General features: G+C 35.5%; 30 protein-coding genes (1 of these 30 running past the window's edge). 9 read left to right on the top strand and 21 right to left on the bottom strand.

Annotation, left to right across the window (positions count from 1 at the left end):
* The 4 genes from LV89_RS17040 to LV89_RS17025 form a co-directional block, all read left to right on the top strand.
* Window positions 1–2,978: the 3' portion of a SusC/RagA family TonB-linked outer membrane protein gene (locus LV89_RS17040; RefSeq protein ID WP_109744129.1), read on the top strand. 169 nt of this gene lie to the left of the window's left edge; the window shows 2,978 of its 3,147 coding nt (coding positions 170–3,147); its start codon lies beyond the left edge, outside the window; the stop codon is at window positions 2,976–2,978.
* A gap of 12 nt (window positions 2,979–2,990) precedes the next feature.
* Entirely contained in the window at window positions 2,991–4,673 is a 1,683-nt protein-coding gene (locus tag LV89_RS17035; RefSeq protein WP_109744128.1) for a RagB/SusD family nutrient uptake outer membrane protein, read from the top strand.
* Between the two features lie 253 nt (window positions 4,674–4,926).
* A complete protein-coding gene (locus LV89_RS17030) occupies window positions 4,927–5,952 on the top strand; it encodes a cellulase family glycosylhydrolase (RefSeq protein WP_109744127.1) in 1,026 nt (341 codons plus the stop codon).
* Between the two features lie 276 nt (window positions 5,953–6,228).
* Window positions 6,229–7,776 carry a glycoside hydrolase gene (locus tag LV89_RS17025; protein WP_109744126.1) on the top strand — a complete coding sequence of 516 codons (1,548 nt, stop codon included), beginning with the start codon at window positions 6,229–6,231 and terminating at the stop codon, window positions 7,774–7,776.
* 599 nt (window positions 7,777–8,375) lie between these two features.
* Here LV89_RS17025 and LV89_RS17020 read toward each other — a convergent pair.
* The 3 genes from LV89_RS17020 to LV89_RS25835 all read right to left on the bottom strand — a co-directional run bounded on the left by LV89_RS17020 (window position 8,376) and on the right by LV89_RS25835 (window position 15,036).
* A complete protein-coding gene (locus LV89_RS17020) occupies window positions 8,376–12,404 on the bottom strand; it encodes a response regulator (protein WP_109744125.1) in 4,029 nt (1,342 codons plus the stop codon).
* Window positions 12,405–12,787: 383 nt separating this feature from the next.
* On the bottom strand, window positions 12,788–14,548 hold the full coding sequence (locus LV89_RS17015; RefSeq protein ID WP_109744124.1) for a BspA family leucine-rich repeat surface protein: 1,761 nt from the start codon (window positions 14,546–14,548) through the stop codon (window positions 12,788–12,790).
* A 353-nt stretch (window positions 14,549–14,901) separates the two neighbouring features.
* The gene (locus LV89_RS25835; protein WP_262509868.1) at window positions 14,902–15,036 is read right to left on the bottom strand and encodes a hypothetical protein; all 135 of its coding nucleotides are present in this window, start codon (window positions 15,034–15,036) and stop codon (window positions 14,902–14,904) included.
* A 294-nt stretch (window positions 15,037–15,330) separates the two neighbouring features.
* Between LV89_RS25835 and LV89_RS17010 the strand changes: the two genes are divergently transcribed.
* Window positions 15,331–15,924: a recombinase family protein gene (locus LV89_RS17010; RefSeq protein ID WP_109744123.1), complete on the top strand. Its 594-nt coding sequence runs from the start codon at window positions 15,331–15,333 to the stop codon at window positions 15,922–15,924.
* Between the two features lie 529 nt (window positions 15,925–16,453).
* Here LV89_RS17010 and trxA read toward each other — a convergent pair.
* From trxA to LV89_RS16935, 14 genes are all read right to left on the bottom strand, one after another.
* On the bottom strand, window positions 16,454–16,777 hold the full coding sequence (trxA, locus tag LV89_RS17005) for a thioredoxin (protein ID WP_109744122.1): 324 nt from the start codon (window positions 16,775–16,777) through the stop codon (window positions 16,454–16,456).
* A 75-nt stretch (window positions 16,778–16,852) separates the two neighbouring features.
* Complete coding sequence (locus LV89_RS17000) at window positions 16,853–17,761, bottom strand: sugar phosphate isomerase/epimerase family protein (protein ID WP_109744121.1); 909 nt, start codon at window positions 17,759–17,761, stop codon at window positions 16,853–16,855.
* A 14-nt stretch (window positions 17,762–17,775) separates the two neighbouring features.
* Window positions 17,776–18,726, bottom strand: coding sequence for a thioredoxin-disulfide reductase (gene trxB, locus LV89_RS16995; RefSeq protein ID WP_109744120.1), 951 nt, complete (start codon window positions 18,724–18,726; stop codon window positions 17,776–17,778).
* A 92-nt stretch (window positions 18,727–18,818) separates the two neighbouring features.
* Window positions 18,819–19,949: a redoxin family protein gene (locus LV89_RS16990; RefSeq protein ID WP_211321224.1), complete on the bottom strand. Its 1,131-nt coding sequence runs from the start codon at window positions 19,947–19,949 to the stop codon at window positions 18,819–18,821.
* Window positions 19,950–20,331: 382 nt separating this feature from the next.
* Window positions 20,332–21,684, bottom strand: coding sequence for a DUF3526 domain-containing protein (locus LV89_RS16980; protein ID WP_109744163.1), 1,353 nt, complete (start codon window positions 21,682–21,684; stop codon window positions 20,332–20,334).
* Window positions 21,681–23,123 carry an ABC transporter permease gene (locus tag LV89_RS16975; RefSeq protein WP_229201544.1) on the bottom strand — a complete coding sequence of 481 codons (1,443 nt, stop codon included), beginning with the start codon at window positions 23,121–23,123 and terminating at the stop codon, window positions 21,681–21,683. Before LV89_RS16975 ends, LV89_RS16980 begins: the two co-directional genes overlap by 4 nt.
* 37 nt (window positions 23,124–23,160) lie before the next feature.
* The gene (locus tag LV89_RS16970) at window positions 23,161–25,623 is read right to left on the bottom strand and encodes a TonB-dependent siderophore receptor (RefSeq protein ID WP_109744117.1); all 2,463 of its coding nucleotides are present in this window, start codon (window positions 25,621–25,623) and stop codon (window positions 23,161–23,163) included.
* 25 nt (window positions 25,624–25,648) lie between these two features.
* Complete coding sequence (locus LV89_RS16965; RefSeq protein WP_109744116.1) at window positions 25,649–26,344, bottom strand: ABC transporter ATP-binding protein; 696 nt, start codon at window positions 26,342–26,344, stop codon at window positions 25,649–25,651.
* Between the two features lie 635 nt (window positions 26,345–26,979).
* Window positions 26,980–27,426 carry a hypothetical protein gene (locus LV89_RS16960; RefSeq protein ID WP_146199189.1) on the bottom strand — a complete coding sequence of 149 codons (447 nt, stop codon included), beginning with the start codon at window positions 27,424–27,426 and terminating at the stop codon, window positions 26,980–26,982.
* 106 nt (window positions 27,427–27,532) lie between these two features.
* Window positions 27,533–36,499: a LamG-like jellyroll fold domain-containing protein gene (locus LV89_RS16955; protein ID WP_109744114.1), complete on the bottom strand. Its 8,967-nt coding sequence runs from the start codon at window positions 36,497–36,499 to the stop codon at window positions 27,533–27,535.
* Window positions 36,500–36,530: 31 nt separating this feature from the next.
* A complete protein-coding gene (locus tag LV89_RS16950) occupies window positions 36,531–37,472 on the bottom strand; it encodes a DUF8740 domain-containing protein (RefSeq protein ID WP_146199188.1) in 942 nt (313 codons plus the stop codon).
* 194 nt (window positions 37,473–37,666) lie between these two features.
* Window positions 37,667–38,008, bottom strand: a complete 342-nt coding sequence (locus tag LV89_RS16945; RefSeq protein WP_109744112.1) for a LytR/AlgR family response regulator transcription factor — start codon at window positions 38,006–38,008, stop codon at window positions 37,667–37,669.
* An 814-nt stretch (window positions 38,009–38,822) separates the two neighbouring features.
* Entirely contained in the window at window positions 38,823–39,659 is an 837-nt protein-coding gene (locus LV89_RS16940) for a sugar phosphate isomerase/epimerase family protein (protein WP_109744111.1), read from the bottom strand.
* Between the two features lie 141 nt (window positions 39,660–39,800).
* A complete protein-coding gene (locus LV89_RS16935; protein WP_109744110.1) occupies window positions 39,801–41,858 on the bottom strand; it encodes a protein-disulfide reductase DsbD family protein in 2,058 nt (685 codons plus the stop codon).
* Between the two features lie 273 nt (window positions 41,859–42,131).
* Between LV89_RS16935 and LV89_RS16930 the strand changes: the two genes are divergently transcribed.
* Entirely contained in the window at window positions 42,132–46,316 is a 4,185-nt protein-coding gene (locus tag LV89_RS16930; protein ID WP_109744109.1) for a hybrid sensor histidine kinase/response regulator transcription factor, read from the top strand.
* Between the two features lie 388 nt (window positions 46,317–46,704).
* On the opposite strand, the gene LV89_RS16925 is transcribed toward LV89_RS16930, so the two are convergent.
* The 4 genes from LV89_RS16925 to LV89_RS16910 form a co-directional block, all read right to left on the bottom strand.
* Window positions 46,705–48,123, bottom strand: a complete 1,419-nt coding sequence (locus tag LV89_RS16925) for a gluconokinase (protein ID WP_109744108.1) — start codon at window positions 48,121–48,123, stop codon at window positions 46,705–46,707.
* Window positions 48,124–48,263: 140 nt separating this feature from the next.
* Window positions 48,264–49,160, bottom strand: a complete 897-nt coding sequence (gnd, locus tag LV89_RS16920) for a phosphogluconate dehydrogenase (NAD(+)-dependent, decarboxylating) (RefSeq protein WP_109744107.1) — start codon at window positions 49,158–49,160, stop codon at window positions 48,264–48,266.
* A gap of 238 nt (window positions 49,161–49,398) precedes the next feature.
* Window positions 49,399–50,937, bottom strand: coding sequence for a SusD/RagB family nutrient-binding outer membrane lipoprotein (locus LV89_RS16915; protein ID WP_109744106.1), 1,539 nt, complete (start codon window positions 50,935–50,937; stop codon window positions 49,399–49,401).
* 147 nt (window positions 50,938–51,084) lie between these two features.
* Window positions 51,085–54,279 (bottom strand): SusC/RagA family TonB-linked outer membrane protein, encoded by a 3,195-nt coding sequence (locus LV89_RS16910; RefSeq protein ID WP_109744162.1) that lies wholly within the window; start codon window positions 54,277–54,279, stop codon window positions 51,085–51,087.
* 185 nt (window positions 54,280–54,464) lie between these two features.
* Between LV89_RS16910 and LV89_RS16905 the strand changes: the two genes are divergently transcribed.
* The 3 genes from LV89_RS16905 to LV89_RS25610 form a co-directional block, all read left to right on the top strand.
* Window positions 54,465–55,343, top strand: coding sequence for a helix-turn-helix transcriptional regulator (locus LV89_RS16905; RefSeq protein ID WP_109744105.1), 879 nt, complete (start codon window positions 54,465–54,467; stop codon window positions 55,341–55,343).
* 115 nt (window positions 55,344–55,458) lie between these two features.
* The gene (locus tag LV89_RS16900; RefSeq protein ID WP_109744104.1) at window positions 55,459–56,979 is read left to right on the top strand and encodes a gluconokinase; all 1,521 of its coding nucleotides are present in this window, start codon (window positions 55,459–55,461) and stop codon (window positions 56,977–56,979) included.
* A 460-nt stretch (window positions 56,980–57,439) separates the two neighbouring features.
* The coding region (locus tag LV89_RS25610; RefSeq protein WP_211321223.1) for a hypothetical protein at window positions 57,440–57,671 on the top strand (232 nt) is incomplete at its 3' end.

The following is a 57,671-nucleotide window of genomic DNA, read 5'->3' as shown; positions in this document are numbered from 1 at the left end:
ATGCAGGCGGACCCGTAACTGGTGCAAGTATTCAAATAAAGGGAACTGTAAAAGGAACATCGACGGATGTAAATGGTAAATATAGTATCAGTTTTGTCGGCGATGAAGCAACCTTAGTAATCTCTTCGGTTGGTTATATTTCACAAGAAAAACAAGTTGGTAAATCTCAAAGTGTTGTTGATGTTCAACTAAAAACAGACGTTAGGTCGCTCAATGAAGTGGTAGTGGTTGGTTATGGTACTCAGAAAAAAGTAACCTTAACTGGTTCTGTTTCGGATGTAAAAGGAAGCGAAATGCTTAAAAGTCCACAACCCAATATTTCCAATTCATTAGCAGGTCGTTTTTCGGGTTTTGTGGCTAACAACCGCAGCGGAGAACCTGGTTATGATGGTTCAAGCTTTAGTATTCGTGGTCTTGCTACCACAGGAAACAACGACGTGCTAATTGTTGTGGATGGAATTCCCGGTCAAATTGGAGGTTTAGACCGCCTTGACCCTAACGATATTGAAAGTATTTCTATCTTGAAAGATGCTTCGGCTGCGGTTTACGGTAGTAGAGCGGCAAACGGTGTTATTTTGGTAACGACAAAACGTGGTACAACAGGCAAACCAACTATTTCATACAGTTTTAATCAGGGGTTTAGTTCTCCGACAAGATTACCAAAATTAGCGGATGCTCCAACGTATGCGACTATTCTAAACGAAATTGACTATTACAATAATCCTGCGGGTGGATTGAATCAACATTATTCAGAGTCAGACATTGCTAAATTTGCGAACGGTTCTGACCCAATTAATTTCCCAAATACCAATTGGCAACAAGCAGTTCTTAGAAGTGTAGCCCCTCAAAGTCAGCATAGTTTAACGGTTAATGGCGGTAATGAATCAACCAAATATTACCTTTCAGCAGGTATTTTGAGCCAAGACGGTTTAGTGAATAACGGTATTACGTCATACAATCAGTATAATTTCCGTTCAAATGTTGATGCCAATATCACGGATAATTTCAAAGTAAGTTTATCGCTATCAGGTCGTCAAGAAGATAGACGTTATCCAACTTCAAGTGCAGGAAATATTTTCCGTTCTATTTACAGAGCATACCCTACGGTAGTGGCTACGTATCCAAACGGATTACCCTCAACAGGTATTGAAAACAATAATCCTGTTGTTTTAGGGACTTCGGCAGGAGGTATCAATAATAATCCCAAAACGGTATTTAATGGTATTTTGAGAGCTTCTTATAACTTACCATTCGTAAAAGGCGTAAGTATTGACGGTTTTTATTCGGCAGATAAATCTTACGATTTCTCAAAAACTTTTAACACGCCTTATCCATTATTTAACTACAACAAATCGACGGGTGCGTATGACCAAGTAATTACGGGTGGTTCTGCGGGAGCAGCAACCTTGAGCGAGCAACAGATAACGACTTCTTTGTTGATTCAAAATATTAAGTTGAACTATGTCTTAAATCAAGGTAAAAATAACTTAAATGCCTTTGTTGCTTATGAACAAAGTTCTAACAAAGCCGAGACTTTTGGTGCATCAAGATTAAACTACCCAACTACTTCTACACCAGAATTGTCTCAGGGTGGTGCCGCCGCAACCGACAAAAATAACTATGGTAGTAGCTATAATTTTACAAGAAAAAGTTACATCAGTAGAATTGCCTACAATTTTGACGAGAAGTATTTAGCAGAAGTTCAAATGCGTGTGGATGGTTCATCAACATTTGCAGATGGAAAACAATATGGTTTTTTCCCTTCTTTCTCAGCAGGTTGGAGAGTTTCAGAAGAAGCATGGTTTAAGAATAAAGTAAGTGCAGTAAATGACTTGAAAATCAGAGCTTCGTATGGTTCATTGGGTAATGACAATGTTGGACAATTTCAATATTACAACAATTACTCGTTCAATAACGCTTACGTAATTGGTACAGATTTAATCCACTCAGGTATTGATATTACCAAATTAGCCAACCCAAACATTACGTGGGAAGTATCTAAAAAAACAGACATAGGCTTGAATGCGACCGTTTTTGACAACTTTAGTTTAGAACTTATTTATTTCAAACAACAACGTTCAGACATCTTGGCGGCTCGTAATGCTTCTATTCCAAATGTTTCTGGTATCGTAAATCCGTATGGTTCAGGGTCATTAGTTCCTGACCAAAATATCGGAAAAGTTAGCAGTTCAGGTATTGAGGCAACAGTTGGGTATAACCACCGTGGGGCATTCAGATATAATGTGTCTGCCAACGCAACGTATGCAAAAAGTAATATCGAATTTATTGACGAAGCCGCAGGAGCTTTAGACTATCAACGCCAAACGGGTAAACCCTTGAATACTTACTTGTTGTATAACGCAATTGGTATTTTCAGAACTCAAGAGGATTTAATTAAATATCCTCGTTTAACAGGTACAAAACTTGGAGATTTAATCTTGGAAGATTATAACAAAGATGGAAAAATTACGGCTGACGACATGGTAAGAACTCAGTATGGAAATATTCCGCTTGTTACTTTTGGGGTAAATTTCAATGCAGATTATAAAAATTTCGACTTATCATTTGTAGTGGCAGGACAAACAAATGTTAGCCAATATGTATTGCCAGAAGCAGGACAAATCGGTAATTATTACAGTAGTTGGGCAGATAATCGTTGGAGTCCTACCAATACAAATGGAACATTTCCACGTGTTGACACTCGTACTTCATCGTCAATTAATGGAGGTTTAAATCCAAATACATTCTGGTTAAATGATGCTTCTTTTGTTCGTTTGAAAAATATTCAAGTAGGCTATACTTTACCAAGCAGTATTTCAAACATTGCTAAACTAAAGCAAGTACGTCTTTATGCAAATGCCTTCAACTTGTTTACGCTGACAGGTGTAAAAGACTATGACCCAGAAGGTAACAGCGGAAGTGGACAATTCTATCCACAACAACGCATCATCAACTTAGGGGTAAATGTTAAGTTTTAATTTTAGAAAATCATGAAAAAATATATTAAGAATATCATATTATCGTCACTTTCAATAGGTCTTTTAGTTTCTGTGGTTTCTTGTTCAGAAACCTTAGATGTAGTGCCTACGGATAGAGTTTCGGATAGTTCCATTTTATCAGATTCATCTTTATTTGAATCATTTGTCATTAATCGTTATATCGGTGCAAGACTTACAGACAAAGAAGCAGAAGGAACTCCGCCAGGTTTTGGTAGAGGTTTTGAGTATGCGATGTGGGCTTCCTTGACAGATGAAGCAATCTACAATAATGATGACAATACTTGGCTTGTTCAACGTGGACAATTAGCCCCAGAAAATACAGGGATTGCAGGTACAATTTGGGGAAGAAGTTACCGCAGTATTCGTGAAATTAACTATGCTCTAACTAATATTGCCAATGTTAAAATGAGTACAGGTCAAAAGAATCGTTTAACAGGCGAATTGAGATTTTTACGTGCATTTCGTTATCAAGACTTAATCAGAAACTATGGAAGTATCATTTTGCTGAAAGATAAAGTCTATAATTTAGGAGACGATTTTACCAGCGAAGAAGTATTTAAAAAATCATCTATTCAAGAATGTATCAGTTATGCCGTAGCAGAATTAGATGAAGCAAGTAAGTTATTGCCCGCAGATAATTCGTCTTCGTGGTTATTGGGTAGAGCAACCAAAGGGGCAGCATTAGCCTTGAAATCTCGTTTATTATTATATGCTGCCAGTCCACTTTACAATGCAGGAACTTGGCAAGTAGCTGCCACTGCGGCTAAAGATGTAATGAACTCAGGAAAATACTCGCTTTTCACTAATGGTTACGACAAATTATTTTTAACTCCAGAAAATAACCCAGAAATCATTTTTGAAAGACTTTACACAAGAGGAGCTCGTCACGTATGTTTAGAAATTTCAAATGCTCCAAATGGTTATGATGGTTGGGGTGGAAATTTACCATTACAAAACATGGTTGATGCTTACGAAACCAATAAAGGAAAAACAATTACAGACCCTTCTTCTGGTTATAATCCGCAAGCACCGTATGAAAATAGAGACCCACGTTTTTACATGACTATTCTTTATAATGGTGCAAGTTATCGTACCAATACAATTCAGTCGTTTTTACCGGGTGGAAAAGATAGTAAAGATGGCCCAAGTAACTGGAATACCTCAAAAACGGGTTATTATTTAAAGAAATTCATGAATGATAACTTGCCAATTAATAACCCTTGGGATGTTTCGGGTACACAACCTTGGATTTATTTTAGATATGCTGAAATCTTATTGAATTATGCTGAAGCTCAAAACGAAGCAACAGGACCAGACCAAACGGTTTATGATGCCGTGAATGCAATCCGTAGCCGTAAAGGAGTAGGAATGCCTGCATTGGCAACAGGTTTATCAAAAGAGCAAATGCGTGATGCCATTCGTAGAGAGCGTCAGGTAGAATTGGCTTTTGAGGAACACCGTTTTTATGACGTGCGTCGTTGGAAAATTGCCAATGTTACCGAAAACATTCCTGCTTATGGTGTAGATGTTGCTAAAAATGGCAACACATTTACATACAGTAGAAAAGAAGCATTATCGGGTCGTCGTTTTGAAGACAAACATTATTTTCTTCCAATTCCAAGAGCAGAAATTCAAGCAGCAAATGGAAAGTTAAGCCAAAATGCTGGTTATTAATTTCAAAACTTGTCCTAAAAAGAGCCGTAGGCTCGGGAAATTTTGTAGCCCCGAAATTTATTTCGGGGTTACAATTATTATTTCACCCCGAAATTCATTTCGGGGCTATAAGATGGGGCAAGCCTACGGCTTTTTCAAGAGTGAAAACGTAGAATGATGGAGTAATGATTTTTAATCACCAAACATCGCAAATTATTTCATTGATAATCCCAATATTTTATCTGTTTAACCTCTTATCTATACAAACAAAATCATGAAAAATATTTGGGTTAAATTATCCGTAATTTCACTTGTTTTGCTAAACTGTTCTAAAGATTCCATTCAACAACCAACACCACCAATTATTGAACCTCCCAAAACAGAAGTCATTGACCCTCTGAATATTGCGGGTTTAAACTGGGCAGATGGACGAGATAATTTTGTGGATGGTTGGCTGATTCCGTCGGGTTTAACTGCGGGAGATAATTATGGTACAGTTATGACCAAAACAGAAGCTATTTTAAATGGTTTTTCTATTGAAGTAAAAGGCGTTAATACCATTCGTATTCCTATCAATCCTCCATCGGTGGCAGATTCTTGGTGGAATGCCTATCAAGGTGTTCTCGATAAAGCAACAAGTAAAGGATTTAATGTTATTGTGGCTTGTTGGGAAGGAGCTTCTTCAAAAGATGGATTAATTGATGACACCAGTAAATTTTGGACAATGTGGGATGCAGTCGTTGCCAAATATCAGGATAATCCTAAAGTATATTTTGAACCTTTCAATGAACCTCACGGCTATTCGTTGAGCCAATTAACGACAATTTATCAGCAGTTTCTTGACCGTTATCCCAATTTGACAAGGGGAAGAATTATTTTAGATGGACAAGGATACGCAGAAAATGTTGTTGGCGTGGGTGGCGATAGTCGTTTTAAAAGTTGTTTATTGGGTTTACATAATTATGCTTTTTGGGCAACACGAACTTTATCTGACTGGAAAACAGATTGGAGAAGTCGCTTCGGAAATTACGCAAACCGTACAGTTATTACTGAATTTGGAGCCGCCATGAGTACGGGAAAAGACTATCAGAATGGAAATCAGAACGATAACGAAATCGCTTATATCATGGCAACGAGTGATATTTGTCGGAATGATAAAATTTCAAGTGTTTATTGGCCGGGTTTGAGAGATGGCGATTCTTACAGTCTTTTAAGTAGAAGTGGCACAGAAACCAATATTTCTATTTCTACGGTAAATACTTCTGGTGTTTACAGAATTAGATATGGCTGGGGCTTATAGATTTACAAGAACCTGTAAATCAAAGTAAGTACCAAGAATAAATTATTTAATAAAATTAATGTCATTGATTTGTAGTGGTGTATAGCATACGCAAAAAATTGTCAAAACATTGGCGTATGCTATACGCCAAACATAATGTCAAATAATTTATTCCTAACACTTATTATATTTAATATTGATAGGATAACTGATTAGTTCAGCTACTTCATAATCATCTATCTGTTTATTGTTACTATTTGAGGTAGCCATTTATATAAACCTTTATAATTTTTATCAATGATTGACATCGCTAAATTTTCTTGCCAGAAAGCACTTCGTTTTACTTTTCCCTTGCTATTTTTCATAACCATTAATGAAAGTTTTGGGCAAAATAAGCAAATACAAATATCCATTGACCCACAAATTCAATTTCAAAAAATTGAACATTTTGGAGCATCTGATTCTTGGGCTTGCCAATTTGTTGGTAATTGGACTGAACTGCAAAAAAACAAAATTGCTGATTTATTATTTAGTCAAGATACCTTAACAAATGGGCAACCCAAAGGAATTGGCTTATCCATTTGGCGATTTAACATTGGAGCAGGAAGTACGGAACAAGGCGATTTATCGGGAATTAAAGATATTTGGAGAAGGGCAGAATGTTTTTTAGACAGTAATGGAAATTATGATTGGAATCGTCAGAAAGGGCAAATTTGGTTTTTGAATGCGGCAAAAGAAAGAAAGGTTGCTAAGTTTTTGGGCTTTACCAATTCCCCGCCTGTACATTTTACCGTAAATAAAAAAGCATTTGCTACCGACGGAAAACCAAATCTTGATTCCACGCAATTCGATAATTTTTCTAAATTTCTTACCCAAGTTATCACTGGAATTAAAGCAAAAACAGGCATTTTGTTCGATTACGTGAGTCCCGTCAATGAACCACAATGGAAATGGAGCGACGGCGGTCAAGAAGGTACGCCTTTTACTAATAAACATATTACGGGAATCACTAAAAGTTTAAGTGCGGCTTTAGCAAAGGCACATTTACCCACCCAAATAAATATTTGTGAAGCGGGACAAATTGATTATTTGTACAAAAATCATAATAATCCTGCTTGTGGAAATCAAATAGCTGCTTTTTTTCAAACTAACTCGCCCTTTTATATTGGCAACCTTCCCAATGTAACCAAAGCAATCAGCGGGCATAGTTATTTCACGACCTCAACTTCTGATACTGCTATTTTGAAAAGAAAGGCATTGCAAAAAAGCGTTCAGTCCGTTCCAAATCTAAAATATTGGATGTCAGAATATTGCATTTTAGGAGATAATGAGGGCGAAATACAAGGAAACAAAAAAGATTTGGGCATTAACCCTGCACTTTATATCGCCAAAGTGATTCATCATGACTTAGTGTATGCAAACGCCAGTGCTTGGCATTGGTGGACAGCTCTTTCACATTATGATTATAAAGACGGTTTGATTTACATTGATAATTCAACCACAGATGGCAATTTTTATACAAGCAAAATGCTTTGGGCTTTTGGTAATTATTCACGGTTTATTCGTCCTGACGCCAAGCGAATATCTGCAAGTATTCAATCAAAAGAAGACGTAAAGTGTTTGGTATCAGCTTATAAAAATATTGACAAGAAAATTGTAGCCGTTATTATCAATTCTGAAAGCTTTCCGATAGAATTGAATCTTTCCTTAAAAAAACAAAAAATAAAATCATTTAGAACTTACACTACATCTGAAATTGAAGATTTAAGTGCTTCTAAAAAGATTAAAAAATCAAATAAAATTACGGTTTCTCCCAATTCAGTCACGTCAATTTTGATAGAATAGACTTCCTGCGAAAGTGTTTTAAGTCGTAAAACAACATCTTTTCGGCTACAAATAGCGAAAAATTTTCAAGATTGGGCATCCCCCCATTTCTCTGCTATGCTTTCAAAATTCCCGCTATTTTCACTCGAAAATATACCATTTTTCAATCATAAAACACTTTCGCAGGAAGTCTAATCAATAAAACGGAAGTATAGTAACTTTTAAAGAATGTTCGACCTTTCCATTTTCATCAATCTGACTATCAGCTATTTATAAAATACCGAAATGTACTTTATTTTATCTCGATAGAAAAATCCAAATTTCCAGTTGAATCAAACCCACGTTTGATTCAACTATTAAGAACAGTATTTGTAAGATAGAGATTATACCAGTTTTAAAGACTTGATGCGTACCTTACGGAAGTCGTCGTTTTGAACGACGACTTCCGTTGAGACTCAGATACGCAATAACTTTTTTAAATTAGTATTATACCAGTTTCAAAAGCGAAATAAACTAATGGCAAATTTCAACATAAAGCACTTATAATAACTAACTCAAATTCGGCATAAACAAAAAAAAAGCCCCATTGAGGGGCTTTAAATAGGGAATTCTCAATAAAATCAATACTCGCTGGGTAGTTTTCCAAATTTGCCTTGAAATACTTTTGAGAAATACGAAAGGTTTTCAAACCCAACCGTAAAAGCAATTTCAGAGATAGTTCCTGTATTATTTTTGATTAATTCTTCAGCTCTTTTCAATCTGAAATCTCTGATAAATTCATTGGCTGTCATATTGGTTAATGCTTTCATTTTTCTTAATAATTGTGAGGTACTCATGTTCATTTCTTGACTGAATTGCTCTACATTAAAACTATTTTCAGACAAATGGTCTTCCACAATTTGTATTGCTTTGTTTAAGAAAATGGCTTCTTTTGAATTTATTTTCAATTCATCTGGTTGTAATTCATTGGTTTTTCCTGTGAAATATTGCCTAAGTTTTTCTTGTTTTTCAATCAGATTTTTCACTCTAACTTGTATTTCTGTGGAGTTAAAAGGTTTGAGTAAATAATCATCTGCCCCAAGTGTTAAGCCTTCTATTCGGCTTTCAATATTGGCTTTGGCGGTCAATAAAATAACAGGAATATGAGAGGTTCTTTCATCTGTTTTAAGGTTTGTACAAAGTTCAAAACCATCCATTTCGGGCATCATTAAATCACTGATAACTAAATCTGGAGTGTTTTCTATGGCTTTTAACAGTCCGTCTTTTCCATTGAATGCTTCAATAATTTTGTAGTCATTTTCAAAAACAGAGCGGATATACGTTCTAATATCTTCGTTATCATCTACGATAAGTAAAATATTTTCGAGATTTGTATTGGGGGCATTGGAGAAAATGGGCGTTATTGCTTCCAAAACCGCATCTTTATCAGCGGTTTCATTCTCTTTTCTTGATAAATCTAAATATGGAAGGCTACCCAAAGTTAATTCTTCAATGGGCAAAGAAACTCGAAAGCTTGTACCTACATTTTCAAAACTTTCTACATCAATAGTTCCTTGCATTATTTTAACCAATTCTTTCACCAAAGCCAAACCAATACCCGTGCCTTCATATTTACGATGAGGGCTGTCGTCGGCTTGGTAGAAACGGTCAAAAATACGAGTCAATTTTGCTTCTGATATACCAATACCTTCATCCTTTATGATTAATATAATCTTTTGATTTTCAAGCTGATAATCAATTTTGACAATTACTTTCTTGCCTGATTCTGTAAATTTAAAGGCATTGAAAAGTAAATTGGTCATAACTTTTTCAATTTTATCTTTATCAATCAAACCTTGGGCTTGGGTATTATTTTGGCTAAATTCAAATAAAATGCCTTTACTTTCTGCCAATGATGAAAATGAACTAACGAACGTTCTGAAAAATTTGAATAAATCGGTTTGTTCTAAGGTTACTTTCATTTGTCCACCTTCCAATTTACTGATGTCTAAAAGCTGATTGATTAATTCGAGCAAACGATTGGCATTTCGGTGAATGATTTGATACACGCCACGATTGGGATTTTCGTTAATGAGGTCTTGGGCGGGAGCTAAAATTAAGGTTAGCGGGGTACGGAATTCGTGCGAAATATTGGCAAAAAAATTGGTTTTGAGCTGGTCAAGTTCTGCTAAACGCACCGTTTCTCGGTCTTTAAAAAAGATTTCTTGTTGCAGACGAACTTGATTGGCTTGGTGCTTAGACCAACGGTATAATACAAAGCAAACGCAAGCGATATAAAGAAAGTATGCCCACCAAGAACGGTAAAAAGGTGGATTTATAAGTATCGGCAATTCAAGAATTTTACTCCAAACCTCTCCGTCTGTGGTTCCCATCACTTTAAAAGTATAATGCCCACTTGGCAACTGAGCGTAATTAGCAAAATGATTGTGAGTACCTGTTTCAACCCATTCATTATCAATGCCTTCCAACTGATAACGAAAACGGTTTTTGATTGGATTGGTAAAATTCATGAGTCCAAACTCAAGAGTTAATAGGTTTTGGTCGTAGTTCAAATCTAACTTTGATAGCGTTTCAATGGTTTCATTGAGTATGCCTGTTTTGTCATTCAACTCCACCGTTTTGTTATTCACTTTCAAGCCAATTATTTTAATTTCGGGTTGAGTTTGAGTTTGTCCAATTTTAGATGCTTTAAAAACTGTAAAGCCATTTATACCCCCAAAAAACAATTCTCCAGAAGGAGCTTTAAAATACGAATTGGTATTAAATTCATCATCTTGTATGCCGTCAGATTTATTGAAATTGGTAAAATTCAATGTCTTTGTGTTCAGCCGTGCAATTCCCCTGTTGGTACTCATCCACAGGTTTTTATCATCGCCCTCCAATACGCCATAAACAACCCTATTGGGCAAGCCTTGAGCTTCTGTGAAGTGTTCAAAAATGCCTGTTTCTTTATCTAATCGTTCTATACCGCCTCCTTTGGTACTTACCCATAAGTATTTATGCGGCAATGAAGGGTCGTTAATGATACCCGTAACAAAGTCATTACTCAAGCTTTGGCGGTTTGTTTTACTATTTTTATAAATCGAAAAAACAGGTTGGGTACTTAAATTTTTGCCTTTAATTAACCCATTTTGAGTACCTATCCATATAATGTTTTGGTCTTGAAAAAGGGCATACGTTTGTACAAAAGCACCATTTTGAGGTAATAAAGCATGATAATTGTACATTTTAAATCGCTCAGTTTGCGGGTTAAGCACATACAAACTGCCATTCGTTAGTCCTATCCAAATATTGCCCTGTTTATCCAAATTCATTTTTGCACCAAAATCACTAAAAACATTTAAAGAAGGTAAAATATATTCTTTGAGCAGTTTCCAGTCTTTGGTAAATTTCATCAATACCTGTTTTTTCTCAAATCTTTTATGGCATAACATCCAAAATTGATGTTTTTCATCTTGTAAAAGCCCTTCATGCCCCAATGCTTTTCCACTCATTTTTGGCAACATAATGCTAAAAGTATTATCGTTGGTATTGTACTGATAAAAATGATAAGTGGGTAAGTAATTGGCATGAAAATAAGTACGTCCTTCCATATCTCGGAACAAAAAAGAAGGTGAGTAGGTGGGCAAATAAGATTTGAATTGCCTGTCTTGAGGATTATATTTTAACAATCCATACCCACGAGTTCCTATCCAGATATTCCCATTTTTATCTTTTGTAAATAAAATACAGTTTGGGGGGATTTTGGCATACGCATTTTGAGGATTTATTTTATTGGTTTTTAGTAACTCTTGAGGACTAAACAACCACATATATTCTTGATTGGCTATTACCAAAGTACCATCATCAAATTGATTTAAAATGGAATTTTCTCCACTTTCTTCAAAGGAAATTTCTTTTTGAGCCAGTCCTTTTCTTCCATAAATTTTGGTTCTACCAAGTGTCCAAATCCATTGCTGACTATCTTTGATATAAATAGAAAAATCGGCATTTTTACTAAACAAGCCATTAAATATATCGGGCTGTGTTTCCTCTAAAATTACTTTTGAGAAAGGATATTTTAATGATTGTTTATCTAATTTAAAAGAGATATTCCCTTTAAAATCAAGAGGTTTTACCTTTTTAATTTGTTGTGTAAAATCTTTATCGTTGGGAAAACCTACAAAATTATCAACTCTAAAAACTTTGTTGGGGTCATCTGTAAAAATCCAAACAGCACCAAATGAGTCTAATTTTAACCGAATGATATTGTAATTACCTGCATTTTTGAGAGTGGCATCAATTATGTTGGCATGATAAAAGCGTTGTGTTTTTTTATCAAAAAGATTTAATCCGTCCTTTTCTGTACCAATCCAAATTCTTCCTTGTTTATCTTCCAGCAAAGTCGTACATATATTGCCCGAAATACTATTTTCGTTGTAAGGGTCATAAGTAAAAACTTTAAAATTATAGCCGTCATAACGATTTAGTCCATCTTTTGTAGCAACCCACAAAAAGCCCTCCCTGTCTTGTATCATATCATAAATCATTCCTTGCGAGAGACCGTCTTTAATTCCAATACTTTGCCATACGGTTTCTTGTTTTATCGTATTCTGTGAAAAACAGTTGAATAGTAAAAATTGGAGTACTAAGACTTGACGAAACAACATTAATGATAGAAGTTAGGATGGATAAAGCTACATAATTAGCGATAAATCCTAATATAAAATAATTTTCAAAAAAAATGAGATATACTTTAGTACACTGTTTAATAAGTTATCTGGATAATTTTTATTCCAAAATCTTGTAGAACTTCCGGAAACAATATCCATTGCGGGTAAAAGAACTTTCGGGAAGTAGTCGAGAGGTTCACTTCCCGAAAGTTTTTTCTACTTTCGGGAAGTTGAAGAAAATTATTAAACACTGTATTTAGCTTAAATAAAAGCTAAAATACATCTCATTTTTCTTGAAAATATTAAAGTAAATGAACTAAAAAAATGCTTATTTTTAGGTCATTTGTTTATCTGGTGACCAGATGGCTTTGTAATTCTATTTACAAACCTACTTCTAATTTACTGTTCGACGAATTAAATTTAAGTTGTCCTGTACCACGACATTCCAAGTTTTTTATAGTCCTTATGCCATCAAGTGTAACGATGTGATTATTATCAATTATTACATTATCGCCTGCTTGGGGTACACGCCCAACATTCCATGTAGAGCTAACCGCCCAATTGCCCGAAACAATACTTTTGACAGGACAAACATTGGTATAGGTATCACCTGTGATAGTCCAGCCTTTGTTAGTAGTCATATTAGTACGGGCGGCTTGCCCTGCACAATAGGTAAGAGGTGAAACACTCTCAAGGTTTTTGTTGGTATATCCTGCGGCATTCCACGCTATCAGAATATTGTCATAATTGGTCGTAGATATACCCGTGTTATAGAAAATATTGGTCATATTCGTTACATTAGCGATATTAAAAGCACCAACATTTTGATTGAAGGCAGGACTCCCTGCAAACATATAACTCATATTGGTTACAGCAGCCGTATTAAAATTTGCGGGCAAGGTTTGATTGTAAGCACCACAAAAGGCAAACATATAACTCATATCGGTTACTTTAGTTGTATTAAAATTAGCAGGTAAAGCTTGGTTATAGGTATTACAACCCGAAAACACAGAACTCATATTGGTAACATTAGCCGTGTTTAAGTTTGCAGGAAAAGCTTGGTTATAGGCATTACAACTCGAAAACATATTACTCATATTGGTTACGGCGGCAGTATTCAAATTAGTAGGCAAGGCTTGGTTGTAGGCTGTACAACCCGCAAACATATAACTTATATTGGTTACGGCAGCCGTATTGAAATTAGCGGGCAAGGCTTGATTATAGACACGACAACCATTAAACATATAACTCATATTCGTTACATTGGCAGTATTAAAATTAGCAGGCAAGATTTGGTTATAGACATAACAATTATGAAACATATAACTCATGTTAGTCACTCCAGACGTATTGAAATTTGTGGGAAATGCTTGATTATAAGCACGACAATCTGCAAACATAGAACCCATATTGATTACCGCCATAGTATTAAAATTAGCTGGTAAGGCTTGGTTATAAGCACGACAACCCGAAAACATATAACCCATGTTGGTTACTGTGGATGTATTGAAATTTGTAGGCAATACTTGATTATAAGCACGACAACCAGCAAACATATAACTCATATTGGTTACCTTATTTGTATTAAAATTAGCTGGCAAGGCTTGATTATAGATTGTACAAAAGGCAAACATATTATTCATATTAGTGACATTATCCGTATTAAAATTAGCTGGCAATGCTTGATTATAGACACTACAATCACTAAACATATAACTCATATCGGTTACTGAAGCCGTATTTGGGGCATCAGTGGCATTGAGTACCATATTGCTACACCCATAAAAAGCATTTGCCATGCTTGTCCACACAATATCACCCCATTGGTCTATGGATAATAGTTTTGCTCTGTCGCCTCCATAATTAAAATAAATTCTGGGGAAATCTCCTCTGATAGCAACCGTATAAGTACCTGCTGTTCCGTAGTCATGGGTCACATTGCCCGTTAGCCCTGTTTGTTCAAATGTTCCGTCATTGTTCCAGTCCACATCATAGTTGTACCCTGTACCAATAGTAGGAATTGTAATAGAAGTAGTATTAGAAGTACCAGTATTGTTAGTTTTCCAAGTGGTAATGAAAGGGATAGCCCATATATTTTGATTTATCAACAAAGCCACAAAAAGGTAAATGTTTTTTTTCATTTTGGTAGGAAATTAAATTGGGTTGAAAATGTAGTAGCAATAAAAAAAGAGGAGAGAATTTAATACGCTAATTCTCCCCATCTTTTTATCTTCCTACCACGAAAGAAAGTTGTTAACAATATATTTTATGTATTGAATATTAGAACTCAGTACCTTAATCTCCATAAAGGAGACTAAGGTAATATAGGGTGTTAGTGAACTATATAAACTAAAATCTTGAATATCTTCAGAGCTTTTAAGTCTTTATAACTTGATGGCAAATTTCAGCATAAGGAACGATTAATGAATAACTCAAATTCGGCTATCTTTAACTCAAATTCAGCATAAACACAAAAAAAGCCCTTTTCAGGGCTTTAAAAAGGGCTTTGATATTTCTTAATAGCTGATAAATAAACTTCTTGACTGAAGCCTTCGTTCTTAGATTCTGATTTTGGATTCACTATTAAACCTATGTCAATATCTTCATTTTCCCAATTAAAGCGTTCCATAAAAATGAGAGCTTTTATAAAATCTAACTCGAACAAAAGCTAAAACTTAGAATCGTACATAAATCACGTTTATGAATTTTATATTCCTGTTATTTTAATCAAATTATATTAAACTTAATTTTATCGAATATTATAAAATATCTTTAGACACGATGATTTTTTTTAATGAAGTTGTTTAAAACGTTTTGATGCAATTGCCCTGTTTTATAATAATTTTCAAATATTTGTATATTTTTGTTGTATAATATACAAAGTATATTTCATTTTTTTGAAATTGATAAAATACATACAATTATGAAAATTGGTTACGCAAGAGTTAGTACAAAAGACCAAGTGCTGGATTTGCAAATTGATGCCCTTAAAAAAGAAGGCTGTATGCTAATTTTTAAAGAGACTGCTTCGGGAGCAAAAGCTGATAGACCTGAATTGCACAAATTGATGTCGCACCTAAGAAAAGACGATGTTGTGGTTGTTTATAAACTTGACCGTCTGGGACGTTCTCTAAAACATTTACTCGAAATTGTGGCTGAGTTGGAAATGAAAAATGTAGGCTTGAAAAGTATCAATGATGCCATTGATACCAATACACCTCAAGGACGTTTATTTTTTAATATCTCGGCTTCGTTTGCAGAATTTGAAAGAGATTTAATTAGAGAAAGAACAAAATCTGGTTTAGAGGCAGCAAGAGCAAGAGGTAGAAAAGGTGGACGCCGACAAGGAATGACTAAGGAAGCTGAACAAAAATCTATCCTTGCAGAAACCTATTATAAGGAGGGGAAAATGGGAGTAAATCAGATTGCAAAAGAAATTGGAGTGTCAAAAATGACGCTTTACAAATATTTGCGACATAGAGACGTGAAAATTAGTAACTATAATAAAACGGAATAATAGACTTCCTGCGAAAGTGTTTTAGGACTTAAAACACTTTCGCAGGAAGTCTAATAAACTATTTGTCGCAGACAAATTTAGCCCACAGATTGAACTGATTTTATGGATTTACCTTGAGAAAGGTATTGCGTATATGAGTATCGTTTTGAAAGCTACGGTTTATACACAAGTATTTGAATATCGATTTAGAGCCATAGGCTCGGTTAAATTTTGTAGTGGTGGGTTTTAACCCACCGAAAATGATGCGAAATGCCATTTTAGAGCCATAGGCTCGACCCATTTTAAATGCCTCGTTCCTACGGAACTCAAAAAATGGTCATTTCCTTTTTCGGTGGGTTAAAACCCACCGTTACAAAATGGGTCAAGCCTACGGCTTTTTTATTCTATAAATTTGTGTATAAACCGTAGTCTTCAAAACGACAACTTCCGTAAAGTACGCATCAAATCTTTAAAATTGGCATAAGGTCAGCTAAATGGAACGCTTCAAGAAAATTAAAGCCGTTCCATTTTTTGTACTCAGTAGAATTTATCAAACGTATTTCAAGAGTGTTTGGGCTAATTGACTTTTGGGGATATTTCCGCCCACCAATTTTTCTTTTACTACGCCATTTTGAAAAATTAGAATAGTTGGAATAGAACGGACTCCTAAGCTTGCAGGTACATTTGTATTGGCATCTACATCCATTTTAGCTACAATGGCTTGCCCTTCCAATTCGTCTGCCAATTCTTCTACAATTGGTCCAAGCATTTTGCAGGGGCCACACCACTCTGCCCAAAAATCTACTAAGACAGGTTTTCCAGAATTAATTAATTCTGAAAAATTGTCATCTGTTGCTACTATATATTTTCCCATTTTGGTATTGAAATAAATTGTACAATATTTTGGTCATCAAAGAATAACGCTCTAATTACCAATACTTTAATTGTGTTAAACGTTGTAAGCGGCTAATCGTTTGCAATTGCTTTCCATGCTCTCCATAACATCACCACTAAAATTATCTTGCTCAACAATAAAGTGCTTCATTCCTGCTTTTTTAGCTTCTTTCAGTAGTGAAACATAATCTATTGAGCCATCACCAATGACGACATTTTTCTTGGCATCTACCTTCGACATATCCTTAATATGCCCTAATGTAAAACGATTTGGGTATTTTTTGAAATAGGCAATTGGGTCTGCTTTTGCCGCCACTACCCAATAAACATCCATTTCCCATTGTACCAATTTGGGGTCTGTATTATCAAGTAGGTAATCAAAAATTAAGGAATCTCCCACTTTTTCAAATTCATAAGCATGGTTATGAAATGAAAACTGTAAGCCTGCTTTATGACAGATTTCACCTGCTTGGTTAAACAACTCCGCCGTTTTTTTCAAGTCGTCAGGAGTGGTTCTCAAACTTGGGAATAAATAGGCACAAGTCAGGTGTTTTTGTCCTGTTGTTGCTGCTTTTTCAACCAATTCATCAAATCTTGAAACCAAAGTAGCTTGTCGCCAAGACTCGGCTTTTTGTTCTGTTGTTCCCGAAATAAAATGACTTCCAAGAAGATTTAAACCTTTGTCTTTCAACATTCCCGAAAACTCATTGGGCATCATGCCAAAATAATGCCCTTTACTATTTGAAAAAGATTCAACTTCTTTGTAACCCATTTGGGCAATTTTGTCTAAAGTGCCGTGCAAGTCTTTTTCTAAAAGGTCTTTGATAGAATATAATTGAATACCTACGGTTTTAATTTCTTTGGCAGACAATAAATTAGTACCATTTGCTTTAATGATTTCGGGCATTGCCAAAGCTCCCAGAGCTAAAGTACCCGTATTTTTGAAAAAATTTCTTCTGTTCATTTTTTTGATTTAAACTATGAATATGATAATTCCACAACATTCTCCGACAACATTAAATAACGTTCAGCTTCTAAGGCTGCCATACATCCCGAACCTGCTGCTGTTACAGCCTGACGGTAATTTTTATCTTGGACATCACCGCAAGCAAATACTCCCTCAACATTGGTTTTGGTAGAATCAGGATACGTAATTAGATAGCCTTGAGTGTCCATATCGAGGTAGTGTTTAAAAACGGCTGAATTGGGTTGATGCCCAATTGCTACAAAGAAACCTTGTATTTCAACATTGGTTATTTCTCCTGTAATTTGGTTTTTCAAGCGAACACTTTCTACAACATTTTCACCTAAAATCTCTTCTGTTTCTGTATTCCAATGGATGAAAATGTTGGGCGTGTTTCGTACTCGTTCTTCCATTATTTTAGAAGCCCTCATCGTACTTTTTCTCACAATCATGTGTACTTGTAAGCAAATTTTAGCGAGATATAAGGCTTCTTCGCAAGCAGTATCTCCTGCACCTACAATCGCTACTGTTTGTTTTCGGTAGAAAAAACCATCACAAACTGCACAAGCAGAAACACCATTTCCATTGAGTCTCGACTCAGAAGGTAGCCCCAACCATTTGGCAGATGCACCCGTAGCGATAATGACCGAATCAGCCGTTATTTTTTTATCATCATCGACAGTTATAATGTGTGGTTTGCTCGAAAAATTAACCTCTGTCACAATGCCATATCTAACATCAGTTTCAAAACGTTTGGCTTGGTTGGCAAACATTTCCATCATTTCAGTTCCGCCAATTCCTTCTGGAAATCCGGGATAATTTTCAACTTCATTCGTAATAGTTAGTTGTCCTCCGGGTTGATTTCCAACATACATCACAGGTTTTAAATTTGCTCGGGCAGCATAAATAGCAGCAGTATAGCCCGCAGGCCCTGCCCCAATAATTAAGGTTTTAACGTGTTCCATATCAATAAAAAAGAGGGATGAGCAGGTTTGCCCATTGAAAAAATTGAAATGAGCATTGTGTAATCTTTCCACTACACAATGCCATAGTAGCACTAATAAACTCGTCCTACTTGTTCTACAATCATGCGTTTCATTTCTTGTGGAACAATAGACCCCTGAGTTCTGTAAAGAATTTTGCCATTAGGAGCAATCAATAAAGTATAGGGCAAAGCACCTTGCCATTTAGGGTCAATGGCTTCAATGAGTTTGTATTTGTTTTCTGAATTATAAATGAAATTTTTGCCTGATGCTTGCATTTTTTTAAGCAACTCCTGAGCCTTATTTTTCTTATCTGGTTTATCGGCACTAATGGTGATAAACTCAAAGTCTCGTCGTCTGTACATTCTGTTAATGTTCACAAAATCAGGCAACTCTGTTACACATGGCCCACACCAAGTTGCCCAAACATTAATTAAACGAACTTTATCTGTTTTGTTCGCCAATAATTCGGCAATTCCTTTATCATCTATTAAATCCATATCAACGGGTTCTTTTGCCCATTCCAAAGGAGCTTTTACAGCCCATTCGCTTTTTTCTGACCATTTAGTAGAGCAACCAAAAGTTTTGGTAACAGGCGTAGCAACTGGATTTCCTGCCAATAGTGCATCAAAGGCATTACGAGCATCTTCTGCATTGGCACTGCCAATTTTTTCTGAACCGTCCAAACGACCTACGTATTGAAGTTTACGATTTTTGTCGAAAATAAATAAATGTGGCGTTGCAATAGGGCCATAAGCTCTGGACATTTTTTGCGTTTCGCCATCGTACAAATAGGGAAATGTATAACCCTTTTCTTTCACACGAATTTTCATTTCTTCAAAAGAGTCGCTCATATCGCTATACCCCAATTCATCAAGAGCAATTGCTTTTGGGTCATTCGGTGACACTGCGATTAAGGTAACACCTTTGGCTTTGTAATCATTGGCTAAAGCAATAATTCTATCTTCATACGCCTGAGCCGTTGGGCAATGATTACACGTAAAAACGATTGCTAAAACATTGGCACTTGCAAAACTGTTGAGATTATACGTTTTACCATCTGTACCTCGCAAACTAAAATCAGGAGCAGATGCACCAATTTCAAGCGTTTTTACATCGGTGGCAAAAATACTATTTCCTATAAAGAGGAAAATAAGAAGCAACAACGACTTCCTGATACACACATTGAGTTTTGAAAAATTCATGATGACTTTACAGTTAAATTTTGAAAAAGATTAAAATGTTTGAGTTTAAATATTCTTAATTGCATTCATTTGAAATACACAATTAATTATACCTTAAACCATATTTCTTGAGGTCAAAATTGGCTATAAAATCATGAGCAATACCATGACAGATGTAACAAAAAGCGGGGGTATTTAGTGGAAATCGTGAAGATTGGAGAATAAAGGTAAGATATTGATAATCTCTTGGAAAAAAGACTGCCCCAAAGATTGAGTCTTTGATAAAATATAACTGAATTTGATACTGATTCAAAATGATTTTCTCAAATACCATGTTTGAATAATAGCAAAAAACGATTCAGCTTTACGCAAATCGTTTTCGCAGGAAGTCTATTACTGAAATTTACGAATACAATCGTTCTTTCTTGAAATTATACCATCCTGATATTCCAAATAGAAGGATAAATATAACAAGTGGTAAAAAAGTCTTTGTAGAATTAATGGCTGGCTTATTTGTAAAGGTACTGACTTTAATTTTTTGCCATTTTTCTGAATTTACGCTTGCATTTTTGAATATTTTAGGATAAAAATAAAGCCTTAGTTTTTCGTGAAATTTAGTAGTTTCATTTAAAAAGTTTAGCTGATTGCTCAAACCTGTTTGTGCCAATTCATTCAATTGAATTTGTAAATGAACTGACGGAATAAACATGGCAATATTGGTACTAACACTATTACGAAGTTCTAATTTTTTCATCAGCTCGGTTGCCTCTTTTACCGACTCATCATCACCCATTTGTTGCATGGCGTAATACCAAATCCAATTAAAATCGCCCTCGGGGATTATGATTTTTTTGTATTGAGGATAATGAACAAAAAATCTTTCTATCGAGACACGTTTATCCTTATCCCATTTTTCGTGATAACTTTTTCTTTGTTTGAGTGTCGTTGCCAAAGCTTCGGGAGTTGGATATTTATGTACAAGATAATTATTGATGCTTGCAGGCAAAATAATAACCAATATCAACCAAATGGATAGCAAAAATAAAGCATTGAAATTGGAACTTTTATCTAAAGAAACAACCCAAAAACAGACCACAAACCAAAAACATATATAAAAAATAGAAACAGTCAGAAAAGAAGCCAAAACTGAGTTTATAGGAATAGCTAAAACAAATTTTGCCATTAAAAAAATGACTAATAAAACAAAAAGAACCGTTAAGAAACGAACAAAAAAAAGCTGAAGAATATAAAAAAAGTAGTTTTTGCACTGAATTACTAAGATTTTCCAAGTACCACTTTCCTTTTCTTCAGAAACGATATTGTAGGTAAATGCGATGATTAAGAGTGGAAATAAACAAATTAAAACAAAACTAAAGTCTATATTGCCGAGCAGTAAATTGGTCGGATTGTTTAAATCTGCATCATATTTTTGTGCTTCTAAACCTCTAATGGTAATACTTTGGATGGAGGAATTTACATCCCGTTGTCCGATAGATAAAGCACTAATTGGCAATGTAGAATTAATCAATGAAAATTTTAAATAATATAATAAAAGACCTAAATCGTCTTGATGATTTTTAACGTTTCTATTGATATATTCTCGTTGAAAAATTCTGACGTCTTGAACTCCTTTTGCTTGTTTATCCAAAAATTGTTGCCCAACAAAAATACTTATGAAACCCACAAAAAGCAGGAGTAATACGCTGTTTTTAACACTACTTGAACGGAAGAAGTTTTTTAAAATTAATGCAATCATATTATGCGGAGTTTTATTGACGATACCTTGATAAAATATTGAAGTAGCAAAATCCAACATAAAAACGCCAGAATAGAAATAGCTTCGTTTTTTAAAACTTGAATAATGCCAGATTTCTGAAAATGGAAATCTTCTAAATGTTCCCAATGTTTTTTATCAATAATCTGTTTTTTATCTGCCGAAGATTTTGCTTTGTTACTAATCAGTTTTATCTGTAAATTATTCATTTCCTGAGCCATTTTAAAACGATATGTTTCTGCTTGTGCTTGAAAATCTACATAGGATGTAAAATCAGTATTTGAAAGTGCCATCGACAGGTTTTTGATTGCCATAAATGGATTGAAAAACGCCATTATTTTAGTAAAAATATTCTGCTTTTGATAAGTTAACCAAAGTTCATTTTGATGTTGTTTGTAAATATTAGCACTTATTTCTTCTCCAATTTTCATCTGAAAACCAGCATAATTAAAAGGTAGTTCCTGAACAGAATCAACTTTGTAAGTTACTAACAGTGAGTCTTTTAGTTTTTTAAAATAAGGGTCATTTGGGTTGTGACTATCCCCAACTTTTAATATGTCTTTATCAATATTATATGAAAATTCTGTTTTTGAAGGAAGTGTATAAATCGCTTTCCCGACTGTCTGGCTGACTCTTGGAAGAGCAACGGTGAGTATTAACCAAATGCCAATTAATGACGTTAAAGCACTTTTGGAAGTCTTACTTTTGGCAGAAATTAACACAGCAATTACACAAAAAATACATAGATAAACGAAATAGAAAATCGTAATTAATAGAAGCCTAAAGGCATCATCAAGAGAAATATTTGATTTTTCTAAGGCAGCCCACGTAACACCAAAAACTAACATTAGCGGAATGAAAATCCCTAAAATTACCCCAATTAACCCGTAGATTTTTCCTAAAATCAATTGTTTCCTACTCAGTCCTTGACTGAAAAGTATTTTTAAAGTACCATTTTCTCTTTCAGACGAAATACAATTGAATCCTAAAAAAAAGATGAATAAAGGGAAAAGTACCTGTAAAATCATGGCAATGCTTATTTCTCCAAATCTTAATAAACCCGTTGAAAAGCTTGCTTCTGAAAAGTTGACAGTATTTTGTTTATGTGCCTCTAAAAAAATAGTATTGCCTAAAAAACTTTCCATTCCGAAATCAAAAACACTCAATGTCGATTTTTTGCGAAAGGCGAAATTGCCAAAATGAGCCATTCTGTGCGGATGTTTATCTGGATTGCTTAACCAATCTTTTCTGGATTCATATTGATATTTTGTGATTATTGCTTGTTGACTTTGAAAGTTTTGGAATCCTGAAAATAAAGCAAAAATCAACAATCCATTGATAAAAAATATAAGAATTCCGATTGCTTTATTTTTGCCAATAGTTTTCATTAAAAGTTTGGCAATTAATAATTCTGCTCGCATATTGATAATTTTAAGCTAAAACTCTTCGTATATTTTATTAAAATTTATAAGTTAATGTAAGCGTGGTATTTCTTGGCGAACCCGGAAATAATCTAAGGTAATTTTGAGCTCCAATCCAATAAGTTTCATTCAATAAATTGTTCATATTGATTGCCAACTGAAAGTTACTTTTGGCAGGGGTATAATAAAAAGCCACATCAACTAAGGTATATGCAGGTACTTCAAAAGCTCTTGAAAACCAAGGAATTTTACTACCACTATACTGTAAACCTATTCCCAAAGCTAAATCACGAAAAATAGAATTTGATTCAAAATTGTAGCGACTCCAAATATTAGCACTATTCACAGGGACATTTTCTTTTCTTTCTCCGTTTAATTTTTCATTAAAATCAGTCATAATTTTGGCATCAATAAAGCTATATGAAGCATTTATTTGCCAATTCTGTAAAATATATCCTGCCAAATCAATTTCAAATCCTCGACTTCTGTCTGCTCCACGTTGTACCAACAAATCAGGCTGAGTGGGGTCGTTTGCATTCATTAAGATGTTTTTTTGATTAATCTCATAGATAGAAGCCGTCAAATTAATACGATTTTGAAACAAGCTACTTTTGATACCTATTTCTTTCAAATCACTTTCTAAAGGTTTGAAAGCGGCCGCTGATTTTTCTGTTCCAAAAAATGCCCCTGTACTTGGCATCAATGTAACGGTATTAGATTGAGGCTGATAACCCTGCAAAAACGTTCCGTAAAGATTAATATTTTTAGTGATACCATACGTGAGTCCAATTCTTGGTAAGAGTTTTGTATTGGTAAATGATTTTTCATTGGGTGCATTGAAGAACGTAATATCCTCAAACCATTCGTTTCTGAGACTCAAAAGTAAATTTATGGCATTCCATTGAAGTAACTCTTGTATATATACGGCATTGGTTTTTGTCAAAGCCGATGGCATGGCAGTTCTCACATTGGTGGTATAGTCATTGATATTTCTAATGGTATAAGATGGATTTTTCAAGTCGATATAACTTACATTGGGTTTGGGCAAAACCACGCCATCAATAGTTATGGTTTGATAATTTCCTGCATTATTGATGTTAAAAGAATTGGCAATAGTACCATCTTTTAGCAACAAGCCACGACTGGCATTTTGTCCGCCTCCTTTTAATTTTTGCCAACTTTGCAAATCATATCCAACCAATATTTTGTGTTTAATTTTGGTAGTATTTAATTCAATATTAAAATAAGCATTCAAATTGTCGGTACTCCATCTTTGTTTCCGTTGAATAAATTGCATACCCGCCAACGACGTAACAGATTTGCCTGTCATATCAATTGCAAAAGCATTGGTGGTACGGTGTTCTTGTAAATCTTCCGTCCAATTTTGCTTCATATAAGTTGTATTGAAAGAAATACTTTTAGAAAACTTATGCGTTAAATTTCCAGTAACGATAAATTCTTTTGAGTAAAAAAAGTCGTTTGGGGCTGATAAATTCAAACCGATGGGCGTACTGTTTAGGTTTGTTTCTCCCGCAACTGCTCCAAAGATGGGCTGACCTCTATCTAAATTGCCAATCAAACTACTGATAATCATCTCTGCATTGATAGCGGTCTTATTATCAGGAATATATGAGATAGATGGAGATAATAAAAAGGCATTATTCTTGACTAAATCTCTATAACTTCCTGCTTCTTGATACGCTCCGTTGAGTCTATAAAGCAAGGTTTTTGCGGGGTTTAATCCACCCGTAAAATCTAACGTTCCTCTAATTGTACTAAAGCTTCCCAAGCTCATTGTAATTTGTTTTTTATCAAAAGCCAAAGGTTTTTTAGTAACCATATTGATGCTTCCTCCGGGGTCAACCGATGAAAAAGTAGCACTTGCCGCTCCTTTGACAACCTCTATTCGTTCAATATTTGAGGTTAATGGTTGCAAAAAATAATATTGTCGAGTTCGCATTCCGTTGATGATTTGCCCTTCTTCGTTTTGACTTATACCTCTGATATTATATTGGTTATAAAAACTTGAAGGAGCAACACCACTGGTTATTTTTACAGCATCTGCTAATTGAAAGGCCTGTCTGTCAGCAATCAATTCTTTGGTCACTGTGCCAATTGCCTGCGGAATATCTTTGTTTAAAATTGCAATTTTAGTAGCCGAAAAAGAATAATCGCTATTATAATCTTTGGCTGTACGTCCAGTTACTTCAACAGTCTGTAATTCCGTAATTTCGGGTATTAGTTCAATGAGCATAAAACTTGTTTTTGAGGTCATTCTGAGCGTTTTATACCCCATATTTGAGATTTCAAGAACTCCTTTTCCCTCAATTGAAAACGTACCTTCTTTATCGGTTAATGTTCCTTTGTCTGTACTTAATAATTTAACAGAAACACCTTGTAGATGCGAATTTGAAACCGCATCTACAATTTTTCCAGTAATAGCTTGGGCATTTGTCAGTGTGTAAGTGAATAAAATTAAGATGGTAAAAATGTGTTTCATTTTGTAAAATATGCTGGTTTAGAGATTAAACAGTTTGTAAGTAAAGTGCTTCTAATTCATTGGCAGATACATCCTTTGGCTCAATTATAGAAACTAAATTGCCTTCTTTCATGATACCAATACGATTGGCAACTTCTCTGGCTCTAAAAATATCGTGGGTTGCCATTAAAATGGCTGTACCATTTTTTGCTAACTCTCGCAATATTTCTGAAAATTCATTAGACGCTTTTGGGTCAAGTCCAGAAGTAGGCTCATCTAATAACAAAGCTTTTGCATTTTTTGCCAAAGCAATGGCAATTCCTACTTTTTGTCGCATTCCTTTAGAATACCCTCCTAAATGTTGAGTTTGTGCCTTTTCCTGTAAGCCTGCCTTTAAAAGTAAATCTTGCAATTCTTTTTCTGAATATTGGAAACCTGCAATAGATGAGAAAAATTGAAGATTTTCAAGACCACTCAAATTTGCATAAAGCATAACCGTTTCAGGAATGTATGCTACGTGCTTTTTGGCTTCGAGCAAATTTTCAACTACCGATATTCCATTGATTTTTACTGTTCCATTGGTTGGTTCTGTAAACCCCAAAAACAAATTGATTGTAGTAGTTTTTCCTGCTCCATTTTGTCCTAACAAAGCAAAAATTTCGCCTTGTTGAACGGTTAAATCAAGAGCATTTAAAGCAGTATATTCTCCGTATTTTTTTGTTAGGTTTTGGGCAAATAGCATAAATATATGTTTGTTGATTTTCGGTTTTGAAAGTCATTTTGAAAAATACTATTTCAAAATGATTCTTTTAATTGCAACAATGATGCAATATATAGATTTAATTTTTATTTATGCAACAGTATTGCATAAATAAATTTCATTTTGGGAATAAAGAAAAAATTGAGACTTATCATTTTGAAAAGACTACAAAATACAACTTATTGATTTTTAACAGATTGCACTATTTATGACAGATTAAATTTATACGGAATTATCTATTATTTGTCGCAATCAAGAAAATAACCGCAGACGGGGCGAAAAGCCGCTGTCAGGGTTGAGTCCAAAACCCAAACAGCGGCTTTTTTGCCCTGTCTGCGGTTGTGTGATAAATTATAGATAATTCCGAATTTATAACATGAGGCGTTTTGATTTCTCAATAGGCATAAAATAAAAACAGTAGTAACAAAAATGCTACTACTGTTAGGATACTATAATTTTAGTCTTGTACCATAGATAAAATGACTAAAATGTGGAGTTATAAAACTTTGGCAGAGAGTCTTGTCAGTTTAATAATTGTCATCTTCTACCAATTTTTATAACTTCAAAATTATGCCTCATTATTATAACGAGACTATTCACTAAAATTAACAACTCAACTATTTTTTCTTAGCAATTTGCTTTTTAAGCTTTTCAATTTGCTTTTGTTGCTGAATAACGTATAAGGTTAATTCTTCAACTTTTTGCAATAAAATAGCTTGTGTTTGAGCAAGGTCAATACCGTCTTTGGTTACGTCGGCAGTTGATGGAACGTCAGGTAAATGTTTGTTATCCTTGATATAACGTTCAACTTCTTTTAAGGGTTTAAGTCTGAATGATGGTTCAAATACATAATCAGCCCAAAATGCCGTTCCTGTTGTGGCAACTCTTACTTTTTCCGTTAAAATGCCCCCACTTACTGCTAATTTATAAGAGCTACCTGCTGGGATTGTAGTGGTTGTTCCACCTACAATTACGCCATCTGGAAAAGATACTGGATACTGTGCCAAAGATTTTTGGGCTACTGTAAGACCCAAGAAAAGCAAAATATAATGTAATTTTTTCATGTTCGTATTATTTTTAAATGAATGCTCTCGGAGCGATTTGTTTATTTTTTGATTGTTCAGAAAACGAGTAAAACAACTATTTAAAGTCATTTTACTCGTTACTCAATTAATTACAAGTTCTGATTTCAGCCTTGAATACTGCATTTTTGGCGGTATCAAAACCCGGTTTTAATAAAATGGTTTGACCTGCTTCGTAAGTTACATTTGGAGATGGCGTAAAAATACCGTCACCAATTCGCTTATCTGATTCAATTGCTCCAGTAGCTTTCACTTTTTCAAGCCCTGTAACAATGTCAGAAACCACATTTACACTGGTTGGAGCTACCACTACATCTACCGACGTTGAACCTCCTGTGCTACATTGTGCCAAATAAGTGGTTGTAGCTGTTGGGTTAAATGTAGCCGTTGTTCCCGTCTGAGTTGATGCACCACCAAACCAAGTAACCGTTCCTGTACATCCAGTTGCACTCAATATAACTGTTGAGTTAGGACAAATGATTGGTTTATTTGGCGTAATCGTAATGAAATTTTGTCCATTACAATTGGCACTTTGTGTTATGGTTACACTCACTTTAGCACTTGCACAGCCTACTGTTGGTTCACAGAATCCAATGTATGTTCCCGGTTCAGTAACAATACGATTATTCGTATTTGTTGCCAAAACACTACTATTGGCAACAGGAGTTTCCCATCTGAAAACATCTGTACTTGCTGGACATGACGCACTCAAAATCACGCTTTCACCTTTACAAATTTGTAAACTACTCGCTGTTATTGTTGGCGATGTATAAAGCGGATTTACGGTCATAGCAAATGCAGCAGAAGTGCGACTACACCCGTTAACTGTTGCCGTTACCGTGTACGATTGGCTAACAGTTGGCTCAACCGTAATTGACGTACCTGTGGCATTGTTCGACCAAGTATAAGTGGCATTCGGAATTGCCGAAGCTTTTAAAACAGTTGGCGTGCTTGCACATATTTCGTTTATTCCACTAATCGTTGGAATGGCAGGTAACGGAGTTACTATAACCGATGTACTTGCCGTTGACGAACACAGATTCAATGACACCGTTACGGTATAAGTCCCTGCATTATTGCTACTTACATTCGGAATTTGTGGATTCTGAAGCGTTGAACTAAACGAATTTGGTCCAGACCACAAATACGAAGAACCTCCGTTACTACCAAGTTGAAGTGTTCCTGCTTCACAAATAACCGAACTTGCTTCCATTTCAATAACAGGTAAAAGTTTCACCAAAACATTGGTAGTGGTTGAATCTTTACAGCCATTATTTTCCATCACAACGGTATAGGTACCACTTCCTGCGGTACTAATATTCGGAATTTCAGGATTCGGAATATTTGATGTAAATCCGTTTGGTCCTCTCCATGCGTAGGTTGTTCCACCACTGCTACTCAACGACAAGGTAGTTTTTTCACAAAGTGGTGCATTGCTACTTACAGACATATTTAAAGCCTTCACTACTACATTAGTTGTAGCAGTAATCTGACAACGATATGAAGTAACTGTAAGCGTATAAATACCACCTGCTGCACTACTTGCTGACACAATCTTAGGATTTCGTTCAGTTGACGTAAAGCCATTTGGACCACTCCAAGCGTAATTAGCACCTTTATTTGCTCCCAAAGTAATAGTACCTCCTTTACAAACTGGTGTATTGGTAGTTGGCACAGAGAACGAATACGAGCAATCATTTTGAGCAATTCTTCTGAAATAGAAGGTTTTTTCTCCATCATTGTATCCTGTACAATTCATCGCAATTGCTTTTACACCATACGAGCCAATCCATGAGGTATCTCTCAAAACCGTCGTGATTATTCCACTATTATCAACACTCACCGCCAATGGAGAGAAATCTAACTTATGAGGGTTAGCTCCTGTACCAAGATTTGTGTTGTACTTGTAACTTAATCCGCCCTTCAATGTAAATGATTTTTTCATTGAATTTGAATAGTAAATTACATCCAACGGAACAGCCGCTGAGGTTACCGTACCACTAATGGTAGTATAGAAAAGCGAATTATTAGCTCTAAATACCCCACAACCTACTGTTGCACCCGTAGCAGGATTGACAAATGAAAGTACGTCTTGGTCAGAAACAAAACTTGAAAGTTCGTTAAAATAAACCTTGATGACAGATGTCATACTACCTTCTAAAGTCTGTGCTGAACAAGTCGGTTTAGTTTCATTACCCGTTGGTAAAATGGTACTAACCGCATACAAACCACAATTTGGACTACTTTCTGTAATGCTTGCAGGAATCGAAACTGTACCGAAAACTTTATCAGGTTGTTTGATAATTTGGTCTTCAATTACGATTGTTACCGCTGGATTTACATTATTAGTAAGTTCAAAAACAATTGGGTCTTCAACTAAACCTGACAAGGCATCAGCTTGAAATTGCACATTCTTATCCAAATCATATTCTTTGTTTCTATCAGCCTTAAAGAGTTTGAAACTTACTGTTTGTTCATCTTCAAAATAAATAGTGTTAAAGAATAATCTACTTTTTCCATGACTGATAGATTTATTTCTACTCACCAATGTACCATTAATATAGGCTCTTAGTTCATCATCAGCGTCGATTGTCATGCCATTTACTTTACCAATTAAGTTCATATTTGATTGATATTTTGTAAAATCATCAATCATCGGAGCTTCCAAACTTGCTTGGTTTTGTAAATCTTTTGAGCTAACCTCTTTTTCGCCAGAACCTTCTAAACCATAAATATTAGTATTGTAGGTAAGTTGTCCTGTATTAGAAATTTTTAACAAATACCCTTTTAGTGGTTCTAAGAAACTTAAATTTCCAATCCAACCCACACCTGCCACATACTGAGCAAACAACGTTTGACTTTTGATAATATCACCGTTTAGCGGTGTAAGTCCACGTAATGCTTGTGTAACCGTCATACCCGTAGAAGGTACATATCCAAGCCAGTTCCATTGTGGTTTAGCTTTGATAGTAATCGGGAAGGCAGTAGATGTATAAGGTTCACCTTTAATGTTAATAGTGTCTTGTTCTGGCACATAAATCAAATAACGTTTTGTTGGTAAAACCACGTCATCGAGAGCATCCCAAGCACCATTTTCATAGTTAGCAAAGTTATCATCTGTCTTAATCATTGCACCAGTTTTATGTTTCAACGACGCCAATACTTTAGTAAATGTATTATTGCCAGCTCCCAAGTTTAGGTTGAAAGAGACCCAATTGAAACCTTTATTTAATGCAATAGACTTCTTCACTAAATTCAAAACATGAATTGGTTGTGGTTCAAGCGGACTACCCACTAAACCTCCTTCTTCGTAAGTGATTTGTTCCAATACTTCTACGTATTCATTACATTTATCTCCGTCCCAAACATGGAATTCGATTGGTTTGTCAATATCTGTTGAATTTCCGTAGATAGTCAAGAAAGTTAACCAACGTCTTGAATCATCAGGTTGCCCTGTTATCGGATTTGTTCCTTCAGTTGGAATATTTCTATAATACTGGACTCTTCCGACACCACGAATTTTCCCATCAATTTTGGCGATAATCACATCAGATGGGTCTTTAGATTTTACGCCAAAGATGCTTAAATCAACCACCATGTTCATACTACCTTCATACTGCGAAGGGTTATCCACCACATAAGCAGGTTGCGGACAACGCACACGATAATCAATCAACAATGGTTCATCACCTTTAGAACCGTGCATTTGAACAGTATCCAAATAATCACCAATTAATAAATCCTGTTGGAAAGTAAGCGTTACATCAGCTACTTGTCCCGGATTTAAAGTTCCTGTTGATGGCGTAACCGTCAGCCAAGAAGGCACACTTTCCATTCTGAAACTGGTAATACTCCCCCCACGGTTACGAATTTGACGTTTTACGGTGAAAGGTTTTAATACTTCATTCGTTTCGATAACATCAGTACCTACCCATTCAAGGTTATTTTGATTCACGGCAAACTCCCATTTGATAGTTTTCGGAATCATGTTACCAGCTTTATCCCTAATCGCCGCCGCTTGATGATTCGGGTTTTGGGCAGTCATAGCATCATCATAATCCTTACCACTCACAACCACTCTGAAAGTTCTATTTTCAAAGAAAACAGGGTTGATATTTGGTGTAATAATGATTTTGGTACCCACACAAGTTATCGTTGCATCTACCAAAGCATTGGTTGTAGCATCATAAAGCCCTATCGTATTATTAGCTAAAATATCTGCCTGAACCACTTTATCACAATCAATGGATTCATTGAAAGTAATAGAAATTTCATCCCCTGGATCCCAAGTACCATCGCCCGGTTCTGGAACACCAAAAACTACTGGTGGTTCTCTTTCGATACTACCTTTTACAACTGTTGAGATACCGGGAGCTAAATTAGGATTAAAGCACTCAGCTACTGCTCTGATTTCATAAGGTCCATCTTTTAATAGTGAAGTTCCCCATTCTTTTATTGTAAACACATCTCCTAAATCTGCTTTAGGAGTTTCATTAATATTAATCCAAGAACCATCACCGCCGATTGGACGATATTGTAAACGAATCAATTTTAAGTCTGCATCATTTTTATTATACTCATTAAGCGTTACACTCAATCTATTTTGAAATGCAGGTGTTACTACAAACCCTTGTAGAGGGAATCCAATATCAACAGGCGAGCATGGTTCGATGAATGAAGCAGCCAAATTGATAGTTTTTACAAAATACTCATCTACTAAGGTATCACCGCCACGTGCATCGGCAAGTTCAGTTTCACAGGCAGACTCCAATTGAATAGTAATATCACTATAATCGTATTTAAGAGGACCTTTATCAAGTGTCAATGTTACGATTTGGCTTTGACCAGGGTCTATTCTAAATGTGATTGGTTGAGTAAGTGGTTGACCGTTTACCTTCACAATAGCACCATCTGGATTGGTAGCGGGGTCTAAGGAAAGGTCATAGTTCATTGCTTCGTCGGTTGGGCTGGCATTTCCTAATTGTAACTGATAAACCGCTGAAGTATTAGCTGGTACATTTACCTTAGAGTTTCCGTCGAGACTTACAAGTGAAGGAGCAGACCGTTGTCTTGTGCCTTTTTCCCAAGGGCATGAGCTTTCTCCAGCTATTAACTCGAAATTGTAACTATCCCAAATTAAGCCTCTAAAAACTTTCACCAAGAAATTATCACCTACATCATCATCTTCAAAATGATAGGATATTCCATACACATTTGTGGTTTGGTCATCGTGAGTGTTTGATTTGGTATGCTCATGTTTTATAGCCACGTTACCTTCAATACCCCCCAATGCTTTGAGGACAAATTCAGCATTTCCACCGTACCATCCCTTCGCATCAAATGTTTCTGTCCATCCGTTGGTATTTTCTGTAGTTGTACTTTCTTCATAAACTGCCCCTGCATCAAAACTAATCGTTTTTTCGTATAGAATTCCTTTATCAATTTTATTTAACAAAATATATTTCTCCCAAAGTATATAAGCCGATGAATCTCTTGCTCGATATGGATTGATATCTTTTGGTTGAGATGCAAGTAGCTTCAACGCTGGAATAACATCTTTGATGATGTGCCGTTCAGAATAAACAAAATCTCCACCCAATGTTTTACTATCTATTTGCAGGTTTTTTTTCGTATAAAACTTACAACTATCAGGTTTAAAGTTTACTTCGATATTTCCGCCATAAGTAATATTTTCGGCAAATCCGAAATAAACATCTCCGCCGTCTTCGCTTCCCACTACACCGTCAGAAGCCGAAGTAGAGATAACTTTGTTGGTTGTAATACATGTGCTTTCATTTGTTGAATAATTCCATGTTTGATTTGAGCCACCCGAAACAACAATTTTGACTTCGTTTTTGACACTAATTTCATTTCCAGGAATCCCTACATGGGTTTCTCCACCAATTGAGTGCCCTACACTAAACTCTTCTCCTAAATCATTGATTACACTTCTTGTGTTACTGGTACAATGTGTAAAACCTTTTTCGAGAGTCGCATAACTTCCATCACCTGGAGGGTCACGCAATACAAACTGAGGTAGTTGAGGCGAGGAAGTTGTAAATGTGCCAGCGGTGCTTTGATTTCCGAGAACAACAAATGAAGTTGTGTCGGTAGTGGTGGCACTCCCTACTGTTGCTTTTACGGTTACAAGTGTTTGGTAAGGTTGTATAATATTGACTTTTTGGGGTTTGAATTTATACTCAAATTCTTGCACATTCTCTGCCAATGTTGTGTCCACTTTATCCGTAACAGAGGGGTTGTCTATTGATAAAGTTGCTCCATCTACATAACATTTACCACCATCATATTGCTCAAAAACTTTGATTTTAAACTTGCTTTCAAGAAACTGATTAGCAATTTTTAGATTACATTCGTTGGGAGTTATACCTGCCATCTCTATTTGGGGAGGTGCAATATAAATAAAGTCGGTAGTGTCAGAAACGGCATCACGCAAATCAACTTCTTGACCTCCTTTTAGCTGAAAATAGTTGTAAATAACTGAATTCGAATGCTCCACCACGCTTACTCTGAAAGCACGGGCTGGTAAATCTCTGAAAATAAACTTTCCATCTGGATTTCTGAGGGTGTCTGTTTTCTCGAAACATCCGTCAAGCGTTGCTACTTTTACCACAACTCTCGCACCTGCTGGAATAACGGACTTTCTACATTTATCGTTTCCAGCAACCTGACCTCTGATTGTACGTTTGGTATTATCCAAAAATACGATTCCTGCTTTGGGTGCTTGCAGTTTACGAAGTTCAAAAAAGCTTGGTGAAAATAAATGGTCTTTATAAGATGCACTTAATTTAACCGTTTTTCCTGGTTCAAAATCAACTGACCATTTCCCATTTTTATCAGTTCTAATGGAAGGGAAAAATGGCTGACCGTTCACTAAAATATCAATCGAGTCAGCAAAACAAAATGTGTTTGCAAAACGAACATAACCCGAAACATTTACCGTTGAAACATCTTTAAAATCAATATTTCCAATAGCTGTATTACTTGTGTTCAAGTTTACAACTCTTACATTTGGCTCAAACTCATGAGGCTTTGTTTCTGCTCTGCGGGAGTTATTGCTCCATGAAGCTTTTAGAATAGTTCCTTCTCGTGGAGTGGTTGCTCCAAAATTAACAATCGCATAATCATACACTTTAGTATCAGAGCCTTCGTTAAGGTCAAAGTGAGTAAATAGGTTTTTCGTAGTAGAATCTTGCGGAACGCCCAGTACAAAGTGTTCTTGAATGGCATATTGTGGCAGAGCTGTTTTATAGATATAAAACTCATCTACCAAACCTGTATAAAATTTACCTGTATTGGCATCGGTGGAATTGGTTGCTAATAACCAAGGTGTTCCGTTTTTCCAGTTTGATGTTCCAGAGAATGAAACTGTTCCTTTCAATTCACCTTCTAAGTAAACATTAGCACTACCTGCATGATTATCAATAGTTACTGCTAAGTGATAAAACTTGGCTTTAATGGCTCCTAAGTCGGTAATTGTTCCATTCAGTTTTAAGAAAAGCTTTCCATTATCAATGTATGCTTCATATAAATTTCCCTTTGAAAGTATCGTTTGACGAGACTTCAAATCAAATGGATGAAATAGAATTTCTACCGTTGAGGTATCAGGCACATCATAGTCTGTCAGATTTCCGTAAGATTTATCAGCCGCATTAAATTCAAGAGCAGTATTGAACTCGAAATTCTTCATTGGAGTTGCTCTAAAACTTTCCGTTTGACTATAATTTATACCGTCGATTGTATAATACCCTGTTACATCGCTTACCCCAGAACTATACACTTCTGGTTTGTCAGCAGAAAAGGTAGCACCATAAATATTAGCATTGGTTGGAATCGTAGTATTATCGAATACTTTTGCTCCAACACCTTCGTCCATTTTCCAATAGGATACCAAACCATTTTCAGATTTTGATACTGAGCGATGTTTCGTATTATTTACCTCCGTTTGCGTAAGTGGACGATTGTAAACTCTGATGTCATCAATTTTTCCTTTGAAAAACCCTCCATCACCAATTTTACTACCAATGTTCAAATAATTGCTTGCTCTTGAAATACTCGCTGGTTTTGTACCAATAAATTCACCATCGACCATGACAGACATTGCCGAACCATTATAAACCATCGTTATTTGATGCCAATTGCCTACATTGAAAGGATTGGCAGGAGTATCAGGGAGATAATATTTCAGAGAATCACTCCCTGTTCCATTACCAATATGGAAAATATATCCTTTGGCTTCGCCACTTTTGGTTGTGGTAATCCACCAGTTTTTATTCAGTGAGCTACCCCAGTCAATTATCGCTCCTTCGTTGTTGGTATCACCCAATTTTACATAAGCTGAAACCGTAAATTTATCCGTTGGAAATTCACTATTATAGCTTACACAAAGCTCATCATTAACGCCATCAAAAGCCATTGAATTACCTGTCAGTGGCGTAAGGCGGACTTCAACTCCCGGAACTGGATTTCCAGAATTGGTTTCTATTTTACCACTAACTACACCGTTCGGATTTACAAAACCAACTGATTTACTACGACTACCTGTGCCATAGACGTTTTTAGCTTCAATACTATATTCGTAATATTCACCCGCTTGAACGTTAAAATCTAAATAATCTCTGACATTTTCACCTAAATCCGCAATAAATGAGCCATCTCGATAAATCACAAATCCTGATGGAGACGGAGAAAGTGGGTTTACATTCCACGAAATTTTAACACGGTCTTTAAATTCTCCTTGTGTGGCGATAAGTACAGGCGGCTGCGGCGGTAAAAACCACGGACTATATGCTCCAAAACCTAATTGATAGATTGTTGATTGCATATTTTCTGACGAAACCAAAGATTGCCCTACTGAAAAAGTAGAACGATTAAATGACGTATAGGAGTTGGTGGCTGAACCGTAATTAAAATACAGTTCGCCAAATATTTTTGTTTTCTCATTGGGGTTACAGAGCGTATCGGTTTGAGCAAATATTCTTTGCCCACCAAACAGCATTAGCCAACCCAAGAGAAGATAGAGTATCTTCTTTTGCATAAAATATGAATTTAAGTATGACTAATGGGGGTTAATTAATACGGATATATATCCAAAAGTTTAAGTTAACAGGACGGGTTTCTGTACCTCCCTTCGAAGATATACTTCCACCTACGGTTGAAGTGGCAGTATGAGAGTGGTCTCCGGTTGTTGTTGTGTTAATAAGTGATTTGTCACCTGAAACACTATTATTATCAGTCCCTGCGTGCTCAACTACCTGTCGCCCATCTCCATCTTGAAATGAATTTTTACCTATGTAAAAAGAGTGACTGTGATTTCCTCCTGAATTTATAGTAGTAGTAACTGATAAGTTATTTTCGTGGTTATGACTTTTAAAACCTTCATCCTGAATTACAGCAATAGCGGTAGCAGAAGTTCTATCTTTGTCTCTATCAGCTTTGCCTTCAAACTCTTGTGAACGGAGAAATGCTCCACTACCATCTGGTATATTAGCCATCGTTGGAATAATTTCTCTAAGTTTATCAGCAACAGCTAAAGCTCTACCATCCATAGGAACCCAACAATTTCCATTTACAGTCGCAAATTGTGTAGGGTTTAAAATAGAATATTTTATATCTCCTACTGCACCCGAACATTTTACTGTATTAGCTACATCTGCCGATGGAGAACCCAATGAATATGGGGCAAAAGTTAATTCGGTTCTTGGGTTGAGTTCTGAGCCTTGTACTGTTACTCCCACATAGTACGTTTTTGTTCCCCAACTCAAATTATCAAGAGGTGTGTTTTTTCCCAAATGCGTACTATATACACCACCAAAAACATTAATAGTTTGGGTTTCTTCCCATTCTGCTGTACCACCCTCTTTAGAAGGATATAGCTTGAAAATCATCTCTTGGTTACCATCTGCAACGGCTTTTCCGTTGCCATCTTTCAAGAAACCTTGAAGTGATATTTTTTTGGTCTGTTGGGCATACGAACTGATGATAAATAAATTCATAAATAAAATACTCATCAGAAATACTTTAAAAATTGGAGTGCGTCTTTCCATTGCGTTGTAATTGGTTAAAATATAGTTGAAATTATTAGTGAACTCTCTTTATAGTTAATAGGGTTGAATGAAGAGCCATTTTGATTTTTTATACGTATTAAAAATCAAGAAGATGGTAATGTTAAATCCTAATGCCTAAATCCAAACCCCTATTTGATTTAAGCGATGAAATCTTTCAAGGTATGCTTTCTTCTTCTCGAAATCATGGCAGTTTGTCCATTCAACATGGTTATCGACTCGTCTTGGGCATTGTATTCTTTTACATAATTGGGATTTATCATAAAGGCACGATGTATCCGAAGAAATCCATGAGTAGTCAGATGAGGTTCAAAGAACTTGATAGGGTGTGCTACCATTTTTTCTTTACCTCCATCTAAATGAAAAATTGTGTAGTTAATATTGCCTTTAATGAGTACAATACGATTAATCAAAACCTTGCTATAAGTTTTATGATTTAGAATTAGTAAACTTTCATTCCCTTTTTGTTTGTAGGTCTTCATAGAGATATTTTTTTACAAAGCAGAAATTAAGTACATATTTAATTTCTGCTTTGTTGATATGTGTAAGTGATTTTAATATTTCAATATTATTTTACCGTATTTTACAGAATATTAAAATTTAGGCACGAAAAGGAAGGCTATCAGTTTAATGATAACAATCTATTATTTTAAAAACTAATTAGGGATTTTTTGAAGCAAATACTAAAAAGTATTGTATGGGCGAAATCATTTAACAGAAAAAATTAAAACTACATTTTTAACTGTTAAATAAATTATTCTGCAAAGTAAGGGTATAATAAGTTAAAAAACATACCCAATGTCAGGTATATTTACATGAAAGCACGAAATTTTGTGTGAATTTTAGATGAAATTAAAGATGGATATAGTTTTTTATATACGATTTTATCAAACTGTTTTCTCGGATATAAAATACATGAAGCTTGTTTTGTAGATACAAATAAAATAAATAATTATGACTTATATTGCCGATTTTGCAATTATTTTCGCAAATATCTATAAATTCTTGTTTTGTGAGATTGAGTTAAGCAAAACACCTTTTAATTCTCCCTCAATTATTTTTTGAAGCTACAAGATGAGTCAAACATACGGATTTGTCAAGAGTGCCAAAGTAGCATTAAGTAAGGGTTGCGATTTAGGCATTAGGATTAAGTAGCACCATGAGCTTGACTATCAATGACTTATAAAATCAAACCTATGCTTAACAATTCTATAATAACCTGATTAATAGCGAGTGGAATTGTTAAATTTCAAATTCTACTAAATCCTAATCCCTAAATTATAACCCCTAAATACTTCAATAACGCAATTTTTCTAAATATTGAAAATTAAAACGCATCGTTTCGATTGCTGGTTGTGTAAGATGTTCTTGTTCGACAAACATATATTGCATGGCTGATTTTTGCTGATTTTTTAACATGGCGACAAAATCAACTTTGCCTTTGCCAAATTCTATACTTTCGTCTTTATCCTGTTTAATATCTTTGATGTGCCAAAGTGGAAAACGACCTTTGTATTTTTCAAAATAATGTTCGGGCTTCGCTCCTGCTACCATTGCCCAACCTAAATCTAACTCCATTTTTACTAAGGAAGCATCAGTATTATCCAGCAAAACATCGTATAAAACTTGTCCGTTTTCTTTCTCAAACTCGGTTGTACCATTATGAAAACCAAAAATAACTCCTGATTTTTTACAGTCTTCCCCCATTTTATTAAACACCTCAGCCGATTTCTTATAATTATCAACGGTTTGCCCTTTTGCAGGAAGCATTGGAGCAAGTAAATACGTTTGTCCTGCTTCAGCGGCTTCGTCGATACTTTTTTGCCAATTGGCATTAATAATGGCATGACCACTGGCAAGCACAAGCCCTAAATCTTGCATCACTTGTTTGATTTCCTTTGGCTTCAAACCATAATAATTACCCTTTGCACTTGGGGCAGATTCTATGACTTTATAACCAATTTTGGCTAATTCAGTGAGTGTTCCAATTGGGTCTAAGCCCATAGGTTCACGCAGAGAATAAAGGTTTACGCCTACGTTTTTAACCTTTTTTGCTTGAGTCATTGATGTGCCGAGTAACCCTAATAAAGTAGTTCCTCCTGCTATTTTCAAAAAATTACGTCTATTTTTCATTGGATAAATAAGTAAGCATTAGGATTTAGGGATTAGGATTTAGCATTGCCATAAGTTTGATTATCAATGGCTTATGATAATTGTAAATCGTAATTCTTAAATCGTCCTTGTACTTACTTTTTTGATTAAAAGTTAGTTGGTTTATTTTTTAAAGGCATTGATGCCAGCATCCAGAAATGCAGTAAACTTGTTAATATCGGTTTCATAGGAAACAGGATTTACCAATAGCTTTTTGGTATTGGGGTCAAGAATTACATAATAAGGTTGTGCATTATTCTGATAATGAGTGATTTGTAAATCTGCATTCTGACTTCCGATGCTTGTTTTAACCTTGCCGTCATAGGTAGAAGTGTACCATTTTTCTTTGGGCAATTCCATTTTCTCATCAATGTATAATGCCACCATCACAAAATCATTTTTCAAGCGACTCATTACTGGAGGAGCAACCCAAACGTTTTCTTCCATTTTTCGACAATTGACACATCCATGTCCTGTAAAATCAATAAAAACGGGCTTATTTTGTTTTTTGGCACAAGCAATTGCCTGTTCAAGATTAAAATATCCTTGAATACCATGTGGAAAAGTTAAAGAAGCGGGATTTTCTGGCGTTTCACAAAGGGAAGAAACAGGCTTTTCAGAACCTTCAAGAGATAGATTATTGAGGTTAAAATCCTGTGTGTGCATCGGTGGTAAAAAACCCGCAAGCACTTTGAGCGGAGCCCCAAAAAGCCCTGGAATGAGATAAAATACAAAAGCAAATGTAGCAATCGAAACAAGGAGTCTTGGCACACTAACCGATTTTGTTTCGCTGTCGTGAGGCAAACGGATTTTACCAAGAAGATATAAACCAAGACAGGTAAAAATAGCTATCCAAAGTACCAAAAAAATCTCTCTATCTACAATTCTCCAATGATACACTTGGTCGGCAGTACTCAAAAATTTTAAGGCTAAAGCTAATTCTACAAAGCCTAAAACTACTTTCACCGAATTGAGCCAGCCACCAGATTTCGGTAATGATTTTAACCAATTCGGGAAAATAGCAAACAAGGTAAACGGAATAGCAAATGCCATTGAAAACGCAAACATTCCTGCAATAGGCTTCAAAATAGCACCTCCAGCCGATTCCACCAAAATACTACCAACAATAGGCCCTGTGCATGAAAACGAAACCAATACAATGGTAAACGCCATGAAAATAATGCCGTAATATCCCCCTTTATCGGCTTCTTTATCCATTTTATTTACCAAACTATGCGGAAGCACAATTTCAAAAAGTCCAAGAAAAGATAGTCCAAAGAAAATAAAAATAACAAAGAACATCAGATTGGGCAACCAGTGGGTACTGAGCCAATTGGCAAATTCTGGCCCATTGATTTTGGCAACTATTGTTCCGACCAAAGTATAAATAAAGACGATGGAAAAACCATAAATAAGTGCTTTAAAAATAGAGCTTTTGCGGTCTTTGCTGGTATTGGTAAAAAACGTTACTGTCATGGGTATCATCGGAAAAACGCATGGGGTAAGTAATGCCGCCAAACCCGCCATAAATGCCAAAAGCATAAAAGTAAAAAGAGATTCTTTGGGTTTTGTTTTCTCTGTTGGTGCAATAGATTCTGGGCTTTGGGTAGTAGCAATTGGACTATCAGGGGCAGCTACTTTCACAAGGCTATCGTCTTTAATTGCCGTTTTTGTAATGGTTTGCTCAGCCTTATCATTCACTGATTGATTCACGAAATTGAAACTTTCTTCGAGTGAAACACATTTGCCATCTGCCTCCGTACAAACCTGATAACTTACGTTTCCAGAAAGATGAAATTTCTCTGAACGAATCTTTATTTTTTGCCTAAATTCAGCATGATTAGTAAAATAAGTGTACGTTCCGCCCCAAATATCACTGTGTTTTTTTTTAGCGTGAATCGGAACAGGATTTCCTACTAATTCATAAGTTTCATTGGGTGCAAACTTGAAACTTGTTACCATTGGGCCTAAATCAGGGTCAAAATCAGAAGCATACATATACCAGCCTTTATCAATTTTGATGGTAAAAATCAAGTCCGTTTTTTCGCCTTTTTTCGCTGAATTATCGGCAAGATTATAAGTCCATTTGGCGGGTTGTAGCACTTGTGACACGCTCATTTGTGCCATACACAAGCATAGGGCAAGCACCAAAAAATGTTGTTTTTGTATGAATAATTTCATGTGTTTTTGGAATGTTTTAAACGCTTTATGAATATTCTAATCAGCAATACCTTCGCTGTCAGGATATTACAAAGTAAGTAAGAATGTTTGCCTTCAATGAATGGGAAAACACTCTAATACCCATGAGATTTTAAACAGTTCATTATGAAATCATTATTAAGCGAAAAGATAAAAATACCATTGCTTTTTATGCAAAAAACAATGGTTATTAAGTCTATAAAAAAGTAATATTGCAAGATTATTTGACACAGTTGTTCCAATATATTTTTCAAAATGAATCAACTAATACCTTCTCAAAGAATACGTCTTTATTTCAAGTTTTTCCTATCAATAATACTGTTGATAAGCAGTGTTACGGGAGGATTTGCACAAGCGTTTGATGCTTTTCAAAATATTAAATTTGAGCATATTTCGGAAGGACTTTCTCAAAGTACAGTGACTTGTATTTTACAGGATAAAAAAGGATTTCTTTGGTTTGGAACAAGGAATGGACTGAATCGGTATGATGGCGTAAAATTTACCACTTTTGAAAACATTTTGTCGGATAGCACCTCCATTAGTCACAATTACATAACTACGCTTTTTGAAGATACTAAAGGTAATCTTTGGGTAGGTACAATGGAGGGCGGACTAAATCTATTTGATAAGGAAAACGAAACCTTCAAACGTTTTAAAAGTACGCCACAAGGAGGGCATATTAGTCACAATAATATCACTTGTATTTATGAAGATTATCGTCATAAACTCTGGATTGGTACCGAAAATGGCTTAAACTATTATGTACCAGAAAAACAGGATTTTGTTTATTTTAAATACATCAATAAAAATGCTAAAAGCCTCAGCAATAATAATATTTCAGCGATTTTTGAAGATGAACAATTTAATCTTTGGTTGGGTACAAAAGGCGGTGGACTTAAACGTTTTGATCAAAAGAATCAAAAACTGATTTCTTATCTCAACGACGGGCATAATCCTAAATCTATCAGTAATAATGTTATCAATACTGTTTTTAAAGATTCAAAAAAACAAATTTGGGTAGGTACACAAAATGGGTTGAATCGGTTAGTTCAAATTCCCAATGGTATCTATTTTGAACATTATCAGCACGAAAAACTCGACCCCAATAGTCTTGGCAATAACGTAATCGTTTGTCTTTCAGAGGATTTATTAGGGAGAATTTGGATTGGCACACAACTCAATGGCTTATATATTTATGACCAAACAAAGCAGATTTTTTCTAATCTTTACCCTGACCCTCTCCAACCATACAGTATTAGTAGCAATTCTGTTTGGTCGGTGTATCGAGATAAAACTGGAGCAATGTGGCTTGGCGTTAGAAACAGAGGACTTAATAAATGGGATTTTCATCAAAAACAATTCAAACATTATAATGTAAGTATTGCGGGAAATCAAAAGCTTACCAACAACGATGTAACTTGTTTTGAAGAAGACCAATTGGGTAATCTTTGGATTGGTACAGACGGGGGCGGACTTCGTTATTTTGATAAAAAAACTAACCAATACACCCACTATTTTTATAACCCAAAAGATAAAAATAGTCTTGGTAGCAATGCCGTAATTTCGTTGCATACCGACAAACAACAGCGTTTGTGGGTTGGTACATGGGGCGGTGGACTCAATTTGTTCAATGCCCAAACCCGTACTTTCAAACACTATTTACATACTGATAGCAAAGGGGTAAATATGAAAGGTAAAAATGTCTATGCCATGTATGAAGATAGTTTTGGGAATTTTTGGGTTGGAACGTACTATGACGGACTCAATTTGTATGACCCGACAACGGATTCTTTCAAGCAATTTTTAAACGAGCCCAATACTCCGAATAGCTTGGGAAGTAACCTAATTTCAGTAATATTTGAGGATAGTCGTAAAAACTTGTGGATTGGAACAAATGGTGGCGGTTTGGATAAACTTAACCGTAAAAATGGCAATTTTTCTTTTACACATCATAAGTTTGAAGGCAACAAATCGGGGCAAATTGGAAGTAATTTGATTAACACAATCACCGAAGATAGCAAACATAATTTGTGGGTTGGTACAAGTAAAGGATTTTATCAGTTTGACTACAACAAAAACATTTTTACTGAATATTCTAAAGAAAACGGACTGCCCGACAATGTGATTAATGGCGTTTTAGAAGATTCTAAAGGCTTTCTTTGGATTAGTACCAATCAAGGAATTTCAAAATTTAACCCTTCAACGCAAAAATTCATAAACTATTCGGTGGCTGATGGATTGCAATCTCCCGAATTTCTAAAAGGGGCATTTTTCAAAAGTAAATCAGGAGCATTTTTCTTCGGAGGAATCAATGGTTATAATAGCTTTTATCCAGAAAAAATTAGAGACAATAAAAAACAATATCCGCTTTATCTGACAGAACTCAAAATCAACAACTTACTCGTTAAGCCAAATCAACCTAATTCTCCTTTAGAAAAACATATTAGCGAAACCCAAACCATCACTTTATCGCACGACAACAACGATTTTAGTATCGGATTTGCCTCCTTAAACTATTCAGCACCCAATGCACTTTTTACATACACGCTCGAAGGCTACGACAAAACATGGAAAACCACAAGCATGGACAGAAGTGCAAGCTATGCCAAAGTACCTTCGGGTTCATATATTTTTCGTGTTAAAAGAGTAGATACCAACGACAAAACGGAGGTCAAACTACGCATTCATGTATTACCTCCTTGGTGGAAAACTTGGTGGGCATATCTGTTTTACAGCCTGATAGCCATTGCCTTATTGTGGTGGTACAGACAGCTCATTATTAAGCAATTAAGACTTGAAAGTGATTTAAAATTGGAGCATTTAGAACTCACCAAAATGCAAGAAATGGAACGCTTAAAATCAAGTTTTTTTGCTAAAATTTCTCATGAATTTAGAACTCCATTAACCATGATATTGAGTCCTTTGAAAGATATGTATCAAGAGCAATTTGAGGGAAATTACAAAAATCAATATCAATTAATGATACGAAGCTCTGAACGTTTATTACGATTAATCAACCAATTACTGGATTTATCAAAGCTGGATTCTGGTAAAATGACGCTTGTTTCTACAAAATTCAACTTAATAGATTTTCTAAAAACCATTTTTTTATCATTCGATTCTTTTGCCCATAAAAAAGGAATTTCTTATGAATTAAACTGCTCGGAAGATGCCATTTTTGTATTGGCAGATGCTGATAAACTTGAAAAAATAGTTACCAATTTACTTTCCAATGCCTTTAAATTTACCGAAGTTGGAAGCATAGAATTATCCATTCAAACATTGGAAGAGGCTTCAACTCGTTTTGTAGAAATACTCGTTTCTGACACAGGCATTGGCATTCCAGCAGATAGTTTAAATTACATTTTCGACCATTTCTATCAGGTAGTTCATAAACATCATACCAGTGAAGGCTCAGGCATAGGATTGGCTCTAACGAAAGAACTGGTTGAACTCCATCAAGGAACAATTGATGTGACAAGCCAAATTGGTAAAGGAACTACTTTCCGTATTTTATTGCCAATCTGTGCAAGCATTCAACAAACGCCTGCAAAATTGGCTCAGCAAAACGGAACTATTACCGATTTTGAGCCGATTTCAATGGTTGACGGTTCGGCACTTACCTCAACGGATACTCAAAATGATGAACTACAACCGCTTATTTTATTGGTAGAAGACAACGACGATGTACGAAATTATCTTCATGTAAGGCTTTGTAAAAAATATAATGTAATTGAAGCCACAAACGGAGAAGAAGGGCTACAATTATGTTTGGAAAGAATACCAGATTTAATTATTTCAGATATTTTAATGCCCAAAATGAATGGAATTGATATGTGTAGAGCGTTAAAAAATGACGTTCAAACCTCACATATTCCGCTTATTTTATTGACTGCCCAAACGGATTCTGCCAATAAAATAGAAGGACTTGAAACTGGAGCAGACGATTATGTATCAAAACCTTTTGACTCTAATGAGTTGGAAATCAGAGTTAAAAACTTAATTAATTCCAGAAAATTATTAGCAGAACGCTTTGCACAAAGTCGGAAATTAATTCTTGAACCTTCCGAAATTACGATTACGCCTTTAGATGAATTATTCATGAAAAAAGTATTGGTTTGTATTGAAGCCAATATCTCAGATTCCGATTTTCGAGTAGAAGACCTTGGAAAAGAATTGGGTATGAGCAGAATGCCACTTTACAAAAAAATTAAGGCACTGACAGGACAAACGGCGGTTGAATTTGTTAGAAATATGCGTCTTAAACGGGCAGCACAACTACTAAAACAACAACAATTAAATGTATCAGAAATAACCTATGAGGTGGGTTTTACAGACCTTCAATATTTTAGAACTTGCTTCAAAAAAGAATTTGGCGTAAGTCCATCTGAATATGCAAAATTTGGTTCAGAAGAAAATGCGAAGGGAATTATAGGTTAGTTTTGAGTTGTGTATTGGTCGCAGACAAATTTAGAGCACAGATTGAACTGATTATACAGATTTACACTGGGACACACAGTCTGGGACTCACAGTCTGATAAAATAATACCAATTTTAAAGATTTGATGTGTACTTTACGGAAGTCGTCGTTCAAAACGACGACTTCCGTTGAGACTCAGATATGCAATACCTTTTTAAAATTAGTATAAAGTAAAATCAGTGAAAATCAGTATAATCCGTTTCATCAGTGGTCTATCGTTTGTCTTGTGACAAACCCTTTATTGTTCCGAAATTTATTAATTCTACCTTGGCACTCTTGAAAAGCCTACGGTTATTTTTAGGGCAATTTTTCAAGAGTGCCAATGTAGAATTAAGGTAAAATCAATGCTTACAAATCCTTCAAAGCCTCATATACTTTTTTGAATTTGTTGAAATTATTTTGATAAACTGTAAAATTATTAGCGTTGGGCATAAATACTTTTTCTTCCATCTCTTGCTGACTTGCTTCGATACCGAAAGCCATAAAACCGATAAGAACTGCCCCCCAAGCTGAACTTTCAATATCTTGCGTAACAACCACTTTCATCTGGAAAATATCCGCCGTAAGTTGTAACCAAAAATCACTTTTTGTAAAGCCACCACTGGTCATTATCACCACCTCATCACGTTCTTTTTTATCAGGCATTAAGACTTCCGTAATGCTCAATAAACCGAATAAAATCCCTTCAATGGTTGCTCTAATAAAATGAGATTTTGTATGATTAATCGTAATTCCTAACAAAGTTCCTTGTGCTGAAGCATCCCAAATAGGGGCTCTTTCTCCCAATAAATAAGGGACAAATATTAGTCCATCTGCCCCCGCAGGAGCTAATTCTGCTTTGGTTAAAAGCTCTTCAAATGATTCTTCAGACTGTAAAATAGTTTCTTTTAACCATTGTAAAATAACTGCTCCGTTATTGACCGCCCCCAATTTAAGGTACTGACTATCAACTAAATGATAACATTGTGTTCTCATTTTATGGTCAATAAATGGTTTATCAATTGGCAAACGAACTGCCCCGCTTGTGCCGATTGTTAAAGCCATTCTACCTTTCTGCATTGCTCCTGTTCCCAAATTGGCTAATGCACCGTCTCCCCCACCTAAAACTAAAGTAAAGTTTTGCTTTAAACTGTTAGCCGTATGTCTTGGAGAAACAATAGAAGAAAGTTGATTTTCACGAATACCAAGATGATTTAAAATGGTTGAATCCCATTGTAGGTTTTCAATATTCATCATTCCTGTCCCAGAAGCCATCGAAGAATCTATCACATATTCGCCCGTGAGTTGATGCCAAACATATTCTTTTATACTGATGAATTTGTGGGTTTTAGCAAAAATTTCGGGTTCATTTTCTCTTAACCAAAGAATTTTGGTCATCGGAGAAAATGTATGAATGGGCAAACCTGTACTTTTATAAAATGCTTTTCCTAAATCGCTATTTTTTAGGTTATTGGCAATTTCATTTGCTCGATTATCAGCCCATAAAATAATATCTGTCAGAGGATTTCCATCTTTATCAATGGCAATAATACTCTGCATTGCCGAGCTAAAACTGATAAATTGGGAAGTAATATTTGTGGATACTTTATTGATACATGCTAAAACTGCCGATAAAATTTCAGATGGTTTTTGGATGCTCCAATCGGGTTGAGGGTGGTACATTTCGTAGCAAATACTACAATGATTAACCACTTTGCCTTCTTGGGTAAAAACCATTGCTTTTGTGGCAGTTGTTCCAATGTCTATGCCTATATAAAAATGGTTCATTGATTCTATATTGTAACGATAAGAATTTTGCGTCGATTAAAAAGACCACTGATTAAACAGATTATACAGATTTACACTGAGTAAATATTCAATAAAATCTGCGTAAATCTGTTTAATCCGTTAAATCTGTGGTCTAATTATTATTTCTTCTCAACCGCATGACCGCCAAACTCATTTCTGAGGGCTGCAACTACTTTTCCAGAGAAAGTATCTTCCATTTGAGAACGATAACGCATCATTACGGACATCGCAATTACGGGAGTTGGAACGCCTAAATCTAAGGCTGTTTCTAAAGTCCATTTTCCTTCGCCCGACGAGTGCATAATGCCTTTGATTGAATCTAATTGTGGGTCTTTTGAGAAAGCTTTTTCCGTTAATTCCATCAACCAACCACGAACTACTGAGCCATGATTGAACATTTTAGCCGTTTTTTGGAAATCAATATCAAACTCAGAATGTTCAAAAACCTCAAAACCTTCTGCAATGGCTTGCATCATTCCGTACTCAATTCCGTTGTGAACCATTTTGGTAAAATGTCCGCTTCCTGCTGCTCCTGTGTGTAAATATCCATTTTCGACAGAAATATCTTTGAATACTTTTTCCACATAAGCAAACACTTCATTTTCACCGCCAATCATGGTACAAGCTCCGTTTAAAGCTCCAGAAGTTCCGCCAGATGTGCCACAGTCTAAAAAGTCTATATTTTTAGTTTTCAGATAATTATATCTTCTTTTTGATTCTTTGAAATTAGAATTTCCTCCGTCAATAATTATATCGGCAGGATTCAAAAATGGCAATAAGGCTTCAATTACTTTATCTACAATTTCACCAGCAGGAACCATCAACCAAATTACTTTTCGGTTGGTCAATTGTTTACATAATTCTTCAATAGAATTGCCTGTTTTGATTCCTTCAGCAGCTATTTTTTGAACAAAATCTTGGTTTACGTCATTAGCAACCACGTCATAACCATTTCTTTTTAAATTAAGGGCAAGGTTAAATCCCATCTTGCCTAATCCTATAATTCCGATTTGCATATTCTTTTGTTTATAATTAATTCTTCAAAGGTAAAATAAAGACTCCATGAAAACATGAAGTCTATGAGGTTTATGAGATTGAAAGGTTGATTTGTAATGTATTTTATAAGTTCTTACGTAAAAAATGGATGATTTGGTAGGGGTGAATAGCATTCACCTACATTCAATTTATGACTTGGGCGAATGCTATTCGCCACTACCAAATCGTCCGATTCTTTTTTTAGCTATACCTGTTTTACTATTTATCCCACCAAACTTTTGCGTCTAAATCATCCGCTCCCATTCTTGTGATAGCTTCTTTGACATTTACGCTATTGACCGAAATTTCTGAATTTGGATACGTTAATCTTCTGATAAAATTACCTTTGATACTTTTACCAGGAAACGGATTTGGAGCTAAATTAGGGAAACCACTTCTTCTGAAATTCGCAAATGCTTCTGGACCATTCAAGAAAGAAGCGACCCAATATTGCGTGTTTATTTGTTCCAAAGCCGTACTTGCATTGTATGGATTTGCTTTTTGATAAGTATCAATTGCCGAAGCAGAAACTGCCGAATTAGCATCATACAAAGCCATTTGCTCCATGTGCAATTTTACACCTTTATTGAAGAAAGATTCTGCCGTTGCTCCTGTAATCCAGCCACGTTGGGCGGCTTCTGCTAATAGTAATTGCGTTTGAGCAGCCGTTACCAAGAACATTGGCGAAGTCGTTTTTGCCATGCGAGTACGGTCAACTTGACTATAATCATAAAAACTTGCCAATTTTGATTTCGTAACTTCCGTTCCAATTGAGCCATTATCAAAGCCAAAAGGCATTCCAATTTGTTGCGTTGGGTCAGTAGTTGCACGAGCAGATGTTTGGTCATTTCCAGATTTTGCACCAACGTATCTTAAAGCAATTGATTTTAATCTTGGGTCGTTGGTTTGTTGTAAAAAACTAACAAATGGAGCTCCCAAATAAATATTACTCGATTCAGTCGAATTAAGTGTTTGTCCTAAAGCATTCAAATAATTGGCATCGTGCTTGATAAACGCATTATCAGAATTAACTTCCATAATTCCTGCTTGAAAAGCCTTTTGAACAATTGATTGAGCTTGTGTAGCATCAATTTTAGTCAATCTCATTCCTGCACGAAGCAAAACAGAATTCCCAAATTTCTTCCAAAGTGCGATATTTCCACCATACAAAACATCGGCAGTTTCTATCGTTTTTGAAGCATCCAAAGCGGCAATTGCTTCGGTCAATTCTTTAGTAATTCCTGCGTAAACGGTTTGTTGTGCGTCGTATTTTGGAGAAACCAATTGGTCTATATAGCCTTTCCCTGCTTCTGAGTAAGGAATATCACCGTAAGAATCTGTCAAAACTAAAAAACTATACGCTTGTAAAATACGAGCCATGTTGTAAAGATTACTTCTGGCTGGCAAGTTTTTAGTCGTTGAGATTACATCATAAGTATTGCGAATTACTGAACGATAATAACGTTGCCAATTTTGTTGGGTATTATCACGAATATCTTGGTTATAATTCGCACCTGCTAACACCCCAGAATTGGGCGAAACCATTTGTTGCACAATGCCAAGTTCATAAATAATAGTTGCCGCAGGAAACGAAGTATTTACGGTAGCGTTATTTAAAGTAAAAACGGGATTAATTGACGTGGCAGCCGTTTTGTTGATATTTAATTCATCAAAACCTTTGTCACAACCACTCACAAAAACGCTAAGAATAACGCCTAAAATGGTGATTTTACTAAAATATTTATATCTAATTTTCATAAGAATTTTCTTTTATTTTTTGAAATAATATGTTTCTCGGAGAGTCACAGAGAATAGATAGACTGTAAAAAAGAGTTCCGTAAACTTTCCGAAAGTTGAAATATTTTTGGTTTCATTTTATCTACGTGCCAAAACTACGTACCAACCCTAAAACTTAGCATTCAAATTAAACCCAATACTACGAGTAGTTGGCAAACCCGTTGATTCCATACCCACCAAGTTATCAGAAGAATAACCGAATGAATCAGGGTCAATATTTGGAACCCATTTCTTAATCAAGAATACATTATTGGCAGTTAAGCTCAATTTAAGCGTTTTTACAGGGAATGATTTTGGCAAGAATTTAGTTAAATCGTAACCCGCCGTAATCTGACGTAATTTCCAATATCCACCGTTATAAACCACAGGCTCAATAATTGCCTGTGAACGAACCACCGACCAATAATCTTGAACAGGAGCTTTAACGGTGTTTGGCTCCCCTTTTTCAGTAACACCTACGCCTACAACTCCGCCTTCACGACCTTCCAAAGTCATTTGGTGCAAACCATGACGCACCGCATTGAAATTTGTACCTGACAACATCATATTTCCCAATTTGAAATCAATCAAGAATGAAAGTGTTAATCCTTTGTAATTAAACGAGTTAGTAATTCCACCCATCCATTTTGGTAAAGCACTGCCGTAAGAAATTAAATCTGGAGTTCTTAATGGAATACCATTTGTTCCAAAAATCATTTGTCCTTGGGCATTTCTCTTGAAACCAAAACCATAAATTTGTCCCATTTCTTGTCCAACTACTTGGCGAACTTCACCGTTAAAAACGTGTGTTCCTGTCGTAATTCTTTCGCCTTCTTTATCGGTCGTCAAACTCAATACTTTTGTGATATTATACGAACCATTCATGGTTACATTCCATTGAAAGTCTTTACCTTTTACGGGCGAAAAGTTCAATAACATTTCTAAACCATTGGTTTGGCTTTTACCACTGTTAATCAATGAATTGGTGAAACCTGAGGCATCAGAAATTTGTGCTGAAACAATTTGGTCGCTGGTAACTTTACGATATGCCGATAAATCTATCGCAAGTCGATTTTGGAATAATTTTAATTCTAAACCAATTTCAGACTCAGAAGTACGCATTGGTTTCAAATTAGCGTTTGGAACTGTTGCTCCAGAAGAACCACCAACTGGTTGTAGGTTACCCGCTGGATTGGCGAATAAGTTGGCATTGATGGCGTAAAATAAATTATTTGAATATGGAGAAACGTCAGTATCGCTACCTACTTCTGCATAAGCAACTCTCAGTTTTCCAAAACTCAACCAATCTGGAATGTTTGATAATGATTGAGAAAATACATAACTACCTGATACTGAAGGATACAAAATGCTTCTATTTTCTTTTGAAAGCGTTGAGAACCAGTCATTTCTGGCAGTAACATTCAAGAATAAAAAGTTTTTGTAAGAAAATTCACTTGAACCATAAATTGAATTTACTGACCTTTCAGACAATCCATAAATGGGGTCTTTTACACGTCCGTTCATCACAGTATATAAATCACGAACCACAAAATCAGTTACTTGGGTAGAGTTTACATCAGAACGACGATACATTTGGTTACCTCCAAGGTTCAAGTCAATACCAAAATCTCCAAAAGTTTTGCTTGCCATTAATAAAATGTCGGCGTTAGTTTCTCTGAATCTGCGAGATTCTTGGGTATAAACACCATTGACAAAACCCACAGGAGCAGGTGTAAGAGAGGCTTGTCCCGTTGGGAAGTTATTGTAATCTTGGTCACGTGACCAATAATCTTGCCCCACTCTACCTTGAACCGAAAGCCAATCTAATAATTTATATTTTACTGAGATATTTCCGAAAATTCTATCACGGGTGATATTTTGAAATTGTTGAGAAAGCGTAAAATACGGATTGGTTCTGTTTTTAAATCTTGAATAAACGTACTCGTCGCCATTGGCATCAAATTTCTTAGCATCTAATAAATCAAAAGGCATTGAGTTTGCCATATTATACACCGCCGTTGGAATTGAGTTATCTTGGTTGGCAATATTAGGCGGGTTTTTATTAAACTCATTTGAATAATTTACGTTACCCGAAATACTTAGTTTTTTAGTAATATCATAAGCATATCCCAAATTTATCGTCTTGCGGTTAAACGTGTTATTTGGCACAATTCCTTTGTTATCCATGTTAGCAAACGACAACGTAAGTCCACCTTTTTCGGTGTTTGAAGAAATAGAAACCGTATTGGTAAAGTTAGTTCCATCTCTAAAAAACGTTCTAATTCTGTTATATACAGGTACATAAGGCACAGTTACACCATCAAAAAGCACTTGGGTCATACCCGGTTGGAATTTTTCTCCAAACGACCATTGTCCCGAAGTTGGATTAGCTGTCGTTGGGCGAATTCCGTTTTCACCTTGACCATAAACGTATTGATAATCTGTAAAATCTAAAGGCGTATCATTGGTAAAATTTGAGTTTAAAGAAACGCCAATTCCTTTTGAATCACCCTTTGTTTTAGTCGTAATCATAATTACCCCATCTTTCGCACGTGAGCCATAAAGTGCTGCTGCGGTTGCACCTTTCAAAACGGTCATGTTTTCAATATCATCTGGGTTTATACTTGAAAGTCCATCGCCACCATCAGATGTATTTCCACCGCCACGCACACCAATTGAATTATCAGATGCGGCATTACCGGGGTTTGTACCAAAGTTGGTATTATCAATCGGAATACCATTCACAACGATTAGAGGGCTATTTTGACCCGAAATAGAACTTTGTCCCCTGATTCTAATTTTAGACGTTCCAGCAGGGCCAGTTCCCAAAGGAGCAATGTTTACACCTGCAATTTGTCCTTGCAAAGCGTTCATAAAATTGGGCGTTCTATTTTCAGTTAAAGCCTCACGATTGATAGTAGAAACGGCATAACCGACTTTTTTCGCATCTTTTTTGATACCGAGAGCCGTTACCACTACTTCTTCTAAATTTTTATTATCTTCAACCAATACAACATCAATTGTTGTTTTACTACCAACAGTTACCTCTTTTGTTGCATAACCAACGGCACTAAAAATAAGGGTCGCATCGTTGCCAACGGCAATTTTATAATTTCCAACGGCATCTGTACTTGTTCCTCTATTGGTGCCTTTAATTTTTACAGCTACGCCTGCAATTCCACCATTAGATTTATCAGAGACAAGTCCCTTAATGGCTAAATCTTGTGAAAATGACACAATTGTATATAACATAAAAACTATCGCCAAAACAGATTTGGATAGATTTTGTGGTATATAAAGACCATTTAGTCTAATTCTTTTCATATTCATTAATGTTAATTGAGTGATTTTGAATAAACTTTGAGTTAAGATTTGTTAAGTTTCAGGAAGTCAACGATGCAAAAATTCATCATTATTTAAAGAAAAACTTTCATTTATTTACGGCGGTGGATTTTGTAATATTTTGATGAATAATTGACCTAATTTTACTCGACGATTTTTGATAACCGATGAATCCATTTATCTTGTGCCAAGGAAAGTCGAAAGAATTAGCTTCTTTCCCGCACATTATTGACTTTGCCAACCATAAAATTCAAAATATTCAGCTCAATTCTCAGGAAATTCAAGCAAGCGAAGGCATTAAAATTTGCTTGATTACTGAAGGAAAATTTGATTGGAATATTGACGGACAGCAGTTTTTACTCTATCCGAATGATATTTCTGTGACCAGTCCATGGCAGTCAATTGGAAGCACTAAAGGAGCTTATGATATTGGTTCATTAATGTGGATTACGATAAAACCAAAACTCTTTGAACCGACTGGAGAATTGATTTTGGGAGATTGGAGTGGCATTTCAGAAACCGACCAAAGAGTTATCGGTAAACTGTTGTCGCTCAATAAAAAGCCTGTTTTGAGTCGTTTAAAAAACTGTCAGCAATTATTTCAAAACCTTGCTTCAGAATTATTTTCTAAAGAATTAGGCTACCGTACCCGCATCAATCATTTAATAGATGAATTGTTAATTACGGCGGTTAGGCATTTGAGTAAACAGGATAATCTCAGGCGAGATTTCCCTCAAACTTTTTTAAAATTGGAACAGACTTTGAGAGAAAATCTTGCTCATCCGTGGACAGTTGAAGAAATGGCAGGATTAGTTGGTTTAGGCACAACGGCATTTACTGAAAAAGCAAAAGCATTTTCTGGATTTTCACCTTTGAATTATCTCATAAATATTAGAATTTCGGAAGCAATTAAATTATTAAACCGTGAAGATTTAAGTTTGACCGATATAGCATTGGAAACAGGCTTTTATTCATCACAACATTTTTCCTCAACTTTCAAAAAACTAACGGGTTATACGCCTCGTGAGTTTAGAAAAAAAGAATAAAATAGGTATGAATTATGAGGTCTTCGCAATAAATTTTGAATCAATACAATCTTTGATGTTCACGATTTATGCTAAATTTCAAAATTCATACCTCATAACTCATAACTAAAAAAACATGGATTGTCTGCTTACCATCGACATAAATACTTCAACCGTTAAAATTCATGCTTTTGATATGAATGGGAAGGTTATTTGCTGCAAAAAAGGCTCGTATCCTACTTTTCACCCGCAACCTGATTACAGCGAACAAGACCCCGAACAAATATATATAACCACTTTATACATACTCAAAAATTTGTTGAATGAGTATATTCATCCGAAGAAATACAAGGTAAAAACTATCTGTTTCAGTTCATCAATGCACAGTGTTTTACCAGTTGATAAAAACGGGAATCCATTAGGTAATGCCATTATTTGGGCTGATAATAGAGGTGTAAAAGAGGCAAGTTTACTAAAAACTTTGCCTCAAAGTGATAGTATTTTTCACACAACAGGTACGCCAATTCACCCAATGTCTCCTTTGATGAAAATTTCATGGATAAAAAATCATGACCAAGAAAGATTCGCACTGACTTATAAATTTATTTCACTTAAAGAGTACATTATCAAGCAATTAACGGGCGAATATGTAATTGACCACAGCATTGCTTCATCGACAGGTTTTTTTGATATTCATAAACTTAAATGGCATCAAGACTCTCTTGATTTTGCAGGTATTACTGCCGACCGTCTTTCTGAACCCGTTTCTGTATTTAATTCGCAAGTATTTTTGAAAAAAGAAATTTGCAGTACGCTCGGTTTACCAAACAAAACGCACATTATTATTGGGGCGAGTGATGGGTGTTTGGCAACACTTGGGGCGGGTATTGTTAGTGCAGGAAAAGCAACCATCACAATTGGGTCGAGTGGTGCCGTGCGTGTTGCAGGAAAGGACGTTCTACGAGATGAAAAACAGCGTTTTTTTAACTATCTTTTAGCAGAAGGGCATTATGTTTCTGGAGGACCAACCAATAATGGTGGGGTCGTTTTTGAATGGTTTGCTCGTCAATTTGGTAATTTTTCTGGAGATTTAGATTTTGAAGACGTACTCAACGACTTATTCAAAGAAGCCGCACAAGTAAAAGCAGGGGCTGACGGATTACTTTTTTTACCCTATTTATTAGGAGAAAGAGCTCCCCTTTGGAACGCCAACGCTCGTGGACTATATTTTGGTTTAAATATCAATCACCAACAAAAACATTTTGTCAGGGCTACTTTAGAAGGCATTTTATTTGAAGTTTATAGCATTGGTAAAATCCTTGAAACGCATCGAGATTTTGACAGTATTTATATCAACGGAGCGTATGCGACTTTACCATTATGGACTCAAATTTTAACGGATATGTTTGGAAAAACAATCCATATAAACAATCATCGTGACAGTGTGGCAATGGGAACGGCTTTGTTGGCTCTTACGCAATTGGGCGTTTATCAGAATTTAGAAGAGGCGGCAGCTACGGTAAAATCAGAAGAAACGTATCAACCTCGAAATGAAAACCATGAAACTTACATGAAATATTTCAAGATTTTTGAAAAGTTAAGCTACAAACTTACCGATGAATTTGAAGAGATTGTCACCCTTCAACAACAAGATTAAGGTTTAATTATACTCAGCGAAAAGCGACTTGCGAAAAAGCGAATAAGCGAATAAGTAAACTACTAAAAACCAATAGATTACATAGTTCCTTTTGTCAAATCTCAATCCGTTAAGTATAATCATTAAAAAACGCTGGCAAGGTATAAAACATTTGTCAGCGTTTTTATTTGGCTTTGCCCCCTCCTACTCCATCAAGTTTAGCCTTGTACGAAATTTACGTAAATCTTTGAAAATCAAAGTTTATGATTATGGTAATGCTTAAATACAGTGTTTAATAAGTTTCTTCAACTTCCCGAAAGTTCTTTACCCGCAATGGATATTGTTTCGGGAAGTTCTACAAGATTTTGGAATAAAAATTATCCAGATAACTTATCAATACTTCGCTACGATTTTGAGTATCATTTAAAAAAATAAGGGTAAAGTTTTAGTTTTGTTTTGCGAACTAACCAAACTTTACCCCATGAGCGTAGAAACACTCACGAGTGCAATATTGAGAAAAATGTCATTGATTGGCAAGTGGCAAGCCAAGTTTTTTTTAGAGTTAGTACAAACCTGGTTGTCTTTGAAGGGTCGATATACTTTTGAGAATCTATCTCGTCAAGGAGAAATGAGTTCAGAAAGTTATCGTTCTAATTTTTCCAATTCATTTGATTTTAAGACGTTTAACAGATATTTGTTTGAGTATGTTGGTT

The organism is Arcicella aurantiaca (assembly GCF_003148625.1).
GTDB classification, from domain to species: Bacteria; Bacteroidota; Bacteroidia; order Cytophagales; family Spirosomataceae; genus Arcicella; species Arcicella aurantiaca.
The sequence above is the reverse complement of the archived record's forward strand: the minus strand, read 5'-3'. Positions and strand labels throughout refer to the sequence as shown.

What these genes read in the sequence shown, in the direction of transcription:
- LV89_RS16955 (WP_109744114.1), bottom strand. Translation starts at nt 36,499, where the DNA reads ATGCAAAAGAAGATACTCTATCTTCTCTTGGGTTGGCTAATGCTGTTT.
- LV89_RS16900 (WP_109744104.1), top strand. Translation starts at nt 55,459, where the DNA reads ATGGATTGTCTGCTTACCATCGACATAAATACTTCAACCGTTAAAATT.
- LV89_RS17010 (WP_109744123.1), top strand. Translation starts at nt 15,331, where the DNA reads ATGAAAATTGGTTACGCAAGAGTTAGTACAAAAGACCAAGTGCTGGAT.
- LV89_RS17015 (WP_109744124.1), bottom strand. Translation starts at nt 14,548, where the DNA reads ATGAAAAAAAACATTTACCTTTTTGTGGCTTTGTTGATAAATCAAAAT.
- LV89_RS16935 (WP_109744110.1), bottom strand. Translation starts at nt 41,858, where the DNA reads ATGAAATTATTCATACAAAAACAACATTTTTTGGTGCTTGCCCTATGC.
- LV89_RS16965 (WP_109744116.1), bottom strand. Translation starts at nt 26,344, where the DNA reads ATGCTATTTGCCCAAAACCTAACAAAAAAATACGGAGAATATACTGCT.
- LV89_RS16970 (WP_109744117.1), bottom strand. Translation starts at nt 25,623, where the DNA reads ATGAAACACATTTTTACCATCTTAATTTTATTCACTTACACACTGACA.
- LV89_RS17025 (WP_109744126.1), top strand. Translation starts at nt 6,229, where the DNA reads ATGATTGACATCGCTAAATTTTCTTGCCAGAAAGCACTTCGTTTTACT.
- LV89_RS16975 (WP_229201544.1), bottom strand. Translation starts at nt 23,123, where the DNA reads ATGCGAGCAGAATTATTAATTGCCAAACTTTTAATGAAAACTATTGGC.
- LV89_RS16910 (WP_109744162.1), bottom strand. Translation starts at nt 54,279, where the DNA reads ATGAAAAGAATTAGACTAAATGGTCTTTATATACCACAAAATCTATCC.
- LV89_RS16930 (WP_109744109.1), top strand. Translation starts at nt 42,132, where the DNA reads ATGAATCAACTAATACCTTCTCAAAGAATACGTCTTTATTTCAAGTTT.
- LV89_RS16945 (WP_109744112.1), bottom strand. Translation starts at nt 38,008, where the DNA reads ATGAAGACCTACAAACAAAAAGGGAATGAAAGTTTACTAATTCTAAAT.
- LV89_RS16940 (WP_109744111.1), bottom strand. Translation starts at nt 39,659, where the DNA reads ATGAAAAATAGACGTAATTTTTTGAAAATAGCAGGAGGAACTACTTTA.
- LV89_RS16960 (WP_146199189.1), bottom strand. Translation starts at nt 27,426, where the DNA reads ATGAAAAAATTACATTATATTTTGCTTTTCTTGGGTCTTACAGTAGCC.
- LV89_RS17000 (WP_109744121.1), bottom strand. Translation starts at nt 17,761, where the DNA reads ATGAACAGAAGAAATTTTTTCAAAAATACGGGTACTTTAGCTCTGGGA.
- LV89_RS17035 (WP_109744128.1), top strand. Translation starts at nt 2,991, where the DNA reads ATGAAAAAATATATTAAGAATATCATATTATCGTCACTTTCAATAGGT.
- LV89_RS16950 (WP_146199188.1), bottom strand. Translation starts at nt 37,472, where the DNA reads ATGAGTATTTTATTTATGAATTTATTTATCATCAGTTCGTATGCCCAA.
- LV89_RS16980 (WP_109744163.1), bottom strand. Translation starts at nt 21,684, where the DNA reads ATGATTGCATTAATTTTAAAAAACTTCTTCCGTTCAAGTAGTGTTAAA.
- LV89_RS16915 (WP_109744106.1), bottom strand. Translation starts at nt 50,937, where the DNA reads ATGAAAATTAGATATAAATATTTTAGTAAAATCACCATTTTAGGCGTT.
- LV89_RS17030 (WP_109744127.1), top strand. Translation starts at nt 4,927, where the DNA reads ATGAAAAATATTTGGGTTAAATTATCCGTAATTTCACTTGTTTTGCTA.
- gnd (WP_109744107.1), bottom strand. Translation starts at nt 49,160, where the DNA reads ATGCAAATCGGAATTATAGGATTAGGCAAGATGGGATTTAACCTTGCC.
- LV89_RS25835 (WP_262509868.1), bottom strand. Translation starts at nt 15,036, where the DNA reads ATGGAACGCTTTAATTGGGAAAATGAAGATATTGACATAGGTTTAATA.
- LV89_RS17020 (WP_109744125.1), bottom strand. Translation starts at nt 12,404, where the DNA reads ATGTTGTTTCGTCAAGTCTTAGTACTCCAATTTTTACTATTCAACTGT.
- LV89_RS16990 (WP_211321224.1), bottom strand. Translation starts at nt 19,949, where the DNA reads ATGAATTTTTCAAAACTCAATGTGTGTATCAGGAAGTCGTTGTTGCTT.
- trxA (WP_109744122.1), bottom strand. Translation starts at nt 16,777, where the DNA reads ATGGGAAAATATATAGTAGCAACAGATGACAATTTTTCAGAATTAATT.
- trxB (WP_109744120.1), bottom strand. Translation starts at nt 18,726, where the DNA reads ATGGAACACGTTAAAACCTTAATTATTGGGGCAGGGCCTGCGGGCTAT.
- LV89_RS16905 (WP_109744105.1), top strand. Translation starts at nt 54,465, where the DNA reads ATGAATCCATTTATCTTGTGCCAAGGAAAGTCGAAAGAATTAGCTTCT.
- LV89_RS16925 (WP_109744108.1), bottom strand. Translation starts at nt 48,123, where the DNA reads ATGAACCATTTTTATATAGGCATAGACATTGGAACAACTGCCACAAAA.